General features: G+C 61.7%; 52 protein-coding genes and 2 pseudogenes (1 of these 54 only partly in view). 32 read left to right on the plus strand and 22 right to left on the minus strand.

Annotation, left to right across the window (positions count from 1 at the left end; all coding sequences use genetic code 11):
• Positions 1–209 (minus strand): annotated as a pseudogene (locus tag GKC28_RS26460) (ABC transporter substrate-binding protein); the annotation flags it as partial.
• A 94-nt stretch (positions 210–303) separates the two neighbouring features.
• Here GKC28_RS26460 and GKC28_RS16925 point away from each other — a divergent pair.
• The 4 genes and pseudogenes from GKC28_RS16925 to GKC28_RS16940 all read left to right on the plus strand — a co-directional run.
• Positions 304–1,590: pseudogene (locus GKC28_RS16925) on the plus strand (ABC transporter substrate-binding protein); the annotation flags it as partial.
• Positions 1,590–2,618: an ABC transporter permease gene (locus tag GKC28_RS16930; RefSeq protein WP_174148175.1), complete on the plus strand. Its 1,029-nt coding sequence runs from the start codon at positions 1,590–1,592 to the stop codon at positions 2,616–2,618. The pseudogene GKC28_RS16925 and the gene GKC28_RS16930, both read left to right, overlap by 1 nt.
• Positions 2,615–3,769, plus strand: coding sequence for an ABC transporter permease (locus GKC28_RS16935; RefSeq protein ID WP_174148176.1), 1,155 nt, complete (start codon positions 2,615–2,617; stop codon positions 3,767–3,769). Before GKC28_RS16930 ends, GKC28_RS16935 begins: the two co-directional genes overlap by 4 nt.
• Positions 3,766–5,112, plus strand: a complete 1,347-nt coding sequence (locus GKC28_RS16940; RefSeq protein ID WP_174148177.1) for a CoA transferase — start codon at positions 3,766–3,768, stop codon at positions 5,110–5,112. Before GKC28_RS16935 ends, GKC28_RS16940 begins: the two co-directional genes overlap by 4 nt.
• 206 nt (positions 5,113–5,318) lie before the next feature.
• Here the strand turns inward: GKC28_RS16940 and GKC28_RS16945 are convergent, their stop codons facing one another.
• A complete protein-coding gene (locus GKC28_RS16945; RefSeq protein WP_174148178.1) occupies positions 5,319–7,718 on the minus strand; it encodes a mechanosensitive ion channel family protein in 2,400 nt (799 codons plus the stop codon).
• Positions 7,719–8,114: 396 nt separating this feature from the next.
• Between GKC28_RS16945 and GKC28_RS16950 the strand changes: the two genes are divergently transcribed.
• Genes GKC28_RS16950 through GKC28_RS16980 form a run of 7 tightly spaced genes read left to right on the plus strand, consistent with a single transcriptional unit; the run spans position 8,115 to position 14,628 of the window.
• A complete protein-coding gene (locus tag GKC28_RS16950; protein WP_368041135.1) occupies positions 8,115–9,341 on the plus strand; it encodes a glycosyltransferase family protein in 1,227 nt (408 codons plus the stop codon).
• Positions 9,338–10,582, plus strand: a complete 1,245-nt coding sequence (locus GKC28_RS16955) for a glycosyltransferase family 4 protein (protein ID WP_174148179.1) — start codon at positions 9,338–9,340, stop codon at positions 10,580–10,582. Before GKC28_RS16950 ends, GKC28_RS16955 begins: the two co-directional genes overlap by 4 nt.
• Before the next feature lie 5 nt (positions 10,583–10,587).
• Positions 10,588–11,676 (plus strand): glycosyltransferase family 4 protein, encoded by a 1,089-nt coding sequence (locus GKC28_RS16960; protein WP_254604287.1) that lies wholly within the window; start codon positions 10,588–10,590, stop codon positions 11,674–11,676.
• Positions 11,673–12,260, plus strand: a complete 588-nt coding sequence (locus GKC28_RS16965; protein ID WP_174148181.1) for a histidine phosphatase family protein — start codon at positions 11,673–11,675, stop codon at positions 12,258–12,260. The genes GKC28_RS16960 and GKC28_RS16965 overlap by 4 nt, the downstream gene beginning before the upstream one ends.
• Positions 12,257–13,393 (plus strand): glycosyltransferase family protein, encoded by a 1,137-nt coding sequence (locus GKC28_RS16970; RefSeq protein ID WP_174148182.1) that lies wholly within the window; start codon positions 12,257–12,259, stop codon positions 13,391–13,393. Before GKC28_RS16965 ends, GKC28_RS16970 begins: the two co-directional genes overlap by 4 nt.
• Positions 13,390–14,148: a polysaccharide deacetylase family protein gene (locus GKC28_RS16975; RefSeq protein WP_174148183.1), complete on the plus strand. Its 759-nt coding sequence runs from the start codon at positions 13,390–13,392 to the stop codon at positions 14,146–14,148. Before GKC28_RS16970 ends, GKC28_RS16975 begins: the two co-directional genes overlap by 4 nt.
• Positions 14,149–14,628: a class I SAM-dependent methyltransferase gene (locus tag GKC28_RS16980; protein WP_174148184.1), complete on the plus strand. Its 480-nt coding sequence runs from the start codon at positions 14,149–14,151 to the stop codon at positions 14,626–14,628.
• A gap of 57 nt (positions 14,629–14,685) precedes the next feature.
• Here the strand turns inward: GKC28_RS16980 and GKC28_RS16985 are convergent, their stop codons facing one another.
• Positions 14,686–15,828 (minus strand): alpha-D-ribose 1-methylphosphonate 5-triphosphate diphosphatase, encoded by a 1,143-nt coding sequence (locus tag GKC28_RS16985; protein WP_174148185.1) that lies wholly within the window; start codon positions 15,826–15,828, stop codon positions 14,686–14,688.
• A gap of 50 nt (positions 15,829–15,878) precedes the next feature.
• Between GKC28_RS16985 and GKC28_RS16990 the strand changes: the two genes are divergently transcribed.
• A complete protein-coding gene (locus GKC28_RS16990) occupies positions 15,879–16,562 on the plus strand; it encodes a DUF1045 domain-containing protein (RefSeq protein WP_174148186.1) in 684 nt (227 codons plus the stop codon).
• Here GKC28_RS16990 and phnN read toward each other — a convergent pair.
• Genes phnN through phnG form a run of 8 tightly spaced genes read right to left on the minus strand, consistent with a single transcriptional unit; the run spans position 16,544 to position 21,878 of the window.
• Positions 16,544–17,104: a phosphonate metabolism protein/1,5-bisphosphokinase (PRPP-forming) PhnN gene (gene phnN, locus GKC28_RS16995; RefSeq protein ID WP_174148187.1), complete on the minus strand. Its 561-nt coding sequence runs from the start codon at positions 17,102–17,104 to the stop codon at positions 16,544–16,546. The two genes, GKC28_RS16990 and phnN, sit on opposite strands and share 19 nt — an antisense overlap.
• Complete coding sequence (gene phnL / locus GKC28_RS17000; RefSeq protein ID WP_174148188.1) at positions 17,101–17,784, minus strand: phosphonate C-P lyase system protein PhnL; 684 nt, start codon at positions 17,782–17,784, stop codon at positions 17,101–17,103. Before phnL ends, phnN begins: the two co-directional genes overlap by 4 nt.
• A gap of 10 nt (positions 17,785–17,794) precedes the next feature.
• Complete coding sequence (phnK, locus tag GKC28_RS17005) at positions 17,795–18,565, minus strand: phosphonate C-P lyase system protein PhnK (RefSeq protein WP_174148189.1); 771 nt, start codon at positions 18,563–18,565, stop codon at positions 17,795–17,797.
• Positions 18,565–19,422, minus strand: a complete 858-nt coding sequence (locus GKC28_RS17010; protein WP_174148190.1) for an alpha-D-ribose 1-methylphosphonate 5-phosphate C-P-lyase PhnJ — start codon at positions 19,420–19,422, stop codon at positions 18,565–18,567. Before GKC28_RS17010 ends, phnK begins: the two co-directional genes overlap by 1 nt.
• The gene (locus GKC28_RS17015; RefSeq protein WP_174148191.1) at positions 19,415–19,741 is read right to left on the minus strand and encodes a hypothetical protein; all 327 of its coding nucleotides are present in this window, start codon (positions 19,739–19,741) and stop codon (positions 19,415–19,417) included. Before GKC28_RS17015 ends, GKC28_RS17010 begins: the two co-directional genes overlap by 8 nt.
• Positions 19,738–20,838, minus strand: coding sequence for a carbon-phosphorus lyase complex subunit PhnI (locus GKC28_RS17020; protein WP_174148192.1), 1,101 nt, complete (start codon positions 20,836–20,838; stop codon positions 19,738–19,740). Before GKC28_RS17020 ends, GKC28_RS17015 begins: the two co-directional genes overlap by 4 nt.
• A gap of 3 nt (positions 20,839–20,841) precedes the next feature.
• On the minus strand, positions 20,842–21,426 hold the full coding sequence (gene phnH / locus GKC28_RS17025) for a phosphonate C-P lyase system protein PhnH (protein ID WP_174148193.1): 585 nt from the start codon (positions 21,424–21,426) through the stop codon (positions 20,842–20,844).
• Positions 21,426–21,878: a phosphonate C-P lyase system protein PhnG gene (gene phnG / locus GKC28_RS17030; protein ID WP_174148194.1), complete on the minus strand. Its 453-nt coding sequence runs from the start codon at positions 21,876–21,878 to the stop codon at positions 21,426–21,428. The genes phnH and phnG overlap by 1 nt, the downstream gene beginning before the upstream one ends.
• Positions 21,879–21,985: 107 nt before the next feature.
• On the opposite strand from phnG, the gene phnF reads away from it, so the two are divergent.
• Positions 21,986–22,699, plus strand: coding sequence for a phosphonate metabolism transcriptional regulator PhnF (gene phnF, locus GKC28_RS17035; protein WP_174148195.1), 714 nt, complete (start codon positions 21,986–21,988; stop codon positions 22,697–22,699).
• A gap of 74 nt (positions 22,700–22,773) precedes the next feature.
• Here phnF and GKC28_RS17040 read toward each other — a convergent pair whose 3' ends face one another.
• The 3 genes from GKC28_RS17040 to GKC28_RS17050 are packed head-to-tail and all read right to left on the minus strand — an operon-like array spanning position 22,774 to position 24,988.
• Positions 22,774–23,577, minus strand: a complete 804-nt coding sequence (locus tag GKC28_RS17040) for a substrate-binding domain-containing protein (RefSeq protein ID WP_174148196.1) — start codon at positions 23,575–23,577, stop codon at positions 22,774–22,776.
• Entirely contained in the window at positions 23,574–24,284 is a 711-nt protein-coding gene (locus tag GKC28_RS17045; RefSeq protein WP_174148197.1) for an ATP-binding cassette domain-containing protein, read from the minus strand. The genes GKC28_RS17040 and GKC28_RS17045 overlap by 4 nt, the downstream gene beginning before the upstream one ends.
• Positions 24,284–24,988, minus strand: coding sequence for an ABC transporter permease (locus GKC28_RS17050; RefSeq protein ID WP_174148198.1), 705 nt, complete (start codon positions 24,986–24,988; stop codon positions 24,284–24,286). Before GKC28_RS17050 ends, GKC28_RS17045 begins: the two co-directional genes overlap by 1 nt.
• A 289-nt stretch (positions 24,989–25,277) precedes the next feature.
• Between GKC28_RS17050 and nadA the strand changes: the two genes are divergently transcribed.
• Genes nadA through nadC form a run of 3 tightly spaced genes read left to right on the plus strand, consistent with a single transcriptional unit; the run spans position 25,278 to position 28,741 of the window.
• Complete coding sequence (gene nadA, locus GKC28_RS17055; RefSeq protein ID WP_174148199.1) at positions 25,278–26,330, plus strand: quinolinate synthase NadA; 1,053 nt, start codon at positions 25,278–25,280, stop codon at positions 26,328–26,330.
• A 3-nt stretch (positions 26,331–26,333) separates the two neighbouring features.
• Positions 26,334–27,890, plus strand: coding sequence for an L-aspartate oxidase (locus GKC28_RS17060; protein ID WP_174148200.1), 1,557 nt, complete (start codon positions 26,334–26,336; stop codon positions 27,888–27,890).
• On the plus strand, positions 27,887–28,741 hold the full coding sequence (gene nadC, locus GKC28_RS17065; protein ID WP_174148201.1) for a carboxylating nicotinate-nucleotide diphosphorylase: 855 nt from the start codon (positions 27,887–27,889) through the stop codon (positions 28,739–28,741). Before GKC28_RS17060 ends, nadC begins: the two co-directional genes overlap by 4 nt.
• Positions 28,742–28,803: 62 nt before the next feature.
• On the opposite strand, the gene GKC28_RS17070 is transcribed toward nadC, so the two are convergent.
• Positions 28,804–30,789 carry a CocE/NonD family hydrolase gene (locus tag GKC28_RS17070; RefSeq protein ID WP_174148202.1) on the minus strand — a complete coding sequence of 662 codons (1,986 nt, stop codon included), beginning with the start codon at positions 30,787–30,789 and terminating at the stop codon, positions 28,804–28,806.
• Positions 30,790–30,920: 131 nt separating this feature from the next.
• A complete protein-coding gene (locus GKC28_RS17075) occupies positions 30,921–32,033 on the minus strand; it encodes a CaiB/BaiF CoA-transferase family protein (protein ID WP_174148203.1) in 1,113 nt (370 codons plus the stop codon).
• 295 nt (positions 32,034–32,328) lie between these two features.
• Between GKC28_RS17075 and zwf the strand changes: the two genes are divergently transcribed.
• The 5 genes from zwf (at position 32,329) to GKC28_RS26870 (ending at position 37,085) form a co-directional block, all read left to right on the plus strand.
• A complete protein-coding gene (zwf, locus tag GKC28_RS17080; RefSeq protein WP_174148204.1) occupies positions 32,329–33,789 on the plus strand; it encodes a glucose-6-phosphate dehydrogenase in 1,461 nt (486 codons plus the stop codon).
• 48 nt (positions 33,790–33,837) lie between these two features.
• Entirely contained in the window at positions 33,838–35,646 is a 1,809-nt protein-coding gene (edd, locus tag GKC28_RS17085) for a phosphogluconate dehydratase (protein WP_174148205.1), read from the plus strand.
• Between the two features lie 3 nt (positions 35,647–35,649).
• The gene (eda, locus tag GKC28_RS17090) at positions 35,650–36,300 is read left to right on the plus strand and encodes a bifunctional 4-hydroxy-2-oxoglutarate aldolase/2-dehydro-3-deoxy-phosphogluconate aldolase (protein ID WP_174148206.1); all 651 of its coding nucleotides are present in this window, start codon (positions 35,650–35,652) and stop codon (positions 36,298–36,300) included.
• A gap of 114 nt (positions 36,301–36,414) precedes the next feature.
• Positions 36,415–36,750: a DsbA family protein gene (locus GKC28_RS26865; RefSeq protein WP_368041137.1), complete on the plus strand. Its 336-nt coding sequence runs from the start codon at positions 36,415–36,417 to the stop codon at positions 36,748–36,750.
• A complete protein-coding gene (locus GKC28_RS26870) occupies positions 36,714–37,085 on the plus strand; it encodes a DsbA family protein (protein ID WP_368041138.1) in 372 nt (123 codons plus the stop codon). The genes GKC28_RS26865 and GKC28_RS26870 overlap by 37 nt, the downstream gene beginning before the upstream one ends.
• Positions 37,086–37,109: 24 nt before the next feature.
• Here the strand turns inward: GKC28_RS26870 and GKC28_RS17100 are convergent, their stop codons facing one another.
• A complete protein-coding gene (locus GKC28_RS17100) occupies positions 37,110–38,438 on the minus strand; it encodes an aspartate aminotransferase family protein (RefSeq protein ID WP_174148207.1) in 1,329 nt (442 codons plus the stop codon).
• Positions 38,439–38,440: 2 nt separating this feature from the next.
• Complete coding sequence (locus tag GKC28_RS17105; protein ID WP_368041139.1) at positions 38,441–39,217, minus strand: 3-keto-5-aminohexanoate cleavage protein; 777 nt, start codon at positions 39,215–39,217, stop codon at positions 38,441–38,443.
• Between the two features lie 291 nt (positions 39,218–39,508).
• Between GKC28_RS17105 and GKC28_RS17110 the strand changes: the two genes are divergently transcribed.
• Entirely contained in the window at positions 39,509–40,906 is a 1,398-nt protein-coding gene (locus GKC28_RS17110) for an aspartate aminotransferase family protein (protein WP_174148208.1), read from the plus strand.
• Between the two features lie 75 nt (positions 40,907–40,981).
• On the opposite strand, the gene GKC28_RS17115 is transcribed toward GKC28_RS17110, so the two are convergent.
• The 4 genes from GKC28_RS17115 to GKC28_RS17130 all read right to left on the minus strand — a co-directional run bounded on the left by GKC28_RS17115 (position 40,982) and on the right by GKC28_RS17130 (position 44,241).
• Positions 40,982–41,737 carry an SDR family oxidoreductase gene (locus tag GKC28_RS17115; RefSeq protein ID WP_174148209.1) on the minus strand — a complete coding sequence of 252 codons (756 nt, stop codon included), beginning with the start codon at positions 41,735–41,737 and terminating at the stop codon, positions 40,982–40,984.
• Between the two features lie 259 nt (positions 41,738–41,996).
• Positions 41,997–43,028 (minus strand): permease, encoded by a 1,032-nt coding sequence (locus tag GKC28_RS17120; protein WP_174148210.1) that lies wholly within the window; start codon positions 43,026–43,028, stop codon positions 41,997–41,999.
• On the minus strand, positions 43,021–43,332 hold the full coding sequence (locus GKC28_RS17125) for a helix-turn-helix transcriptional regulator (RefSeq protein WP_174148211.1): 312 nt from the start codon (positions 43,330–43,332) through the stop codon (positions 43,021–43,023). The genes GKC28_RS17120 and GKC28_RS17125 overlap by 8 nt, the downstream gene beginning before the upstream one ends.
• 84 nt (positions 43,333–43,416) lie before the next feature.
• Positions 43,417–44,241 carry a hypothetical protein gene (locus GKC28_RS17130; RefSeq protein ID WP_254604288.1) on the minus strand — a complete coding sequence of 275 codons (825 nt, stop codon included), beginning with the start codon at positions 44,239–44,241 and terminating at the stop codon, positions 43,417–43,419.
• Between the two features lie 25 nt (positions 44,242–44,266).
• On the opposite strand from GKC28_RS17130, the gene GKC28_RS17135 reads away from it, so the two are divergent.
• The 10 genes from GKC28_RS17135 to GKC28_RS17180 all read left to right on the plus strand — a co-directional run.
• Entirely contained in the window at positions 44,267–45,727 is a 1,461-nt protein-coding gene (locus GKC28_RS17135; protein WP_174148213.1) for a PLP-dependent aminotransferase family protein, read from the plus strand.
• A gap of 267 nt (positions 45,728–45,994) precedes the next feature.
• Positions 45,995–47,767: a sulfoacetaldehyde acetyltransferase gene (gene xsc / locus GKC28_RS17140; protein ID WP_174148214.1), complete on the plus strand. Its 1,773-nt coding sequence runs from the start codon at positions 45,995–45,997 to the stop codon at positions 47,765–47,767.
• Positions 47,768–47,771: 4 nt separating this feature from the next.
• Complete coding sequence (locus GKC28_RS17145; protein WP_174148215.1) at positions 47,772–48,518, plus strand: sulfite exporter TauE/SafE family protein; 747 nt, start codon at positions 47,772–47,774, stop codon at positions 48,516–48,518.
• A 44-nt stretch (positions 48,519–48,562) separates the two neighbouring features.
• Positions 48,563–49,591 carry a phosphate acetyltransferase gene (gene pta / locus GKC28_RS17150; protein ID WP_368041140.1) on the plus strand — a complete coding sequence of 343 codons (1,029 nt, stop codon included), beginning with the start codon at positions 48,563–48,565 and terminating at the stop codon, positions 49,589–49,591.
• Positions 49,592–49,735: 144 nt separating this feature from the next.
• Positions 49,736–50,767 (plus strand): YeiH family protein, encoded by a 1,032-nt coding sequence (locus GKC28_RS17155; RefSeq protein ID WP_174148216.1) that lies wholly within the window; start codon positions 49,736–49,738, stop codon positions 50,765–50,767.
• A gap of 25 nt (positions 50,768–50,792) precedes the next feature.
• Positions 50,793–53,615 (plus strand): molybdopterin oxidoreductase family protein, encoded by a 2,823-nt coding sequence (locus GKC28_RS17160; RefSeq protein ID WP_174148217.1) that lies wholly within the window; start codon positions 50,793–50,795, stop codon positions 53,613–53,615.
• Positions 53,612–54,376, plus strand: coding sequence for a 4Fe-4S dicluster domain-containing protein (locus GKC28_RS17165; protein ID WP_174148218.1), 765 nt, complete (start codon positions 53,612–53,614; stop codon positions 54,374–54,376). The genes GKC28_RS17160 and GKC28_RS17165 overlap by 4 nt, the downstream gene beginning before the upstream one ends.
• Entirely contained in the window at positions 54,376–55,263 is an 888-nt protein-coding gene (locus GKC28_RS17170; RefSeq protein ID WP_174148219.1) for a DmsC/YnfH family molybdoenzyme membrane anchor subunit, read from the plus strand. The genes GKC28_RS17165 and GKC28_RS17170 overlap by 1 nt, the downstream gene beginning before the upstream one ends.
• 118 nt (positions 55,264–55,381) lie before the next feature.
• The gene (locus GKC28_RS17175; protein ID WP_174148220.1) at positions 55,382–55,843 is read left to right on the plus strand and encodes a carboxymuconolactone decarboxylase family protein; all 462 of its coding nucleotides are present in this window, start codon (positions 55,382–55,384) and stop codon (positions 55,841–55,843) included.
• Positions 55,840–56,469, plus strand: partial view of a sigma-70 family RNA polymerase sigma factor gene (locus GKC28_RS17180; protein ID WP_174148221.1) — the 5' portion only. Its footprint extends 252 nt past the window's final position; only the first 630 of its 882 coding nucleotides appear in the window; it begins with the start codon at positions 55,840–55,842; its stop codon lies off the right edge, out of view. Before GKC28_RS17175 ends, GKC28_RS17180 begins: the two co-directional genes overlap by 4 nt.

Below are 56,469 nucleotides of genomic sequence, written 5' to 3' on the forward strand. Positions count from 1 at the left end.
GTCACGATTTCCATCTCGACGGTGTCAATATAGGGCAGCTGGACACCACGGCTGTCGATCCGGTGGTAATAAGGGTTGCGCACAAACTGGTGGCGGATCTTCTTGCCGGGTGAAGCGTTGATCCACGGCTGAAGCGTCGGTAGTTCGTGATTATCGAACTTGTACATATTGTCGTACTTGTTGTGCAGGGCTGCCCAGCTTTTCACGCGGATTACGCCGACCCTGAGGTTCTGGAGGAGGAAGTCGACTATGCCCGCGTGAAAAGCTGGGCAGCCCTGCACAACAAGTACGACAATATGTACATTTCACGCGGATTACGCCGACCCTGAGGTTCTGGAGGAGGAAGTCGACTATGCCCGCGTGAAAAGCTGGGCAGCCCTGCACAACAAGTACGACAATATGTACAAGTTCGATAATCACGAACTACCGACGCTTCAGCCGTGGATCAACGCTTCACCCGGCAAGAAGATCCGCCACCAGTTTGTGCGCAACCCTTATTACCACCGGATCGACAGCCGTGGTGTCCAGCTGCCCTATATTGACACCGTCGAGATGGAAATCGTGACCGCAGGGCTGGTGGCTGCCAAATCAAATGCAGGGGAAGCCGACTTGCAGGCCCGCGGGCTGGACTTCCGAGACATCCCAATTCTGCGCAAGGGGGAAAAGGACAACTCCGGCTACAAGACCTATCTTTGGGGCAATGGCGCGGCCTCGCAGATCGCCATCTACCCGAACTTGAACACTCAGGACCCGGTGTGGCGGGACATCCTGCGCGATGTGCGGGTGCGGCGCGCGTTATCGCTCGCTATCAACCGCCGCGCCATCAACCGGACGCTTTATTTTAACCTCGCTAAACCCGGTGCCATGACAGTACTGGAGCAAAGCGAGTTATTCGACCCCGCGCTCAGAGATGCTTGGGCACAGTTTGACCCGGAACAGGCCAACCGGTTGCTTGACGAAGCCGGGCTGACGGAAAAGGACGGCTACGGCATCCGTTATCTGCCTGACGGCCGCCTGATGGAACTGATTGTGGAAACCGCCGGTGAACGGCAGGAAGTGGAAAACGCGCTGCAAATCATCGCCGATGACTGGCGCGATGTCGGGGTCAAATTGATTATGCGGCCACTGGACCGGGATATTCTTAGGAACCGTGTCTTTTCTGGGAGTTCGATGGCCTCCGCCTGGTTCGGCTGGGACAACGGCCTGCCCCAGTCCTATACCTCTCCGGTATACTTGGCCCCGACTGATCAGGTCTTTCTGTCCTGGCCGAAATGGGGGCAATACTATCAAACCGGCGGCAGCGCGGGCGAGCCACCGGACATGGCGCCTGCCCAGCAGCTGCTCTCTCTTTTGCAGGACTGGAACATGGCTGCTACTAAGGCCGAACGCATAGCCGCGTGGCGTGCCATGCTTCAAATCCACGCGGAGCAGGTTTACGCCATTGGCGTGGTTGCCGCTGCGCCGCAGCCCGTGGTCGTCAGCAAGCGGCTGCGCAATGTTCCTGAACAAGCAATCTGGGCCTGGGATCCCGGCGCGCATTTCGGCATCTACCGGCCGGATGAATTCTTTTTCGAGGATGGCCTGGACTGATGGAGATACTGCGATACGCCATCTACCGCTTTGGCACCATGCTGATGACACTTCTGGTAGTGTCGGTGCTGATCTTTGCCATTATCAACCTGCCCCCCGGAGACTACCTGTCGAACCAGATCGCCGAACTGCAGGCAACCGGACAGTCCGCAGGTGTCGCCAAAGCGGAATTCCTGCGCAAAGAATATGCGCTCGATAAGCCATTGTGGCAGCAGTACATGATCTGGATGGGCTTCATGCCGGGCCCGCACGGGTTTTCCGGTATGGTCCAAGGCAATTTCGGCTGGTCGTTCGAGTTTGACAGCCCCGTGGCTGACATCGTCGGTGACAGCTTGTGGCTGACTGTGCTGGTGAACCTGGCTGCTGTGATCTTTGTCTATGCCGTCGCCTTGCCCCTGGGTGTGCTGGCCGCTGCCCGCGCCCGCAGCTGGGTCGATTACACCACCGCCTTCGTCGGCTACCTCGGCCTTGCCACTCCAAACTTCCTGTTGGCGCTGATCCTTTTCTACTACGGCCACCGATGGTTTGACCTGCCGATCGGCGGGCTGATGGCACCTGAATTTGAGGGGGCGCCAATGAACTGGGACAAGGTGAAATCCATTCTGGTTCATCTGATTGTACCGACTTTCGTGATAGGCACCGCCGGCGCCTCGGCCATGATGCAGCGGCTGCGCGCCAACATGCTGGACGAACTGGGCAAACCTTATGTTGAGACCGCCATCGCCAAGGGTATGGCCCCCTCTCGCATGTTGACGAAGTACCCGCTGCGGGTGGCCTTCAATCCCTTTGTGGCCGACATCGGCAACCTGCTGCCCTCGATGATTTCCGGCTCAGTCTTGGTATCGGTGGTTCTGGGTCTGCAGACCATCGGCCCGACCCTTCTGACAGCTCTCAAGACCCAGGACATGTTTCTCTCGGGGTTCGTGCTAATGTTTGTTGCCTTGCTCACCCTGATCGGCACCATGATCTCGGATGTACTGCTGGTGCTTCTTGACCCCAGAATCCGCTATGAGGGGCGTGACGCATGACCAATCTGCCCGACGGACGATATGTCGACGACGAACCGTTTGATCCGCAAGCCTCGCTTCTGGAGCTAGAGCGCAAGGACCTGGACGCCCCGAACTGGCTCCTGGTCTGGCGCAAGTTCAAAACACACAGGCTGGGCCTCATCTCGGGTATTTTTCTGCTGATAGCCTACGGGCTGATCCCATTCGCCGGTTTTATTGCCCCTTACGGCCCGAACCAGCGGTTTTCCGAACAGCTCTACTCGCCGCCCCAGTCGATCAAACTGTTTCACGAGGACGAGTTTGTCGGCCCCTTCGTTTATCCGATGACCTCGGAGGCGAATCTGGAAACATTCCAGTGGGAGTTCAAACCGGACACCTCACGACCGCTCAAGCTCAAGTTCTTTTGCGAAGGCAGCACCTACTACCTCGCCGGCTTTATTGAAAGCAACAGGCACCTCTTCTGCGCCAGCGAGGAGGCCACGATCTTCATCCTAGGGTCCGACCGCCTGGGCCGTGACATCTTCAGCCGCGTTTCCTATGGCGCGCAGCTGTCCCTGACGGTTGGCTTGATCGGGATCACAGTCTCTTTCGTGCTTGGCATCTTCTTCGGCAGTGTCGCGGGCTATTTCGGCGGCCGCGTGGACTGGACGGTGAACCGGGTGATTGAGATCTTGCGCTCACTGCCGGAACTGCCCTTGTGGCTCGCGCTGTCTGCTGCGGTGCCTTCGAACTGGTCTCCAGTAGCGGTGTTTTTCATCATCTCGATCATTCTTGGCATTCTTGACTGGCCCGGGCTGGCCCGCTCCGTGCGCGCCAAGTTCCTGTCCTTGCGGGAAGAGGAATATGTCCGAGCCGCGGAAATGATGGGCGCTTCCTCCGGGCGGGTGATCCGTAAGCATTTGCTGCCGAACTTCATGTCGCACCTGATCGCATCCGCCACGCTCTCGATCCCAGCAATGATCCTCGGGGAAACTGCGTTGTCATTTCTCGGCCTTGGGCTACGCGCACCTGCAGTCAGCTGGGGTGTAATGCTGAATGACGCGCAGAACCTCACATCTGTTGAAATTTATCCCTGGCTCGCCATTCCGATGCTGCCGATTGTAGTCGTCGTGCTTGCCTTCAACTTCCTTGGCGACGGGCTACGCGACAGCCTGGACCCTTACCAGCAATGAGCCTCGTCGCCAGTCTGCCCGCCGCGGGTGAATACCGCGTGACCGGCCGCGGCCATTGGCGCAGCGCCTTCGCAGTCACCGAACTGGCCAATGCATCAATTGGCGCTGTAGGCCTGGAACTGGCAAAGCTGATCGAAACGCTGAACCTGGCCCCTGCCGCGCCAGAAGTTACTGTGGATCAGCGCCTTGCCTCACTCTGGTTCATGTACAGCTTCCGGCCGGTGGGCTGGGAGCTCCCGAACCTGTGGGATGACATAGCAGGCGTGTATGAAACGCGTGACGGCTGGATCCGCTTGCACACCAACCTGCCGCATCACCGCAAGGCCGCGCTGCAAGTGCTCGGCTGCCCAGGCAAGAGAAAGGTTGTGGCTGATGCGGTCAGGCACTGGCCGGCCGACAGGCTGGAAAGCGAAACCGTGGCGGCTGGCGGTGTGGCTGCCGCCATGCGCAGCCGGGCAGCCTGGGCGGCGCACCCTCAGGGCCGTTCGGTGGCATCAGAGCAGCTGATCCAATGGTCAGATCCCGCTCCGCTCCGGCTGCAGGATAGGCCGGAAGCAACGGCAGAACGCCCGCTGGCGGGACTGCGGGTGCTGGATCTGACCCGGGTTCTAGCCGGACCGGTCTCGACCCGGACGCTTGCCGGCTTCGGCGCCGATGTGCTGCGCATCGACCCGCCTGGCTGGGACGAGCCCGGTGTGATTACCGACATCTCTCTGGGCAAAAACATGGCCGCACTCGACCTGACAAATGGCGGCGACAGGCAGGTTTTTGAGACCTTGCTCGCTCAGGCCGATGTACTGGTGCACGGCTACCGGCCCGGCGCCTTGGACGGGCTTGGGTATGACGCGGAGAGCCGACGGAAGCTTGCGCCAAACACCGTCGAGGTGGCGCTGAACGCCTATGGCTGGACAGGCCCTTGGGCCAAGCGGCGCGGATTCGATAGTTTGGTTCAAATGAGCGCGGGCATTGCCGATACGGGCCGGAACTGGGCCGGGTCAAGAAAACCGCACCCTCTGCCGGTGCAGGCGCTGGATCATGCAACCGGATACCTGATGGCCGCCGCCGTCCTTTCGGCACTCACGTCAGCAGCGCGAGGTGAGGCGGTGCCACAGGCCCGCCTCTCGCTCGCGCGCACAGCTGAACTGCTTGCCGGAATGGAAAAATCGGCTGAGGGGTCTGACATAACCGGGCCAGAGGACGCCGACTATTCACCGAACATTGAGACAAGCGGCTGGGGACCCGGCAACCGGCTTGCAGCACCGCTCCGCCTGAGCGGCACGGCTATGCACTGGGAATTGCCCGCCACCCGTTGCGGCAGCGCCGCTGCCGCCTGGCCTGATTAACCGGCTGCACGCGAGCCGCCCCTGTCCCAGGCAATCTGCACCCACAAAAAAATCTGGAAAGTAGCGCCCACCAGCTTCCCGCCATCTTGCCCGTCCAGCAACCTACAGAACCGCGCCGCGCGACAGCGCGGCGCCAGGCCCAACCCCAAGCTGAACGCGTCGGCGGTCAAGCGCGAGGGCGGGAGGGCGCCCGCTGCCAAGCCCGCTCAGCGGTCGTCGCCGCCTGGTCCGCCCATGTCTTCCAGCATGTCTTCGTCAATGGCTGCCTGCACAGCTCCCAATGCGGCCTCCTTCTGTTTCGGTGTTACCTCTTCCTCCTGGTCCGCGGCCAGGCGCACCGTGACCTCGCGGTGGGCGAATTTTACACCCTCGCGCGCGAACAGCTCGCGGATTTCCTGATAAACCCGCTTGCGGACGATCCACTGGTCGCCCGGCTTGGTCATGAATTTCACCCGGATGATCATTGCCGAGTCCTGCATCTCGATCACCCCTTGCGACTTCAGCGGCTGGATGAAGGTATGTCCGACAACCGGATCATCCATCAGCTTTTGACCCAGCTTCTTGATCAGCTTCCTGACCTTCTCCACGTCGGTGTCATAGGTCACCCGCAACGGCAGTTTCATCATCACCCAGTCGCGGGAATAATTGGTCAGCACCTTGATCTCTCCAAAAGGAATGGTGTGCAGCGCGCCTAGGTGATGGCGCAACTGGAAGGAGCGGACGGAGATCTTTTCGACAGTGCCCTTCACGTCCCCGATATCGATGTACTCGCCTTTCCGGAAGGCATCATCAATCAGAAAGAATGCGCCCGAGAAAATATCCCGCACCAGCGTCTGCGAGCCAAAGCCCACGGCTAGGCCAACCACACCGGCACCAGCAAAGAGCGGGCTGACGTTGATGCCCAGCTCCAGCAGCAGGATCAGGACAATCGACACCAGCACCACCGCAAGGATCGCGCCGCGGAACAGCGGCAGCAGGGTCGCCAGCCGGCTGGCCCCGCCGGCCCCGCCTTCATCTCCCAGCTCGGCCTCCGGAACATCGCCCACTTCCTCGTCGATTTTGCTGTCGATCCAGATCCGGAACAAGTGATAGACGATATAGCCGATGAACAGGATGACAGTCACATCCACAACCCGTTCAGCAGCGGTAGTCTTGAGCCAGCTGGCGTCCGGGTTCCAAACAATTACCAGCGAATAAGCCCCGACAACAAAGGCGAGGATGCCTGCAACTCTGCGAGCCAGGTCTTCGTATGTGCCGATCGGGTGCTTTATCTTCGGGAGAGCGGCTTCCTCCCCCGCCTCTTCATCTGCCTCCAAAGCAGTGCTATCCGGCTGAGCTGTTTCAGTGTCAGCACCGGCCGCGCCCGCTTCCGGTGCCGCATCTTGCGCGCCCGACGGCGCTTCTGCCGCGGCTTGAAAAGCAAGGCTGCGGCGGAAATACCGTTCGATCACATAATTTATCGCCCCATAGACCACCAGGATCGTGGTCAGAACGAAGTAGCTGCCCGCCATCAGCGGGATCGACACCTCGTGCTCAAGCACCAGATCAAAGGCCAGCTTGAGCCAGCCGAATACCATGTAGACCATCAGCACCGGCGCCCAGGCGACTGCCAGGAAGCGCACCAGCCACGAACAGTCTTCGGGCGGGCGACCAGCACGGATGGCATTGGAAATCGCCCGGCCGTTCACCAGTACCATCAGCAGATTCCCAACCGTCCCGACCAGCGCCAGAACGCCGTAGACCAGTGCATAGACGTTGTAGTTAAGACCGAAATCCCCGACCCAGGTTGCAAACAGCGTCGAGGAAATGTCGTAAGTCGCCAGCAAGGACGCCCAGATATACAGCCGCTTGGCATCCCGGTCGGAAAACACAGGGATACGGTACTGAGCCAGAAAAGGTGACAGCACCATCCGCCATAGGTCCGACACAGTGCGGGCCAGGAAATAGGCTGTATAGATCGCCGTAACGGTAAACTCGATGGACGGATCGCCCGACGCACCAAAAATCAGATACGAAGTCAGCGCCGCAAAAATCATTGCAAAAATTGTGGCACCAATCCCCATGAGAAAACGAAACACCAGAAACGGCATTTTCTCCTGATACCCTTCAGGAGTTTCCTGGATCCGTGAGACAACAAACTTTTTGGCAAACCGCTTGCCGTAAATCTCCACCGACAGCCAACGTCCGATCAGAAGGAACAGCACACTCCAGCCCAGAACCTCCACATAAGTCATAATGCGCCCGTCAGGGCTGGTCTGGCGCAGGATGTATTGCATTTCAAAGACTGAATAAGGCAGTGCTTCCAGCCGGCTGTTCAGTTCTGCCCGGAACGCAGCCACTCTGGACTGCGCCTTCATCAGAGCTGAGGGTTGTTCCATCGCTCCCGGCGCGGAATGATCTGCCGACGGCCCGCCTTCAGGCGGCGCATTCAGCAACCGTCCGCTACTGTCAACAACCAGCACATTGACACCGCTTTCGGCCGCTTGCTCAATCGCTCGCGACAATGCCTCTGCGCTCCCGGCGTCACTTTCTTGCGCGCTGGTGTGAGCTGTCAGCCCGCCCCCCAGCAGCAGACAGAGCAGAAACCGAAGGAAGAAATGCTGCATGACCGGCTATCCTCATGGAAACTTGTGTCAAATTAACCACCTGCCGGAGCGTTGCGCAAATGGCGCGCGCGCAAATTCCCGTGCGCCTTGCAACAATGCCGCATGATTGCATGCACTCAGGCTCCGGGCTATACAAATTCAGATATCTGCTCATCGGGCAGAGCACCACGCTGCCGCGGTCCCGGCCGGCTTTCCGCCAGGACCTCAAGCTGCTAGAGCAAATACTGACCGCGCCCCTGCCGCAAATGGACATTGGACGCGCAAACTGAGGCAAAAGATGGCCGAGCATGTAAGCACGCGCCCGGAGACGACCGGCAGCAAAGGCTGGCGTGCCTCTTCGGCAGCCGCGGCATGCCCGTTGACAGAAGCAGCCCAGCAATCCTTTCAGGTAGTCAAATGACGGACACGGGCCTCACCCAACCCTATTCGCACACCGGCAAGCGCGGTCCCCGGATCATGTTCTACAGCCATGACACTTTCGGGCTAGGTCATCTGCGGCGCTCAAGGGCGCTGGCAGGTGCTATCACGTCAGCAAACCCGGACGCTTCGGCGCTGATCCTTACGGGGTCCCCGGTAGCAGGAAGGTTTTCATTCCCGACCCGTGTCGACCATGTGCGCCTGCCCGGTGTGATCAAGCGTTCCGACGGTTCCTACGCGTCACGCACCATGGGCATGAGCATCGAGGAAACCGCCGAGTTGCGCGCGGCCCTGATCCGCTCCACCGTCGAGCAATACGATCCCGATGTGCTGGTCGCCGACAAGGAGCCCACCGGATTTCGCGGCGAGCTGATGCCAGCACTAGATTTGCTGAAAACGCGCGGGCGCTGCAAGATGATTCTGGGCCTGCGGGATGTGCTGGATGAGCCGGAGGTGCTCGCAGCCGAATGGGAACGCAAGCACGCGGTCGAAGCCACCCGTGATTTCTACGACGAGATCTGGGTTTATGGCCCCCGGTCTGTATACGACCCGACTGCCGGATTGCCCTTCACTGCTGAGATGCAAGCCCGCATGCATTGGACCGGCTACCTGCGCCGCGATCTTGGTCAAGTCGGAGAACCGCCCGAGCAGCCTTACCTGCTGGTTACGCCCGGTGGTGGTGGCGATGGCGAGATGATGGTGGACCTGGTGCTGTCGGCATATGAAGCCGACCCGGGCCTCTCCCCGCGCGCGGTACTGGTCTATGGCCCCTTTCTGTCTGGCGAAACACGGCAGGATTTTGAGGAGCGGGTTGCCCGGCTGAATGGCCGCGTCACCGCCGTCGGTTTTGAATCTCAGATAGAGACTTTGTTTGCCGGCGCTCAGGGCGTGGTCTGCATGGGTGGCTACAACACGTTCTGCGAGGTTCTGTCTTTTGACAAGCCGGCAGTTATCGTGCCCCGCACCACCCCTCGGCTGGAGCAATGGATACGCGCCAGCCGGGCTGAAGAAATCGGACTGACGACCATGCTGGATGAAATCCGAGATGGCTGGACCGCGTCGGCATTGGCCAAAGCAATCCGTGCCCTGGCAAACCAGCCTCCGCCGTCCGCCGCAGGCTCCGAAGGCCTTCTGGACGGACTCGACTACGTGACCCGGCGTGTTACGTCATTGCTTCAGGACACCCGCAAAGAGGCCGCGGAATGAACATTGCCCGCCCGCCCCTTGCGGTGGTAGTAAAGGGCTGGCCGCGCCTGTCCGAGACCTTCATCGCGCAGGAACTGGTTGCCCTCGAGGCCGCTGGCCATGCTTTTGAGATCTGGTCGTTGCGCCACCCTACGGATATCAAGCGCCATCCATTGCATACACAGCTGAAAGCGCGTGTAAATTACCTGCCTGAGTATCTGTACGAAGAACCGGTTCGGGTCTGGCGCGCCCGCGAAATGGCACAGCAACTACCCGGGTACGGTGAAGCCTACCGCATTTGGCGCGCCGATCTGCGCCGCGACACGACACCCAACCGGATCCGCCGTTTCGGCCAGGCTTGCGTTCTGGCGGCAGAAATGCCGTGTGAGGTTCTGGGCCTCTACGCGCATTTCCTGCACACGCCGTCCTCCGTGGCCCGCTATGCCGCGATCATGCGCGGGCTGCCGTGGAGCTTTTCCGCTCATGCCAAGGACATCTGGACCTCGCCTGAATGGGAAATCCGGGAAAAGCTCTCCGCTAACCATCACGGCGCCGCATTTGGTGCCACTTGCACTGGCTTTGGAGTCAAGCATCTGCAGAAAATGGCGGATACGCCAAAGCGTGTTGATCTGGTCTATCACGGGCTGGATCTGACCCGCTTTCCTGCGCCGCCGGAACGCCGGCCGCGCCAGCCACAAGACCCTGTTCATTTCATATCTGTTGGCCGCTTGGTCGAAAAGAAGGGATTCGACCGTCTTATAGCTGCACTGGCTTTGCTGCCTGCAGGCCTTGACTGGCACTGGAGTCATATCGGCGGCGGCGGGCTGGGTGACCTTCTGCAAGGTATGGCCGAAGATGCAGGCATTGCCGATCGCATCACGTGGCGCGGTGCCTGCGACCAGCCGGAGGTGATCGAGGCGATGCGCTCATCTGACCTGTTCGTACTCCCTAGCAGGGTAGCAACCGATGGCGATCGGGACGGGCTGCCGAACGTGCTGATGGAGGCCGCCTCGCAGTCTCTGCCGATCCTATCGACCCCGGTTTCAGCGATCCCGGAATTCATTAAACATGGGAAACACGGGCTTTTGAGCAAAGACAGTCCGGAGGCGCTGGCAGAGAGTCTGCTCTATGCCGCCCGGCACCCCCAGAAACTGGCAGAAATGGCCCAGGCCGCATTGGTCCGCTTGCGTAGCGATTTTGGGATGGATCCAGGAATTGCCCAGCTTTCGAAACGGCTGAACGCCATGCTAAAGAACGGCTGAACCCCATGCTGCCGGGAGCCGGAAAGCGGGTTGTTTTTTACGCGCCGATGAAACCGCCGAACCATCCTGTTCCCTCTGGCGACCGCGAAATTGCGCGCAATCTGATGGCCCTTTTCGAATCCAGCGGCGCAGAGGTGCAGCTTGCATCGCACCTGCGGATCTATGACAAGCACGGCGATCAGGCCCAGCAGACAGCCTTGCGCGCAGAGGCGGAAGCCGACATCTGCCAGCTGATTGCGCATATGCCGGAAGCGGACATCTGGGTCACGTATCACAACTACTACAAGGCCCCGGACCTGATTGGCCCAGTCGTGGCGCGTGCCCGAGGTGTCCCGTATGTGCAGATCGAATCCACCCGCGCCCGAAAGCGATTGACCGGACCTTGGTCGGGGTTCGCCGAGGCCGCCCATGCGGCCGCAGATGCCGCAGATGCAATATTCTATTTTACTGAACGGGACCGTTTTGCGCTGGATCGTGACCGGTGCGGCAGCCAGATCATTACTTGCCTGCCGCCCTTTCTTCCGCGTGACAGGCTACCAGCGCTCTCGTCCCTAGAAGGACCCATGCTGGCCGCTGGCATGATGCGCACGGGCGACAAGCTGGCCTCATACGGCATCATTGCGGAAACGCTTGCGCATCTGCCCGGGGAATGGCACCTGAACCTCGCGGGCGATGGCCCAGCACGGCCTGCAGTCGAGGCGCTGATGGCCCCCTTTGCGGAAAGAGTCCGCTTCCTTGGGCAACTCTCCCGCGCGGAACTTGCTGCAGCTTATGCAAAGGCCAGCTTGTTTCTGTGGCCAGGCGTCAATGAAGCCTTTGGCATGGTCTATCTGGAGGCGCAGGCCCATGGGGTGCCAGTTGCTGCTCAGGACCGCCCCGGCGTGCGGGATGTGCTGCTGCCCGGGACCTACCCGGTGCCGGAAGCCGGCCCGCACGCACTCGCATCCTATATAACCCGGCTTCTTGCAAACCCTGAGCTGCGAGCAAAAACTGCCCTGAATGCCCGTCGCTACATATCAAACAATCATCTTGCTCCTTCTGCCGCCCGGAATTTTTGGGAAACGGTGCTGCCGCTGATGGAAAACTCCGCATGATCCGCCTCGCTTTATTGCGCCACGGCCATACAGCGTGGAACCGCGCCGGCCGCATCCAAGGCTGTAGCGACATTCCGCTGGATGACGCAGCCCGGGCAGAGTTGGGCAGCTACACCCTGCCAGAGGACTGGCGGCACGCAGAGCTTTGGTCCAGCCCGCTGATGCGCGCGACGGAAACTGCGCAGCTTGTCGCCAGACGGTGCCCGCGTACCGCACCGGAGCTGATCGAAATGAACTGGGGCGATTGGGAAGGGCTTTATGGTCTGGACCTGAAAGCCGACCCGGATAGCGGCTTTTGCGATATAGAAGACTGGGGCTGGAATTACCGTCCGCCCGGAGGGGAGAGCCCGGCGGAAGTCTGGTCCCGTATCGAACCTTGGCTTTACGCGCTGAAACGGGATGCCGTTGCTGTTTGCCATATCGGTATCATGCGGATGATCCTGGCACGAGCGCACGGCTGGGATTTCGACGGCCCCGTCCCATTCCGCATCAAACGGAACCGGCTGTTTGTGGTGGAGGTTGATCGTCAAAACCTTCATCCGTGGCCGGACCCGGTGCGGCTTCCTCGCAAGGGTTCCTCATGAAAGTTCTGATTGCTGTCACACATTTGCTGGGCACCGGCCATTTGTCCCGAGCACTGACACTGGCTCGGGCCTTCATTACCGCAGGCCACAAAGTGCAAGTCGTCTCCGGCGGTTTTCCGGCACCGCAGTTGAACACCGAAGGAGCCGGCTTGATCCAGCTGCCGCCGTTACGTTCGGATGGGGTGAACTTCACCCGCCTCCTGACAAAGGATGGTTCGCTGGCTGACGAGGCATATTTTAGCCATCGCCGGGCAGCCCTTTGCGCCGCACTGCGGGACTTGCAACCTGACGTGTTGATCACTGAACTCTACCCTTTTGGCCGCCGCTCCTTGCGAAAGGAATTCCTGGCGCTGCTGGAAACAGCCCGCACCCTGCCACGGCGTCCGGTGGTCCTATCCTCCATCCGCGACATCCTCGCCCCCCCTTCCAAACCGGAAAAAGCGGAAAAGGCTGACGCGGTCATCGCTCAGCATTATGACGCGGTTCTAGTTCACTCCGATCCCTCAGCAACCCCGCTAAACGCGAGCTGGCCGGTCTCTGGTATGCTGGCAGCCAAACTGCGCTACACCGGTTATGTGGCCCCGGCTGCCGCAGGCCCGCACCCGGATCAGGCAGGCATGGGCGAAGTGCTCGTAAGCGCAGGCGGCGGCAGTGTGGGAACTCCGGTCTATCGCTGCGCCTTAGAGGCCGCCAGGCTGATGCCCGGCACACCATGGAGATTGCTTGTGGGCGGATCAGATGCCGATGAGCGCATTGCGGAATTTGCCAAGGCTAGGTCCCCTGCCCTCCTGGAGCCGGCCCGTCAGGACTTTCGTCTGATGCTTTCCCATGCCACAGCCTCAGTCAGCATGTGCGGCTACAACACAGCGCTGGACCTTTTGCAGGCCGGTACGCCCGCTGTGCTGGTGCCGTTCGACGCTGGAAACGAGACCGAACAAGGCCTGCGCGCGGCCAGCCTCGCGCCGTTAAATGGCATAGAAGTCGTAGAAACTGCCAACCTTTCTCCCGAAACGCTATGCGCTGCGGTCAAGACGGCAATGCAGGCTCCGCCGCGGCTTGCAGGCGGTTTCAGGTTTGACGGAGCGGCCCGGAGTGTGGAGATTGCCGCAGAACTTGCGGGAGGGCGCGGATGACACCGGATTGGAGCGGGCTGGACCGGGAACTGGACAATTGGCAGCAGGCTGGGCTAACGCTGCCACTGTGGTGGCGGGACGATGATGCAATGTCCCAGTCTTCTGAATTGGAACGGCTGGCAGCGCTCTCGGAAGATCTGGATCTGCCGGTCCATTTGGCCGTGATTCCGCAAGGTGCTACAGCTGACTTGGCCCGTTTTGTTTCGGAGCATCCCACTCTCATCCCGGTCGTCCACGGCTGGGCCCACCAGAACCACGCACCGGCAGGAGAAAAGAAAGCCGAATTCGGCACACACCGCCCGCTGGAGGAATTGCTGGACGACGCCGAGCGCGGCCTGGTTGCGCTGCAGAAGATGTTTGGCGGTGTTTTGCGGCCAATGTTTGTTCCGCCGTGGAACCGGATCTCACCGGAAATGCTGACTTGGCTGGCGGGCGCCGGATATACTGCCGTGTCGACTTTCACACCACGCAAAGCCGCCAAACCCGCATCCGGCCTGTTGCGGGTGAACACACATCTCGATCCGATCGACTGGAAAGGAGGCCGCGGTCTGCTGCCAGTCGACCAGTTGACCGCACAGGTGGCACGCCAGCTGCGCGACCGCCGCATGGGTGATGCGGACAATGCGGAACCCTATGGGATCCTCACCCACCACCTGGTGCATGATGACTCAATCTGGACCTTCATCAGCGCACTGGTGAAACGTCTGCTGGATGGCCCGGCGGAGGCCTGGATTTATGATGAAAGGATGTCCTGAATGAGCCGTCTCGATTCCATGCTGCGCCGCCTGACCGCTCAGCGTGACGGTCTGAACTGGGCTGCGGAGCAGATCAGCCAGATGGACGGTGACGTGCTGGACATGGGGCTGGGCAATGGGCGCACTTATGACCACTTGCGCGAGATCCTGGCCACCCGAAGAATCTGGGTTATTGACCGGGTCCTGCAATGTCACCCGTCCTGCGTCCCGCCTGAGAAGGATTTTCTGCAGGGTGAGGCCAAGCCGATGCTCGAGCTGCTTGCCGCGGAAGGCCGCAAGGTCGCCCTCGCCCACTACGACTTCGGCTTTGGCGTTAAAGAAAAAGACGTTGCAGAAGCCGCCGCCCTATCGCCATTTATTGCCCGAGTAATGGTTCCTGGCGGCATCATTGTTGCAGGCCAGCCGCTGACGGGTTTCGAGGAGCTGGACGGCCCCAACGGCATCCCGGCCGGGCGTTATATGTTTTACCGGGCCGGCTGACACCGCGCCAGCTCTCAATGTGCAGGTGCACTCATCGCACTGGGCTTCGAACGTGGCTCAAGCCACCCGCACCCCGCGTGACCACACCCCTCGCAGAGCCGGCGTGCCAGCCTTAATGCCAAACCGAACCAGGTCAGCACGTTTGCCGGTTTCCATCCTGCCCCTGTCCTCCAGGCCGACGGCATCGGCCGGTGCATGGGTTACAGTGCCCAGCCCCCGCGCCATATCCCCCCATTGCTGGCCTAGAAGGACCGCAGCCATAAGCAGCGCTGCTGGCACATAGTCAGACGACAGAATATCGAGCAATTCCAAATCAGCCAAATCATGCGCCGCAACATTGCCGGAATGGGAGCCACCACGGATCAAGTTTGGCGCCCCCATCATCACCTTAATGCCATGCGTCTTGCATGCCTGCGCAGCCTCCACCGTAGTCGGAAACTCAGCCAGACGGATACCATGGCCTGCGGATACGGCCACCTGAGCCGCCGTCGTGTCGTCATGGCTTGCCAGCACAGCGCCGAAGCGCTTGGCTGCCCTTACAGCCTCAGCCTCGTGCAGCGCACCATAGGTCTGCTGCAGCTCAATCAGATGGGCCACATGTGCCTGAAAGGCCGCGTCGTCAAACCCGTGCTTGCCCTTTACATATTGCTCTAGCTTGGAAATGTCGCGGAACTGGCGCTGGCCCGGCGTGTGATCCATCAGAGAGACCAGTCCGACACGGTCAGCTTCTCCAAAAGCATTCAGTTCTTCCACTAAAGTATCAGTGCACACCTCCGCCCGAAGATGGAGAAAGTGTGAGATTTTCAGAGCGTTCGCAGCCCGCAGCTCAAGAAGTTCCGACGCCAGTTGCCGGGCGTATGCGCCATAACGGCTTTCCCGGCGGCTGATCGACCCCACGCGCATGGCATCAAACACCGTGGTGATGCCGGTGCCCGCCAGTTCCGCGTCATGCGCGATGATGGCGCTGGCGTGCGGCCAGTCCACCTTGGGGCGCGGCTGGATATGGCGTTCCAGGTTGTCCGTGTGCAGTTCAACCAGACCGGGGCTGACGTAATCCCCTGCACAGTCCACCGCACCCGCCGGGACTGAAGAGCCGTCAGAAATGTCTGCAATCACACCGCCGGTTAATTTCACACTGCCGGTCCGGATCTCGCCCGGAAGCACCAGTGCAGCATTGGCAAGGACCATCTCTTCTGTCATCTGAACTTCACATCTTTCGAGCTATGGAAGGCCACGTTTAGGAGGCCAATGTGACATTGACGCGATACGCGATCTATTACGCCCCGCCCGCCGATGCGGATTGGAGCCGGTTTGCGGCCAGCTGGCTCGGCTGGGACATGGAGACGGGCACTCGCCTGCCGCATCCGGACATAGCAGGGCTGGACATTGGCGCGATCACGGAAGTGCCGCGAAAATATGGGCTGCACGCGACAATGAAGCCGCCGATGCGCCTGGCCGAAGGTCGCACGCAGGCAGCGCTTGAAGCCGCCTGCAAAACCTTTGCGTCTTCGCACAAGCCAGTTAGGTTTGAGGGCCTTCACTTGGCCCGCCTTGGCCGTTTTCTTGCTTTGCGTCCAACCGGTGACCAATCTGCTTTGAACAGGCTTGCAGCAAATTGCGTGACTGAACTCGACATGTTTCGAGCGCCGCTGTCCTCGGAAGATCTGGACCGCCGCCGCGCCGCGGGCCTGTCGCCGAAGCAGGACGAGAACCTCACCCGCTGGGGCTACCCTTATGTTCTCAGTCAGTTCCGCTTTCACATTACGCTGACAGGAAAACTGCCCAAACCGGATTTGCCCGCCGTGGAGGCCGCACTGAATGAGCGCTTGGTCCCTCTGCTGCCTGCGCCCTTGCTGATCCGCGATCTGGCGCTGGTAGGCGAAGCACCGGATGGCAGCTTTCACCTGATTCAACGCTACGCCCTCTCTGGCTGAATGACCGCCAGCGCAGCGTACACCGCTGCGCTGAGCGCGCCGCTGTTGTCAATTACATGAACTCTGCGCAATCCTGCTGGCAGCGGATATTCCGCGCGGGCAAGACGGCGCCGCACCTCAACCGCGCTCTCCCGCCCGCGGGCTGCGAGCCGCTCAGCCAGCACCTGCGGGTGTGCAGTCACCCAAAACACAATGAATTGGCCGAACTTTTCCTGCGCCTCCAGCAGCACCGCGCGGGACAGGTTCACCAGTACACCGGCCGCTCCCTCACGCAGGTTTTCGATGTCACGGGGGATACCGTAGTGGAGGCCATGCGCCTGCCAATGCAGCGAAAAAATACCGCTTTCGGCCAGGGCGGAGAACTCCGCTTCTGATACGGCCTGATAGTCCTCGCCACCGGCTTCGGGCGCTCGCGTGATCACCCGGCGCACCACGCGCAGTTGAGGGCCTGAGACTGCCAGAGCGGACATGAGACTGTCCTTTCCAACACCTGATGGTCCGACCACTGCAATAACCGGACCTTTTTGGGCCTCCTTGTTCATGCCATGGCCTTCGGTGAAAAGCCCGAAACGTCCACTAACCGGTCGCATACGGTTTCACGTGCGGCTTCATCATGGAAAATGCCGATAATGGCCGCCCCCCGTGCCTTGGCGGTCTCGATCAGTCCCAGAACAGTAGCCCGGTTTTGCGCATCGAGGCTGGCCGTTGGCTCATCCAGCAGCATCGCAGGGTAATCATAAGCAAAGCCTCGGGCAATATTCACCCGCTGCTGTTCACCGCCGGAAAAGGTCGCAGGGCTAAGGCCCCAAAGCCGTTCCGGGATGTTGAGCTGTACCAGCAGCGAGGCCGCCTTGTTGCGAGCCTGCTCCACTGGAGTTCCAACCGCCAGCAAGGGCTCAGCCACGACATCCAAAGCCGGCACCCGCGGGACCACACGCAAGAACTGGCTAACATATCCCAGGGTTTCGCGGCGCAGCGCCAGGATTTCGCGCGGCTCAGCCTTGGCAACATCAACACCGCCGACCATCACCCTGCCAGAGGCAGCCAAATAGTTGCCATAGATTACCCGCATAAGGGTGGACTTTCCGGCACCGGACACACCAGTCAGCCCAACACATTCCCCGGGTTTAACGCTCAGCGTTGCGTTTTGCATCACCGGGATCACCGCGCTGCCCTGGTTGTGCAAGGTAAAGCTCTTGCTCACATTGTTCAGTTCAATCATGATCCCGCCCTCAGACTTGCAGCACGCTGGAAACCAGCAGCTGGGTATAGCTGTGCTGGGGATCGTCCAGCACCTGGTCGGTCAGCCCGCTCTCAACGACATGACCATCCTTCATCACCATCAGCCGGTCGGCCAGCAGCCGCACCACGGCCAGATCATGGGTTACTATAATGGCGCTTAGCCCCATCTCGCGCACCAGACCACGCAGCAGGTCCAGAAGCCGCGCCTGGACAGAGACATCCAGCCCGCCGGTCGGTTCGTCCATGAAGACCAGCCGCGGGCCGGTTACAAGATTGCGGGCGATCTGCAGCCGCTGCTGCATGCCGCCGGAGAAGGCCGAGGGGCGGTCATCGATGCGGCTGTCGGCGATCTCGACCCGGCGCAGCCAGTCGGCGGCGCGTTCGCGGATCGATCCATAGTGCCGGTCGCCCACCGCCATCAGCCGTTCTCCGATGTTGCCGCCGGCCGAAACCGACATCCGCAGCCCGTCGCGGGCGTGCTGGTGGACGAAAGCCCAATCGGTCCTGCCCAGCATCCGCCGTTCCGGCTCCGGCATGGTTACGGTGTCGACCGGCCCGTCGGTGCGGGTGTCAAAGATCACCTCGCCCCGGTCCGGTGTCAGATGGCCCGCAAGACTGTTCAGCAGGGTCGACTTGCCTGACCCGCTCTCGCCCACGATCCCCATCACCTCGCCGGGGTACAGGTCAAAGCTCACATCGGTGCAGCCGATCCGCGCGCCGTAGAGCTTGGCCACGTTCCTCACTTGCAGCAAAGGGGTCATCACGCTGCCTCCTCCCCCAAACGGCCGGTATGGCCTGCGTCGCGCCGGGAACGGCAGTAATCGGTGTCCGAGCAGACAAACATCCGGTTGCCCGCGTCATCCAGGATCACCTCGTCCAGATAGCTGTCCTCCGCCCCGCAGAGATCGCACGGATGATCTGCCTTGCTGGCTTCAAACGGGTAATCCTCGAAATCCAGCGACACGACCTGTGTATGGGGCGGCACCGCATAGATCCGCTGCTCCCGGCCGGCACCGAACAGCTGGATCGCCGCCATTTCCATCTTCGGGTTGTCGAACTTCGGGATCGGAGACGGGTCCATGACATAGCGCCCCTCCACCTTCACCGGATAGGCATAGGCGGTGGCAATTGCGCCGTGCTGCGAGATGTCCTCATAAAGTTTCACGTGCATCAGCCCGTATTCCTGTAAGCTATGCATTTTGCGGGTCTCAGTCTCACGCGGTTCCAGAAAGCGCAGCGGCTCCGGGATCGGCACTTGGTAGACCAGGATCTGGTCCTCGGTCAGCTCCGCCTCGGGGATCCGGTGGCGGGTCTGGATGATGCTGGCTTTTGCCGTTTCCTCGGTGGTTGCAACGCCCGCCGTCTTTTCAAAGAACTTGCGGATCGAGACCGCGTTTGTGGTGTCATCGGCGCCCTGATCGATCACTTTCAGCGTGTCGTCCGGCGTCAGCGCCGCGGCTGAGACCTGCACGCCGCCGGTGCCCCAGCCATAAGGCATCGGCATCTCCCGGCTGGCAAAGGGCACCTGGTAGCCTGGCACCGCCAGCCCCTTGAGGATCGCCCGGCGGATCATCCGCTTGGTCTGCTCGTCAAGGTATGCAAAGTTGTAGTCAGACATCTTGACCTCGAATTGGAAAATTGTGACCCAAACCGGATTGGAACGCAGTATTTTGATGGAAAACATTCTCGGTTATGTCTTGGCCGTTGGACTTGGCGTCCTGATTTGGGCTCTCGTGCGCATTTTTCGCACCTTGCGCGCAGGCGGCTATGACCACGCGATGCGCCGCCCGTCTGGACATAATCACACGAGTATTGACCCGGTTGATGCAAGCCTTGCGTCCCATGGCCCTGGCTCTGGCCGTCCTTGGGGCCAAGGCCACGACAGCGGAGGATTCGACGGAGGTGACGCAGGCGGCGGTGGAGGCGACTAAGCTCATTCCGCAGCCTCCTTTGCCGCCAGCGTCTCAGCCAGCTGTGCCGCTTCCCGGCGCAGTTTGCGGACCAGTTCCAGCTCGGACTGGAAGTCGACGTAATGCGGCAGCTTGATGTGCTCCAAAAAGCCGGTGGCCTGGATGTTGTCGGCGTGGCTCAGGACAAATTCCTCGTCCTGCGCGGCGGCGCCGACATTGTCCTCTCCCAGCTCCTCCCAGCGCAGCGCCCGGTCGACCAGCGCCATGGCGATGGACTTGCGCTCTGACTGGCCAAAGACCAGACCGTAGCCGCGAGTGAACTGCGGCGGCACCGTCTTGGAGCCCTTGAACTGGTTCACGGTCTCGCATTCGGTCAGCTCCACCTCGCCGATCTCGATGGCAAAGCCCAGCTCTGGGATGTCCATCTCTACCGGCACCTTGCCAATCCGCAATTCACCTACAAAGGCATGGTTGCGCGCGTAACCGCGCTGGGTCGAATACGCCATGCCCAGAATGAAGCCCTCATCGCCGCGGGTCAGCGATTGAAGCCGCACCGCGCGGTCCGCCGGAAAGGACATCGGCTCGCGGGTCAAGTCGCCTGGAACCGCGTCCGAGGCCGGCTCCCGCTCGATGATGTCCTCGCTCTGCAGGAATTCGGTGATATGCGGCGTGGCTTCTTCGCGTGGCGCGGAGACCGGCGCTTCGGGCACCTCGCCGTCGGCAGCCAGTTTGAAGTCCAGCAGGCGGTGGGTATAGTCAAACGTCGGCCCCAGCACCTGCCCCCCTGGCGCATCCTTGAAGGTCGCCGAGATCCGGCGGTCGCAGGCCATCTCTCCGGTCTCCACCGGCCGCGAATAGCCAAACCGCGGCAGGGTGCTGCGGTAGGCGCGGATCAGGAAAACGGCCTCGATCAGATCACCTCGCGCTTGCTTGATCGCCAACGCGGCGAGATCACGATCGTATAATGAGCCTTCGGCCATTACCCGGTTCACCGCCAGGCTCAATTGCTCGCGGATCTGGGCCAGCGAAAGCTCGGCCACATTCGTGTCGCCGCGGCGTTCTTCAGCCAGCCAGGCATGGGCGTTTTCAATGGCGCATTCACCACCCTTGACTGCAACATACATCGCTTAGGCCTCCACAGTGACTTGGATAGACCGCGGCAACGCGGCAATCTGAGATCCTGAGGCAAAGAAGAAGTCCACCCCCAGCGGATACAGAGCTGCGTTGGTTTGGAACGCGGCAATTTCGGGCAGCTGCATGCGAGCGGTATCTTTGACCCCAGGACCGTTCAGCACAGCGTTCGGCACATCCAGGCTGTGCATTTCGACAATCAGCGTGGCCGAACGGTCAGGATATTCAGCGGTCCCGATGCGAAAGCGGTTGAGCGGCTGCAGCTCTTGCCATCCCCCCAGGGCAACATCTGCCTGCTCAGCGGCAACGATCGGTGCGCCGGTGTGGAAGGCCAGCCAGCCGCGCAGGGCTTCGCTGTCCAGATCAGGAGCAAGATACACGCCGGTTTCCGGGTCGCACAGAGTCAGCAACAGGCTGCCTGCAGCCACCGAAACTCCGTCCGGCGGTGTTGCGCCTGTGATTTCCTGCACTTGACTGGGGCGGGCCATCGCGTTCATCGATGCGCGGAAAGCACGCGCTGCAGCGACCGGCGGATTGCTGAAGCCGCCCGTGAAAGCAGTTTTATCGGATTGCTGACCCATCAATCCTCCCCTCGCACCATGGTGAAAAATTCGACCTTGGTGGCCGCTGCCTTGGCCGCACGGGCAACTTTTTGTGCCTGTCGCGCTTCTGCCAACGGCACCAGAACAGCCTCGTTCAAGGTCCCTGCAGCGCCGGTTTGCATCAGCGCATCAATCTTGGCAGCGATCTCCGCCTTCGCTTTGCTTCTCCCCTGCACATAGCCATGGCCGATCGTGCCGTCCGCCAGGGCAAGAGCGCATCGGGTGACGGTCATTTCCCCCAAATTGAAAGGGGCACCAGTACAGCCCATGCGGCCGCGGACCATCACGCCACCCGCTTCGGGAGCACGGAGGAACTCAAAAGCCGGGTCTGTCCCGTAGTCCAGCCACAGCTTAGTCAGCCGGGCTTCATCAGCAGAGGACAGAAGGCTCATCCAGCCTTTGCGGTCTTCTGCAGAAAATATGGTGTTCATTTGTCTAAGCCTCTTGGCTAAGTTGTCCACATTATCTATACAACTATACAAATCATATCTGAGTCGCCTTCCCTGGCGCAATCCCAGAGTTGTGAAAGTTCCGTGACATGGCCCGCACCCCCGTCTGGAAGTCCATTGCTATCGCCCTGACCGAGGACATCGCGCAGGGCCGGTATGAAACCGGCGGCAAGCTGCCTGCCGAAACGCAACTTTCGGCGCGTTTCGGGGTGAACCGGCACACCGTGCGTCGAGCGCTGGCGGATATGGCTGAGCAGGGGCTGGTCCATCCCAGGCGCGGTGCCGGGGTTTTCGTGGCCGCAAAACCTACAGATTATCCAATCGGAAAACGGGTGCGGTTTCACCAGAATCTCTCGCGCGAAGGCCGAAGCCCTGCGAAGCAGATCCTGACACTCGAAACCCGTGCAGCTGCAGCCCGTGAGGCGAATGCGCTGCAGCTGGATCCCGGTGCAGAGGTGCATGTCTATGACGGGCTGTCACTGGCAGACGGCCTGCCTATAGCCTTGTTTCAGAGCATTTTTCCTGCGGAGCGATTTTCAGGCATTCTCGACGCCCTTCAAGAGCAAAAGTCTGTTACCGCAGCGCTGCAGCAGTTCGGAATTGACGACTACACCAGGGTTGAAACCCGGATTACAGCCAAGCTTGCCACGGCAACCCAAGCACTGCACCTCAAGATTGCGGAAGGCAGCCCGATCCTGCGCACCACTGGCATCAACGCAGATCCGGAAGGGCGGCCTGTCGAATTCGGGCGCACTTGGTTCGCGGGCGACAGGGTCACCCTGACAGTGGGTGGTGAAACCTGAGCCCCCTCACGAGTCTTTATTAAAAAAAAGCCCCCGCCAAAGGCAGGGGCTCCGTTTATCCAGATCAGATCAAGTCACTGCTGGGCGTTAAAGACGAACAGCGTTTCCCCATTGATCTGGTAGCCGTTGATCAGTTCCTTGGCCTTGTCCGAGACCAGCCATTCCTCCAGCAGCATTGCCAGGCCGTTCTTCACATGGCCATGCTTCTCCGGGTTCACCGGGATATAGGCGTACTGGTTGAACAGCACCGGATCACCGGCAAACAGCAGCTTCAGACCGCCCTTGTTGCCAAAGTTCAGCCAGCTGGCGCGGTCCGACATGATATAGGAGTCCATGCCCGCAGCGGTATTGAGCGCGGCACCCATGCCAGCGCCAACAGCGCGGTACCACTCGCCGAATCCCTCAGCATCCAGCTCTGCAGCCTTCCAGAGGCTCAGTTCCTTCTTGTGCGTACCGCTGTCGTCGCCGCGGCTGACAAATGCCGCTTCTGCCCCGGCAATCTTTTGCAGCGCATCTGCGGCATCTGCGGCGCCAGCCACTTCGGCAGCATCCGCCTTGGGTCCGATCAAAACAAAATCATTGTACATGATCTCGCGCCGGTGCGTGCCGTTGCCGCCCGCCAGAAACTTCTCCTCGGCCTTCTTGGAATGCACCAGAATCGCATCCACGTCGCCCGCCTCCCCCAGGCGGATCGCTTGGCCGGTGCCGACGACCAACAGATGGACATCCAGCCCCAGATCCTTCTTGATCTCCGGCAGCAGGATCTCTGCCAGGCCGGAATTGTGGAAGGAGGTGGTGACCGCCATCTTCATCTCGTCCGCCAGCGCAGCGGTGGCAAAGGCCATGGATGCAATGGCACCAATAATCAGACGTTTCATTCGACAATATCTCCATTCAGAAAGGCACGCCCCTGCGGCGTTTGCGGCCCGGCAAAAAACACCTCCGCCGGGCTGAATTCGTGGATGCGACCGCCCAGGACAAAAATCACCTCATCCGCCAGCCGCCTCGCCTGCCCCATGTTGTGGGTGGACATAATCAGCCGTGTGCCGCTCCCGGCGGCATGGGCCAGGATTTCTTCGATCTCGCGAGTGGCGCGCCCGTCCAATGCGGCGCAGGGCTCGTCCAGGAACAGAACCTCCGGCTCCCGTACCAGGGCCCGGGCCAGCGCCAGCTTCTGCCGCTCACCGCCCGACAGCATGGTGGCCTGGCGCTGCAGGATTCTGCCCAGGCCGACACGGGCCGCCCAGTCCGCCGCCCGCGTGCGCGCCTCGCGGCGGCCCACGCCCGTCAGCCGTAGCGGATAGGCAATGTTGTCGATCACTGTGCGGCGCATCATCACCGGGGTCTGAAACACAAACGATTGTCGCTTCTGCGCCTCTTCGAGCGGGCAGGCCCAATCCAGGCTGCCGCCGTTCATCCGCACGATGCCGTGCAGCATCTTCAACAAGGTTGTTTTGCCCGCGCCGTTAGGGCCGATAACAATCGAAGCACCCTGCCCACCCAGAGTCAGGTCGACCGGACCGACCAACACCTTGCCGCGGCGGCGAACTTGCGCGCCCTTGGCCACAAGCGGAAACATCTGCATCACCAGCGCCCCTCGCTCTCAGTACGGCCCAGCCAGTGGATCGCAAGGTTGACCGCAATCGCCAGTGCGATCAGCACAAAGCCAAGCCCCAGCGCCATAGCAAATTCACCCTTGCCGGTTTCCAAAGCAATCGCCGTGGTCAGCACCCGCGTTGCGTGGTCGATGTTGCCGCCCACCACCATGATCGCACCTACTTCGCCGATCGCGCGGCCAAAGCCTGCCAAGGCCGCGGTCAGAAGCGCCCGGCGCCCGTCCCACAATAGTGCCTGGATGCGCTGGAATTGGGTGGCGTTCATCGAGATCAAAAGATCGTGGTAGTCGCTCCACAGTTCCCTCAGCGACTGATGCGCGACCGAGGCCACCAACGGCACCACGATAATCACCTGTGCGATGATCATGGCAGTGGGGGTGAACAGCAGACCGAAGACACCGAAGGGCCCGGCACGGGACAGGAACACGTAGACCACCAGCCCCACCACCACCGGTGGCAGCCCCATCAGCGCGTTCAGCACCGCTATCGTGGCCCGGCGCATCCGGAACCGGCGCACCGCCAGAAAGGCTGCCAGCGGCAGCGCGATGGCGCAGGCAATGGCCAGCGCGGTCAGCGTCACCCGCAACGACCGCAGGGTGATCTCCACCAGATCAGCGTCCAGCGTCACCAGCAGCCAAAAGGCCTGGCTTAGTCCTGCCCACAGATCATTCATCGCGTCCTGTCACTCACCCAAGGGTCACTTACCGGCCCGGTCTAACATGGCTTCGTGCGGGTCCAAATCACAGGAGAGGACGCTGGGACAGCCAAAAACGGCAAAGCGGCTGGAAAATCATGCTGCCAATACCCATTTGACAAACAATGGCTTCCCTTAGATGCCGTCTGTTAGCGCCAAATCACCGCATTTGGCTCCGTTTCCGCTCACACGCGCTTGCGCGGATGATATGAACATGAAACAACCCCCGCCCAAAGTGTCACCCCGGACGCAACCTTGAGGATACGCCATGTTCGACCTGCAATCCATGCGGGATCAGCTCGCCAACCACTTTGATCTGGCTCCCAACCCGGCCCTGGCCGAACAGATGGCAGATGTCTACGCCCGCATGGACCGCGTGGTGAACCCAATCGAATGGGCCACTCATGCGCCGTATGTTGCAGCGATTCTGGAACTGAAGAAACAGCGCAACGCGGTGATTCTGGCGCATAACTATATGACGCCCGAAATCTATCACGGCATCTCTGATGTCGTCGGCGACAGCCTGCAGCTGGCAATCGAAGCGACCCGGGTCGAGGCTGACGTGATCGTGCAGTGCGGTGTGCATTTCATGGCCGAAACCTCCAAGATCCTGAGCCCGGAAAAGACCGTGCTGATCCCAGACATGGAGGCAGGCTGCTCTCTGGCGGAAAGCATCACCGCCAAAGGCGTCGCGGAAATGCGCCGCCGCTATCCGGGCGCGCCGGTTGTCACCTATGTGAACACCACTGCAGAGGTGAAAGCCGCCTCGGACATCTGCTGCACCTCCTCCAACGCCGCGCAGATCGTTGCGGCGATGGAAGAAGACACCATCATCATGACGCCGGACCAGTATCTGGCCCAGAACATCGCCCAGCAGGTTCCGGAAAAGAACATCGTCTGGTGGGAGGGCTCCTGCATCGTGCATGAGCAGTACACCGCCAAGGACCTGCGCGACTTCCGCGAGTGGAACCCGGGCACCCGGCTGATTGCCCACCCGGAATGTCCGCCGGACGTGGTTGCCGAGGCCGACTTCTCCGGCTCGACCAGCGGCATTGTCAAATACGTGACCGACGAGAAGCCGGAAAAGGCGCTGCTGATCACCGAATGCTCGATGGCGTCGAACATCGCCGATCAGCTGCCCGAAGTGGAGTTTGTCGGCCCCTGCAACATGTGCCCCTACATGAAGAAGATCACGCTGGAGAAAGTCCTGTGGTCTCTGCACACCATGTCCGAGCCGGTCGAAGTGGATCCCGAGGTTGCCGAAAAAGCCCGCATCGCGGTGCAGCGGATGATTGACCTTTCGCAAAAGCTGGGCATCTGATCCGTGATCGAAACCGGCCGTATCGTCATTGCCGGCGCAGGTCTTGGCGCGCTTTACGCCGCACTTGAGCTGGCGCCCCGGCCGGTCCTTGTTATCTCCCCCGAAACCTTGGGCGAGGGCGCAAGCTCGGCCTGGGCCCAAGGCGGTGTGGCCGCAGCAATGGCCAGCCATGACACGCCAGAGGCCCACGCCGCTGACACCCTGCAGGCGGGGGCCGGCACGGTGGATCCTGCGGTTGCCGCCATGGTCACGAAGGTGGCCCGCAAGCACATCATCGATCTGACCGAACTTGGCACTCCCTTTGACCGCGACGCTGATGGCAACTATGTGATGAGCCGCGAAGCTGCCCATTCCGCCGCCCGCGTGGTCCGGGTGAAGGGTGATCAGGCCGGCGGTCAGATCATGCGGACGCTGATTGCCGCGGTCCGCGCGGCGCCCTCTGTGCAGGTTCTGGAAAACACCCAGGCCGTGCGGCTGGAAACCGAGGGCAGCACAGCCACCGGCATCTGGATCACCCGCGCCGATGCTCCATCTGCTCCAGTGCTTGTCAAAGCGCCAGCTGTGCTGCTGGCGGGCGGAGGCTCCGGCGGGCTTTACGCCCACACCACCAATCCGCACCGCATCCGCGGCCAAGTGATCGGATTTGCCGCCCGCGCCGGTGCCCGCATCGCCGACCCGGAATTCGTGCAGTTCCACCCCACCGCCTTTGACATTGGCGAGGACCCGGCCCCGCTCGCCACCGAGGCTCTCCGCGGCGAAGGCGCAGTTCTTGTCAATGCGCGCGGCGAACGGTTCATGCTGGCCGCTCACCCCGACGCGGAGCTGGCTCCGCGCGACATTGTCGCCCGCGCCATCTTTGCGGAAACGCAAGCCGGGCGCCGCCCGATGCTCGACACACGCGACGCCTTGGGCGCGGAGGTCCTGACCCGTTTCCCAACCGTGGCCGAAACATGTGCACGCGCTGGGATCGACCCGGTGCAAAAGCCGATCCCGGTTGCTGTCGCTGCCCATTACCACATGGGCGGGGTAGAGGCAGACATGAATGGCCGCACCAGCCTGGCCAGGCTCTGGGTGTGCGGCGAGGCATCCTCGACCGGTCTGCACGGCGCCAACCGTCTCGCCTCCAACGGGCTGCTGGAGGCGCTGGTCTATGCCCGCAATGCCGCGCAGGACATGGCATCATTGGCTGCCCCTTCAGACGCCGGAGCCGTTCTGCCAAGCTTTCCGGAAGGCGGACAGGAACTGGACCGGGCAGCGTTGAATGACTTGCGCCAAACCATGACCGCCCACGCTGGCGTCCGCCGCACTGCCACCGGCCTGAAACATGCCCTCGCCGCAATTGCCCGGCTTGAAGCTGAACAGGCAGCGGACGAGAACTTTACCAATATGTGCGCAACCGCCACGCTGATCGCCGCCGCCGCGCTTCAGCGCGAGGAAAGCCGCGGCGGTCATTTCCGCGACGATTTCCCTGACGCTGATCCCGCGCAGGCCCACCGCACCCGCATCACCCTGGACGAGGCCCTGGCGATCCGAACCAAGGCTGTGAAGGAACTGACATGAGTACTCAATTCGCCACTCTGCCTGACTTGATTCTGGAACCGATGGTTCGCGCCGCGCTGATGGAGGACTTGGGCCAGAACGGCGATATCACTACCCGCGCGGTTATCCCGGCCTCCGCAACCTATTCAGCCCGGCTGAATACCCGCGAGGACGGTGTGGTCTCCGGCATGCAGATCGCCCGCATCGCTTTTCACCTGGTGGACGCCGGCCTGAAGATCGAAACCCTGCTGGCCGACGGCTCGCCATGCAAAAAGGGCGACACCCTGATGACCATCGAAGGCTCTGCTGCCTCGATCCTGTCGGGCGAGCGCGTTGCGCTGAACTTTGCCGGCCGCCTCACCGGCATCGCCACCCTGACCGCCGCCTTTGCTGCCGAGACACGCGGCACAGGCACACGTATCACCTGCACCCGCAAGACCACTCCTGGCCTGCGCATTGCCGAGAAGCAGGCCGTGCTGCACGGCGGCGGCTACAACCACCGATTCGGCCTGTCGGACGCAATCCTGATCAAGGACAACCACATCGCTGCCGCCGGCGGGGTCAAGGCGGTGCTGGAAGCCGCCAAGGCCAGCGTCAGCCACATGATGAAGGTGGAAATCGAGGTCGACACCCTGGACCAGCTCGCTGAAGTGATTGCCACCGGCGGCGCCGATGTTGTGCTGCTCGACAACATGGATACACCCACCCTCGCCAAGGCCGTGGAGATGGCCAAAGGCCATGTCGTTACCGAAGCCTCCGGCAACATGCGGCTTGAGCGCATAGCCGAGGTGGCGGCAACCGGGGTCGACTACATTTCTTCCGGCGCGCTCACCCATTCGGCGCGAACGCTGGATCTGGGCCTCGACTTCTGAACATCGGGCGTGCGGCGCTCAATTCAGCACCGCGCGCTTGGACAGAGCTGTCAGCGTGCCGCCTACAGCACCCCTCGGGGCACAGTCTCCCGCCATTCCTTGGTTACCGCCACTTCTTTTTCCGCGCCTTCATAAGCCGTGACCTTGCGCCAGAGATAAAAATTCTCGCGGTCGCAGGTCACCTTGTTCTCCGTATCGATCGAGACCTGCCAGCCGCCGCGCTCGAATTCAAAGGTCCAATCGCTGGCAAAAGCTGCGGTTGCTGGATCGTCCGGATGCACTTCGTAGTGCATCGCCACATGACTGCCCACGCACATGCCGTGGTAGGGGTCCACAGCCTTCCCGTAGTCGTCAAAAGTGTCGAGCACCAATGCGCCGTCCTCGCGGGTCCACGTCTTGGAGCGGCCGCTGGCGTTGCGCAGTTGCTCAGCCTTCAGTACCGGATAATCCCGCGGCGCGCCTGGGTTCTGCGGCAGGATCTCTTCGGACACGAAACGTTCCGGCAACACCAGTGAGCTATCCTCCAGATGCAGCATCACCTCGGCTGCTTCTGGCGAGGGCCAAACAATAGGCCAGTAAGACGTAGACAATGCCAGCCGCAACACATGACCAGGCTTCAAGCGGTGCGCGCATTCATTCAGTTCAATCTCCGCTTCATAGCGCTCGCCCGGCACCAGTTTCTCAGGAGCCTCGAAGCCATTGCGGCATGTGAGGTTCAGGGGCCGGTATGTGATCCGCTGTGAAACGCCTTCCGGCGAGACATCGCAAACCCGTGCCACCAGCTGAGCCACTGGTTTATCTACGCTGAACGCCACCTTCACCCGCGGCCGGCCCAGCAGTTCCAGCGGTTCGGCCAAAGGCGCGGTCTCAAAGCAAGCCGACAGCCTGTCATCCTCCGCCTGATCGCCCGCCAGTTCATTGTCGTACCGCATGCCCGGGCAGAAGTATCCCCCGGCCCGGCCCAAGGTCGCCGGGCTGCTGATGGCCAGCGTTCCGGCCACGGGCTGGTCTCCTAGAGTTCCCTGCCCCAGAAACATCACCCGGTCCCGCACATTTGGCGAAGGCCACTTCGCCTCAGCCACCCAACGGCCTTGGCGCGGCTTGTTCTGCATGGTGGGGTTGAAATGCTCTTGCATGAAAATACGGTAATCCGGCAAATCTTCGGCACCGGTTTCCTCGCCCTTCAGCCACTTGCCGAACCAGCGCAGCACCTCGCCATGGAAATCGGCAGGATCCAGCTTTGCGATGTGGGCATAGCGGTGCTCCCACGGGCCAATCATAGCTTTGGCAGGCGCGGTCAGATTGGCCGCAAGCGCGGAAGGCGCATTCACATAGGCATCGGCCCAGCCTGTGATCGCCAGCACTGGCGCCTGAATTGCGGGCCAGTCTTCGCAAACCGATCCGTGCTTCCAGAAATCCCCGCGGACTTGCCGGCGCAGCCACTCGGCAGCCATGAACGGCATTTCCTCAATCCGCTTAATCCAGTCTTCCCTCCAATCCGCGCGATGCACCGGGTCGGCGGGGCGCGACTGATAGGCAAACATCTGGCTGCCCCAATTGGCATTATCGCTCAGCAGGCAGCCGCCCATATAGTGGATGTCATCGGCGTACCGGTCCACGGTCGAGGCTACCGACATCACCGCCTTCAGCGCCGGCGGGCGGCGGAAGGCCAGCTGCAGCCCGTTGAAGCCGCCCCAGCTGATTCCGATCATGCCAATGTTGCCATTGCACCAGTTCTGCGCGGCCATCCATTCGAGCACAGCTTCGCCGTCGCTCAGCTCCTGATTTGAGTATTCGTCATCGAACACCCCTTCACTGTCACCCGTGCCTGCAATGTCTACCCGCAGGCAGGCGTAACCTTCGGCGGCAAAGACCGTATGCGTAGTCTCATCCCGTGGCGCAGTACCGTCACGTTTGCGGTAGGGGAGGTATTCCAAGATTGCAGGAAACGGTCCCTCGCCTTCAGGCAGCCACATGCGTGCCGCCAGCCTGCGCCCATCGGGCAGGGATATCCAAGTGTTTTCGATGATGCTGTATGCACCGGGCATAGGCTTTTCCTCTGACTGCTGTTTGCGTCCGCCTTCACCCGCACCTTCGCCAAATCCGCGCCCGCGGCAAAGTGAGCGTTTCTGCGCGGATGTAAGCGAGTTTACGCGTGTTCAGGTATTACTTGCGCAAGTCAGGGCAACTGCTTCGGAAGTTTTGGTGCAGATTTCTTTAGTGAAAGCTCCGAATCTGAAAACTTCCACGGCCCGCGCACGCCCGGCACACCCTCCGGCGCGATCTGCATACCCCTATGCCTGAGTTGCGGATCATCAAAAGCCTGGCCGATGGTGTTAATTGGCCCGGCCGGCACAGTTGCCGCCTCCAGTGCCGCCAGAAGATCCGCTTGCGTCCATTCGGCCAGCACCGTTTCAAGGGCGGCAGTCAGATCCTTGCGGTTTGCCACCCGCAGCTGATTGGTCAGAAACCGTGCATCGGATTTCGTGTCAGCCAATCCAAGGACGTCACAAAGCCTTTGAAACTGGCCGTCATTCCCGACCGCCAGAATCACATGGCCGTCCTTGACCATCATCACCTGGTAAGGCGCTATATTGGGGTGGTCGTTGCCCAGCCGCACTGGGCTTTCCCCGGTCGCCAAATAGTTCATCGCCTGATTTGCCAGCAGCGCCGTCGCGCAATCCATTAATGACATATCCAAATGCTGGCCCCGCCCCGTTGTATGGCGCTGTTCCACCGCCGCCAGAATTCCGATGGTCCCATAGAGCCCTGTTACGATATCAGTAATCGCAACCCCCACTTTCTGGGGCTGGCCATCCTGTGCGCCGGTAATCGACATCAGCCCGGACATTCCCTGCAGCAGGAAATCATAACCGGCACGCGACGCATTAGGCCCGTCCTGCCCAAAACCTGTAACCGAACAATAAATCAGCCGCGGATTGATCTTGGACAGCGTCTCGTAATCGAGCCCGTATTTTTTCAGCCCGCCGACCTTGAAGTTTTCAATCAGGATATCGGCATCCTGGATCAGCCGGACCACTGTCTGTCTGCCCGCTTCAGTGCGGAAATCAGCGGTAACACAGTCCTTGCCTCGGTTGGCCGCATAGTAGTAAGCGGCTGACCTGTCACCGTCCCGCTCGATGAAAGGGGGACCCCACTTGCGGGTGTCATCGCCATCGGGGCTTTCCACCTTTATCACCTCGGCGCCCAGGTCCGCCAAGGACTGACCAATCCAAGGCCCGGCCAGAATACGGGCAATTTCGACCACTTTCAGGCCTGCAAGCGGGGTCATAGGCGCTCCTTTCTATCGGAAACAGTTTTCTTCCCGTCTTGCTTAACCCCTGCCGCGCCTTCCGGCAAGATTTGATCAAATTACACCTTTCAGGACACAGTGATCTCAATTCTGAAATAGACCCGGTCTAGCTACGCTCCGCATTTCGAAATTTATTGTAGCCCTCAAACCGCCAACATGTTAGCGATAACGAAACTTAATCCGCCCTATGCCAGCAGAGGGAATTGAATTGCCGCGCCCTTGGCGGCACAATGCTCTGGCCTTGCGGCCCCAATGGAACAGCGATGTAATATCAATGGTTTCCCGCGTCATTCCTGTTGACCCCTTCGACCTCGTGCTGTTTGGCGCGACCGGTGACCTGGCCCGCCGCAAGATCCTGCCTGCCCTGTTCCACCGCTTTCAAATCGGCCAATTCAGCACAGGTTGCCGTATTATCGGCACCTCGCGAAGCGAACTGACTGCAGAAGAGTTCCGCAGCCAGACTGCAGACGCGATCCACGAATTCGGCCAGGATGTAGAGACCACCCCCCAGGAGGTCGCCGCTTTCACCGCGCTGCTGGACTATGCCGCGGTTGATGCCCGCGGCGATACGGGCTGGGACGAAATCCGCGGGAAACTGCGCGACGATACGGTGCGCGCCTTTTACTTGTCAGTCGGGCCCTCCCTGTTTACAGACATTGCCCGCCGCCTCAGCGAGACCGGCATTGCTACGCCCGAGAGCCGCATTGTTCTGGAAAAGCCCTTCGGCCATGACCTCGTCTCAGCCCAAGCTTTGAACGCCGCTCTGCGGGAGCATTTCGAGGAACAGCAGATCTACAGGATCGACCACTACTTGGGCAAGGAGACGGTGCAGAACCTGATGGCCCTGCGCTTTGCTAACTCTCTTTTTGAGCCGCTCTGGAACTCCTCTCATATCGATCATGTGCAAATCACCGTGGCCGAAAGTATCGGCGTCGAAGGGCGCGGCGAGTATTATGATAAGTCCGGCGCCATGCGGGACATGGTGCAGAATCACTTGATGCAGCTTCTGTGCCTGACAGCAATGGAGCCGCCCGCGCAGTTTACGCCCAATTCGGTGCGGGACGAGAAGGTCAAGGTGATCGAGGCGTTGCGCCCGGTGCCGCAGGCCAGCATTGCCCGCGGCCAATACCGTGGCAGGAACAGCGGCCAGAACAGCGACAGCTATCGCGATCATGCCGGGAATGCCGCCAGCCGAACCGAAAGCTACATTGCTCTCAAGGTTGAGGTAGCGAACTGGCGATGGGCCGGCACGCCCTTTTACTTGCGCACGGGCAAGCGCCTGCGCGAGCGGGTAAGTGAGATCGCCGTCTACTTCCGAGACCCGCCGCACAACATTTTCGAAGGCTCAGGACCGGTGCACGGAAACGTGCTGGTGATCCGGCTGCAGCCGGATGAAGGCATCACACTGAAAACCACCATCAAGGATCCGGGCCCCGGGGGCATGCGGCTGACGGGCGCCAACCTGGACATGACCTTTGCCGATGAACTGGCCGAATCCGGGCGCCCCCAGGACGCTTATGAGCGGCTGATCATGGATGTCATCCGCGGCAACCAGACGCTGTTCATGCGTGGAGACGAAGTCGAGGCCGCCTGGGCTTGGGCAGATCCGATCATTGCCGGCTGGCAGGACGCGGGCGACTCCCCGCAGCCATATGACAGCGGCAGTTCCGGCCCCGATGACTCCCTTCTTCTGATCCATCGCGACGGCCGTCGCTGGCGCAGCATCGGAGCATAAGATGGCTACCTTCACTTCCGCCCTCGCAGATTACAGCAAAGGCACGACATGACCCTGAATTCCACACTGGCAGCCGTCACGGAGCGCATTGTCCTCCGAAGCGAGGCGACCCGTATCGCCTACCTGGAGCGGATGCACGCCGCAAAGAGCAAAGGCCCGGCCCGGGCCCATCTCAGCTGCTCCGGTCAGGCTCATGCCTATGCAGCGACCGGCACAGACCAGCAGTCGCTGGCGGAGGGCAGCAAGGGGCACCTAGGGATTGTCACTGCCTATAACGACATGCTTTCGGCGCATCAGCCGTTTGAGACTTATCCTGCACTGATCCGCGACACGCTACGCAAGTCCGGCGGTACCGCACAAGTTGCAGGCGGCGTGCCTGCAATGTGCGACGGGGTCACCCAGGGAGAGGCTGGCATGGAGCTGAGCCTGTTTTCCCGAGACACCATCGCCATGGCCACGGGCGTCGCGCTCAGCCACAACGTGTTCGACGCGGCGGTGTTTCTCGGCGTCTGCGATAAGATTGTTCCCGGTCTGGTGATCGGTGCCCAGGCCTTTGGCCATATCCCGGCGGTTTTCCTGCCTGCAGGCCCGATGACCAGTGGCCTGGCTAATGACGAAAAGGCGCAGATCCGCCAGAAATTTGCCGCTGGTGAAATTTCCCGCGAGGATCTGCTGAAGGCAGAAATGGCGGCTTACCACGGCCCCGGCACCTGTACCTTTTATGGCACCGCCAACACAAATCAGATGCTTATGGAGTTCATGGGGCTGCACCTGCCTGGTTCCTCGTTTGTTAACCCCGGCACCCCGCTGCGCAAGGCGCTGACCGTCGAGGGAGCCAAGCGTGCACTTACGCTCAGTGCGCTCGGCAACAACTACACGCCTGTGTGCGATGTGCTGGACGAAAAGGCCTATGCCAACGGTATCGTCGGGCTGATGGCAACCGGTGGTTCTACCAACCTGCTGATCCACCTCATTGCCATGGCACGGGCGGGCGGTATCCTTTTGGATTGGCAGGATTTTGCGGATATGTCTGAGGCGGTTCCACTGCTGGCCAAGGTCTATCCCAACGGCTTGGCAGACGTGAACCATTTTCACGCGGCTGGCGGCCTAGGCTATATGATTGGCGAGTTGCTGAAGGCGGGGCTTTTGCATCCGGACACCAGGACAGTCGCGGGTGAAGGGCTGGAGCATTACACGCAGGAGCCGTTCCTTTCGGATGACGGCCTGACCTTCCGTCCCGGGCCTGGACAAAGCCTGAATGACGCAGTGCTGCGCCCGGCGGATGCGCCCTTCCAGAAGACCGGCGGGCTGAAGCGGCTGACAGGAAATCTGGGCACGTCTGTCATCAAAGTCTCGGCAGTCGCGAATGAGCACCGGGTGGTCGAAGCCCCAGCTAGGGTCTTTCACGACCAGGAAGAGGCCAAGGCCGCCTTCAAGGCGGGCGAATTGACCGGCGACGTGATCGTTGTGGTCCGCTTCCAAGGGCCGAAGGCCAACGGCATGCCCGAACTGCACAGCCTGACGCCGTTCCTCGGCATCCTGCAAGGCCGCGGCCAGAAAGTGGCTCTAGTCACCGATGGGCGGATGTCTGGGGCTTCCGGCAAGATCCCGGCGGCGATCCATGTGGTGCCCGAGGCGCTTGACGGCGGCCCTATTGCCAGAATCCAGGACGGCGACCTTTTGCGGCTCGATGCAGTCAATGGCACCCTGGAAATACTGACTGAGTCTGTGATGGACCGCGCTCCCGCCACTGCCGATCTCAGCGCCTATCAGCACGGCACCGGCCGCGAGCTGTTTTCCCTATTCCGCCGTTCGGTTGCCTCAGCCGATGAAGGCGCCAGCGTATTTGGAGTATAGGCCATGCGGATTACCCCTCAGGACGCCAGCCTGCGCACCTGTGAGATTTGCACCCTGGCGCCGGTGATGCCGGTGCTGGTTGTGGAGGATGCGGCCAATGCCCGCCCCCTGGCCGAGGCGCTGGTGTCAGGCGGGCTGTCTGCCTTGGAAGTCACCCTGCGCACCGGTGCGGCGCTGGACGTGATCCGCGAGATGGCACAGGTGAAAGGCGGAGTTGTCGGGGCCGGCACGCTGATCACCCCCAAGGACGCCGAAGCCGCCAAAGAGGCAGGCGCGCAGTTCGGCGTCTCCCCTGGTGCCACCGACTATTTGCTGGACGCCTGTGAAGCCATCGGCCTGCCACTCCTGCCCGGTGCCGCTACCGCGACTGAGGCAATGCGGCTCCTGGCCCGAGGCTACGGCATGCTGAAATTTTTCCCGGCCGAGGCCTCCGGCGGCGCCCCCGCGCTCAAGGCAATCGGCGCGCCACTACCGCAAATTTCCTTCTGCCCCACAGGCGGCATCAGCCCGGAAAACGCCGAAACCTACCTCAAGCTGGGAAATGTGGTCTGCACAGGCGGCAGCTGGGTTGCCCCCGAGGATCTGGTCCAGTCTGGCAACTGGAGCGCAATTGAGGACCTGGCCCACAAGGCCAGCACCTTGGGCAAGCGCTGATCGCGGCTCATTTCTGCCCATGGCGGGCAGTTGGCAGCGCAACGCCAGCAGTTGCTTTACCGGACCGCTGATTCCATGTTTCCCGCAAGCACCGGGAACCAAAGGAACTACCTCATGGCAGAGGCCTCAACATCCCGCCCCGCCCTTCGGGTCGATATTGTGTCAGACGTCGTCTGCCCTTGGTGTGCTGTGGGCTATAACCAGCTTGCCTTTGCTGCCCGCCGCGCCGGCGTTGCACTGGATATCCGCTGGCAACCGTTTGACCTGAACCCGGATATGGCGGCTGACGGCGAAGATCTGAGGGAACATCTCGCAGCGAAGTACGGCAGCACAGCAGAGCAATCGGCACAAGTGCGGACGCAGCTGACAGAATTGGGTGAAGCCCTAGGCTTCACCTTCCGTTTTTTTACCGCATGCGAATCTACAATACCTACCAGGCGCATCAGATGATCGAGTGGGCTGATGAGCGCGGCAAGGGCCACGAGATGAAAGAGGCGCTGCTTAGCGCACACTTCACCGATGGCAGGAACGTCTCGGACCCGGATGTGCTGGTGGAGGCCGCCGAAGACATCGGTCTGGCCGGTGCCGAGGCCCGTACGGCGCTCGAAGACGGCTCCCATGCTGATAGTGTCCGCCAGCGCGAAGCATTCTGGACGGGCCAAGGCATTCGTGGAGTTCCCGCCATGATCTTCAATGGCCGCCACCTAGTGACCGGCGCGCAGGGCATAGAAAATTACACCAGTATCCTGGAGCAGCTTGGATACTCCCGAAACTCTTTCACTTGACCGCGGCACCCGCGAGACTAGTAACTACACTTCGGGCAAACACTGGGTGATGGCGGTTTCCAGCTTGTCCACCACCTCGGTGATCTGCTCATCGGTGATGATGAAGGGCGGCGCCAGCAGGATGTGGTCGCCGTTCTGGCCGTCACGGGTGCCCGACATCGGGTAGCAGATCAGCCCGGCCTGGAAGGCTGCCTTCTTGATCCGCCCGGCCAGCCCCAGGGCCGGGTCAAACGGCTCCTTGGTGTCCCGGTCGGCCACCAGCTCCACCCCGCGGAACAGCCCGCGGCCGCGGATGTCGCCCACGTTGGGATGCTGGCCGAAACGGTCCTCCAGCGCCGCCTGCAGCTTCTCCCCCATCAGAGCGCAGCGCTGCACCAGGCCGCGCTCCAGCATTGCCTTGACCACGGCAAGGCCCGCAGCGGTCGCCACCGGGTGGCCGATATAGGTGTGGCCGTGCTGGAAGAAGCCGGAGCCGTGCTCGATCGCCTCATAGATCTGGCGGGTGCAGAGCATCGCGCCGATCGGCTGGTAGCCGGCGCCCAAACCCTTGGCAATGCAGAGGATATCGGGCGCCACGCCGTCCGCCTCGCAGGCAAACAGATGCCCGGTGCGGCCCATGCCGCACATCACCTCGTCCAGGATCAGCAGCACGCCGTATTGGTCGCAGATCTCGCGGATGCGCTTGAAATAGCCCTCAACCGCCGGCACCGCACCGGAGGTGGCGCCAACCACGGGCTCCGCCATGAAGGCCATCACGGTCTCCGGGCCAAGGCGGAAGATTTCCGCCTCCAGCTCATTCGCCACCCGCTGGCCGTAGTCATAGCTGCTCTCTCCCTCGGCCCGGCCGGTGTATTCGTAGCAGGGCGAGATATGGGAGATGTCGATCAGCAGCGGCGCAAACTGGGTGCGGCGCCATTCGTTGCCGCCTGCCGCCAGCGCGCCAAGGGTGTTGCCGTGGTAGCTCTGCTTGCGGGCGATGATATGGCGGCGCTGCGGCTCGCCGCGCTCCAGGTGGTACTGGCGGGCGAGCTTGATCGCGGCCTCGGTGGCCTCCGACCCGCCGGAGACGAAATAAACCCGGTCGATGTCGCCCGGCGCGTTGGCCACCAGGAGGTCCGCCAGTTCCTCCGCCGGTTCCGAGGTGAGGAAACCGGTATGGGCAAAGGCCAGCTTGCCGGCCTGATCCTGCACCGCCTTGATCACATCGGCGTCGGAATGGCCCAGGCACGACACTGCGGCGCCGCCGGAGCCGTCGAAATAGCGCTTGCCGTCCGCGTCGATCAGATAGCAGCCGTCACCGGCAACAGCGGTGGGCAGGCTGGCTTTGGTGTGGCGGGGAAAGACATGACTCATGATCAGCACTCCTTGAGGGTATGGCCCTGGGCCTTTGCGGCCTGAACGAAGGCGGCAACCGAGGCTGCGTTATCCGCCAGCAGCCCGCCCTCCGGTGTTTCGATGTTATTCTCAAATCCGATTCGCGCATCCCCTCCGGCGGCAACCGCCGCCAGCAGGCAGGCTTGCTCATGGCGGCCAAAGGCGCAGACGGCCCAGTTGAGGTGCAGACCCGCCGCGGCGTCCCGGAAGACGGTGAGCCCCTCGGGCCGCGCCAGAACCGGCGGGTTGTACTTGCCCAGAACAAAGATCGCATCGCGCATGGCGCCCGGAACGGTGCTGTCCAGATACCAGGCGCGCAGCCGGGCGATGCAGTCCGGACCATACAGGATGTGCTGCACCTGCGTGCCTGCTTCGGCGCACAGGGCATAGGCGCGCGCGGCCAGGTCGGCGTCCCGCGCCATCTCCCGCACCGAGACAGAGGCCGCCGCAGGGCGCAGCGCCTCCAGACAGGCGAACTGGGCGGCCACATCGTAGAGGCCCGCGCTTTCCGTGGTGATCTGCACCGCCATCGCCGGCGCGCTTTCCCGCACCGCATCAAGGGCTTCGCGGTAGCGGCCCGCATCCAGCGAATGCCGCCCCTCATCGTCGCGCACATGCAGGTGCAGCGCTTGGGCGCCTGCCGCAAAACAGGCCGCTGCGGTTTCAGCCGTCTGCTGCGGCGTCACCGGCAGCTGCGCATGATCCCCGCGTCCCCGCCGGGCCCCGTTGGGGGCCACCATCAAACTGTATTCCGCCACCGGTCTCCTCCTTTGCCGCCTGACCCGCAGCGACTCGCGCCCGGGCTGCCCGCAACCTGGCCCGTCAGCACATCCGCTCTCAAGATGGCAATGTCAGAACATTTGTTCTACCCATCCGCCCCGGCGGGCTGCTGCCGTATCGTACCACCCGGCCGCCTCTGGACTTAAGCAAGCAAATGCTCTGGCCCTAACGAATTCCGCGAAACTGACGTTTCTGGTACATAATACGCCTTAAAGCCCGTGTAGGGTGCCGGGCAGCCCGATTCACTTCCAATGCCGAAAGGACATGTCATGGACGGCACGTTCAACGAAAACGATCTTTCCCGCGTGGTGGAGGCCGACAAGGCCCACATGTGGCACCACCTGTTCCAGCACAAGGCGCTGGAAAGCTCTGACCCGCGCATCATTGTCGAAGGCAAGGGCATGCGCGTCTGGGATCAGAACGGCAAGGAGTTCCTGGATGCAGTCTCCGGCGGCGTCTGGACCGTCAACGTCGGCTACGGCCGCGAGAACATCTGCAAGGCGGTTTACGACCAGCTGATGAAGGTCTGTTATTTCGCCAACTCCGCGGGCTCCATCCCCGGCGCGCTGTTTGCCGAGAAGCTGATCTCCAAGATGCCGGGCATGACCCGCGTCTACTACACCAACTCCGGATCGGAGGCCAACGAGAAGGCCTTCAAGATGATCCGCCAGATCGCCCACAAGAAATACGGCGGCAAGAAGACCAAGATCCTGTACCGCGACCGCGACTACCACGGCTCCACCCTGGCAACCATGTCGGCGGGCGGCCAGGACGAGCGCAACGCGCAGTACGGGCCCTTTGCGCCGGACTTTGTCCGCGTGCCGCACTGCATGGAATACCGCAAGCATGAGCTGGGCCTGGAGCACCTGTCCGGCCGTGAGTTCGGCATCGCAGCCGCAGACAAGATCGAGGAAGTGATCCTGCGCGAAGGCCCGGAAACCGTGGGTGCCCTGTGCCTGGAGCCCGTGACCGCAGGCGGCGGCGTGATCGAAGCGCCCGAGGGCTACTGGGAGCGCGTGCAGGAAATCTGCAAGAAGTACGACATCCTGCTGCACATCGACGAGGTGGTCTGCGGTGTCGGCCGCACCGGCAAGTGGTTCGGCTACCAGCAGTACGGCATCAAGCCGGACTTCGTGACCATGGCCAAGGGTGTTGCCTCCGGCTATGCGGCGATTGCCTGCATGGTGACCACTGAGGAAGTCTTTGCAATGTTCAAGGACGACGCGGGCGATCCGATGAACTACTTCCGCGACATCTCCACCTTCGGCGGCTGCACCGCAGGCCCCGCGGCGGCACTGGTCAACATGCAGATCATCGAGGACGAGAACCTGCTGGACAATTGCGTTGCCATGGGCGAGCGGATGCTGAACAACCTGCGCGCGCTGAAGGAAAAGCATGCCGTGATCGGCGATGTGCGCGGCAAGGGGCTGTTCCTGGGTGCCGAGCTGGTGCAGGACCGCGAGACCAAGGAGCCGGTGGACGAGAAGCTGGCGCAGCAATTGGTCGCGGAATGCGGCGCGCAGGGCGTGATCATCGGTGTCACCAACCGCTCGCTGCCGGGCCGCAACAACACCCTGTGCTTCAGCCCCGCGCTGATCGCAACCGCCAGCGACATCGACGCGATCTGCGACGCGGTCGACAAGGCCCTGACCAAGGTTTTCGGCTGACAACTTCTCCCTGTTGGACGAACAGACTGCGCCCCGGACTTCCCGGGGCGCTTTTTTTGTTTGACACAAAGGAGCTTAGACCAGACGCACCGCAATCCCGCCATCCACTGCCACCGGCGCCCCGGTCACAAAACTGGCGCGATCCGACAGCAGGAACAGCGCCGCCTGGGCGATTTCCTTCGGCGCAGCCATCCGTTTCATCGGGTGCAACCCGGCGATAAAGCTGTGGATTTCCGGATCGTCCCCTGCCATTGCGGTCTTGGTCCCGCCCGGCAGCACGGCATTCACCCGGATGCCATCCGCCGCAAGATCCGAAGCAAGCGATTGGACCAGCCCGGCCAGTCCGGCCTTTGACGCGGCATAGGCCCCCATGCCCGGCATCCCGCCGTTGCTGACGCCGACAAAGGAACCAGTAAAGACCAGCGATCCGCCGCCCCGTTTTCTCAGCGCCGGAACTTGCGCCTTGGCACAGAAAAAGGCGCCGGTCAGGTTGGCTGCAATGACCGCATTCCAATTGGCGGCGTCCATTTGCTCTACCGGCCCGGTTTCACCCATCATACCCGCGTTATTGAAGGCACCGTCCAACCCGCCGAACTCTTCGGCGGCAAGCGCCACCAGCGCCTGTGAATAGGCCTCACTGGTGACATCACCAGCCAGAAAGGCAGCCTTGCCGCCGCTTTGATTGATCTGCCCCGCAAGGGTCTCCAGTTCATCCTGCCGCCGCGCCCCCAGCACGACATTGGCCCCTTCTGCCGCAAACAGCAGCGCCGCGGCGGCACCAATGCCACTGCTGGCGCCGGTGATGATCAGTGTCTTGTTCTGAAGTTCCATCGTCATAGCCTCCGTTGATTGGATGGCTTTGACCAAAGCGCCCCGAGCTTCTCCGCTCGACCCGTTTCCTGCGCTTGCCGCTTGGGGCAGGTCATTTACCGCAAGAAACGGGTCAAACAGCTATCTGGGTCAAGGAGGCCGAAGACCCCGCCGCCAAGCGGCAGGCGCCGCGCGTCAGCGCGGCGCCTGGCCCAGCGGGAGCGGGGCAATCTTCGATTGCTTCGCGACGGGCGGGAGTACCCCGCCTGTCACGGACGCCTCAGATCAGCTGGAACAGGATACCCGACACGACCGCTCCGCTTACCCCCAGCCCCAGATAGGCGGCGAATACCCGCGGCTTGACCAGCGACCAGACCGCTGCCATGGCAGGAACCGAGCTGACCGCGCCTGCTACCATGAAGGCCATCGCCGCGCCTGCGCTCATGCCCTGCTCCATCAGCCCCGCCAGCAGCGGCGGCGCGACATAGGAGTTGAGGTAGGCCGGCATCCCGACCAGCGCCGCGGTGGCAATCGGCAGCACACCCTCGCCGCCCACCAGCCCGGCGATCACATCGGCCGGCACATAGTGGACCAGAAGCGATTCCAGCACATAGGCCAGCGCCAGCCATTTCAGCAGGAAGAGACCATTTGAGACGAGCTCCTCGCGGAACTTCACCTTGCGGTCCGCCTCCGTCCAGAAGCGCCAGTTCGGCTTGGCGTCCGGCTTTGGAGCGCCGCCGCAGCAGCAGCTTTTGCTTTGCTGCTTGCGCAGCGGGTTCGCAAACACCCCCTGTCCCCGCAGCATCTTGATGGCAAAGCCGCCGAACAGCCCCAGCGCCACTGCCGCCACTGCCTTACCTATGGCAAAGGGCCAGCCCAGCGCACCCGCGGTGATCAAAAGCGTCGGCGGATCGATCAGCGGCGAGGACAGCCAGAACGCCATCACCGCCGACAGCGGCGCGCCCAGCGCCAGGAGGCCGGCAATGAACGGAATCACCTCGCAGGAGCAGAACGGCGCCAGCCCGCCGAACAGCGCTGCCAGCAAAATCATCCGCGTCTCGCGCCCCTCGAAGGCACGCGCCACCATCGCCTCGGCCCCTGTCGCTTTAAGGTAGGCCAGCAGCAGCACCGCAAACAGGATGTAGCGCGCGGTGCTGCCCAGCGCGGACAGGGTGAATTCCACGACTGAGCGGAAATTGCCCGGATCAAGAACCGCTGCTCCTGCCAGCAAGGCAAGGCTCAGCGCCCAGGGTGTTTTCAGCCAGCTGCCCAGCGTTCTCGTCTTTCCGGGGTTTTGTGTCAGTTCAGCCATCGTTTGCCGCCTTCTTGCCCGCATCCGCGCAGCATTCGCTGAGAATGAAACCGGCCAATGCCTCCAGCCGGGAGAATTCGGCGCGGCTGATGGTCGACCGCCCCACGCGTTCCTGCGCCACCACACCGGCACCGGTGAGGAATTTCAGATGGTGCGCCAGGGTTGAGGGCGCAATGCCGGTGCGCTCCTGGATGTCCCCGACTGTCAGCCCGGCCTCGCCCGCCCGGATCAGGCAGCGCAGCACCTGCAGCCGCGCCTCCGATCCCATCGCGGCAAAGCCCTGTGCGGCTTCTTCCCAGTGCATGATGTCAGCTCCAATAATCTCCATTAAACCAGTTTTATAGTTTTTTTTGAGTGCTTTTCAAGAGTGTGTCTCTTGGAATGAAGTCTAGAGTTGCAAGTGGATGTGATCGTCGTGCCGCGCTGCCCTGCAGCCTTGAAACTTCAGCTTGCCGGTGCGCAGTCCCAGCCGGCTCTGCAGGTGCGGCTCCAAAAAAATCTTCCCAACCCGGCTGTCTGTTTCCAGAATCCGCAATAAGTGGCGGGTGCGGTCCGCATCAACCTCCAAGTCCTGCCACAAGGGCTGTAACACTTCGAAATCCCAGCGGAGTGTCAGCCAGTTGTCAGGGCATTCCGTTGGCCCCTGCTCAAAGGCAAAATAGCCGATCGGAGACCGGGTTGCCTTGGGGCTATAACCCTTTGCACCCGCATAGTAGAACGCAAGATCCGCCTTGCGGCCATCATGGTGAGACAGGTGCGGCAGCAGTGGGAAACCGGTAAGGAATGGAAAATTGGCGTCGAGCACCTGTGTGACGGTGCCAGGGTAAGTCGAGTCCACGGCTCCCGCGGTGCCCTGCAAAACATCTGCCAGTTCCCGCGTCACGTAGTTCCGGTTCAACGCGCAGTATAACCAAGACTGCATCTGCAGCGGCCCGCGCTCCCAGCAGCTGAGGGCAACGCGGCCGAAATGCGGCGCAGCCCGGTCCGCCGCCAGGCTGAGGCCCGCGTAGAGAAGCAGGAACGCCAGCAGCCTGCGGCGGAACATGAGCGCTCCAAGCCAGGCTATGCCACCTAGTTGCGTAAGAAGAGTCCAGAATACAACGAGGGCCAGATGACCAACGATTTTAAACATGGCGGCACGCTTGCACCGTATGCCGGCCAAAGCAAGATGCAGATTCCTCCAAACTGGCCCTAAGTCCAGATTGCACCCCATTTAAGTCCACCCTAAGGTGTCCCGCATGGCCATCTCCGTTGACACCTTCTTTCTCAACCCAGACGCTCAGGGCACCCTGCAGGCGCAAATCCAGGAAATGATTGCCGAGGGCATTCTTTCGGGCCGCTTCCGGGTCGGAGAAAAGCTGCCGTCCTCGCGCAAGCTGGCCGCGCATCTGGGAATCAGCCGGATCACCGTGACACTGGCCTATACAGAGCTTTTGGCGAACGACTATCTCACCTCGCGCGGACGTTCAGGGTATTTTGTCTCCGACAATGCGCCGGTGCCGCCCTCCTACACACCGCAACAGAAATCCGGGGATACCGTAGACTGGGGCAAAGTGATGGCGCGCAGCTTCACCGGCGGCGACACCCCCCGCAAGCCGCAAGACTGGCGCGAATACAGGTATCCGTTCATCTACGGTCAGGCAGACGCCTCTCTGTTCGACCACGCCAATTGGAGGCTCTGTGCGCTGCGCGCGTTGGGGCAAAAAGACTTCTCTGCACTCGCCAACGATTACTTCGATCAGGACGACCCGCTGCTGATTGAATACATCGCTCGGCACACCCTGCCGCGGCGCGGGATCACTGCACGGCCTGAGGAGATCCTGATCACGCTCGGCGCCCAGAACGCACTGTGGATCACCTGCCAACTGCTGCTGAACCGCGGGCGAAGGGCGGCAGTGGAAGACCCGGCGTATTACACTCTGCGCGATCAGGTTGTGCAGACCCGCTGCCAAATCGACTGCATCCCGGTGGATGAGCGCGGGCTGCCGCCCGGAGATATTCCCGACGATACAAACGTCATCTTCTGCACCCCCAGCCACCAGAGCCCCACCACCTTCACAATGCCGATGGAGCGGCGCAAAGACCTGTTGCGGCGCGCCAGCGACATCGACGCCGTGGTTGTCGAGGACGACTACGAATTTGAGATGTCCTTCCTGGGCGCTCCCTCGCCTTCGCTCAAGTCCCTCGATACCGAAGGGCGGGTAATCTATGCTGGAAGCTTCTCCAAGTCGCTGTTTCCAGGGCTGCGGCTTGGCTATCTGGTCGGCTCGGAACCCTTCATCCGGCAGGCCCGCGCTTTGCGCGCCAGCGTGCTCCGGCACCCCCCAGGCCATGTTCAGCGCACCGTCGCCTATTTCCTCTCGCTCGGCCATTACGATGCGCAGATCCGCCGCATCGCCAAAGTTCTGCACGACCGCCGCGCCGTGATCGAGGATGCTATCCGCAAACACGAGCTGACCATTGCCGGGGTCGGCAGCTTTGGCGGTTCAGCTCTGTGGATGCAGGCGCCCGAAGACGTCGATGCGACAGCGGTGGCCGAGCAGCTGCGGGAGAAAAGCGTGATCATCGAACCAGGTGCGCCCTTCTTTGCCGCCGAACACCGGAAGCTGAATTTCTACCGGCTTGGCTATTCCTCGATTCCGGCAACCCGAATCGAGCCCGGTTTGGCCTTGCTGGCCCAAGCGCTTAAACAGCGCTGACAAATTTTCCTGGTTCAAAGGCCCACCAACCGGAAAATTGATACGATTTGTATCAGCAAGCGGAACGTGATCATTTTGGGTTCCCACCCGGCATGACCGGCTGAACCCTAAATGAAAAACCCGTCCGGCTATTTTCATGAGTCCAGTTTTGGACTTATCCCAGCGAAACAACTGGCCCTAACCCAGCACCGCACTGCCCCCTAAACCAGAGTCAACTCCCGGCATTCTGGCCCGGGCGGAATATGCGTCTCACTCAGGAGCAAACCCATGAAAATGACCACCGAAGAAGCCTTTGTGAAAGTGCTTCAGATGCACGGCATCGAGCATGCCTTTGGTATTATCGGCTCGGCGATGATGCCGATCTCCGACATCTTCGAGCCGGCGGGCATCACCTTCTGGGATTGCGCCCACGAAGGCTCCGGCGGCATGATGGCGGACGGCTACACCCGCGCAACCGGCAAGATGTCGATGATGATCGCGCAGAACGGCCCCGGCATCACCAACTTCGTTACCGCAGTCAAAACCGCCTACTGGAACCACACCCCGCTGCTGCTGGTCACCCCGCAGGCGGCGAACAAGACCATGGGTCAGGGCGGCTTCCAGGAAATGGAACAGATGCGCATGTTCGCAGACTGCGTGTGCTACCAGGAAGAAGTGCGCGACCCGTCCCGCATGGCGGAAGTGCTGAACCGCGTGATCATGCAGGCAAAGCGCAACTCCGCTCCGGCCCAGATAAACGTGCCGCGTGACTACTTCACCCAAGTGGTCGACATTGATCTGCCCGCCGTGGTTGACTTCGAGCGCCCCGCGGGCGGCACCGACGCGGTGAACGAAGCAGCAGAACTGCTGTCGAACGCCAAATTCCCGGTCATCCTGAACGGTGCAGGCGTTGTCATCGGCGGCGCGATCCCGTCCTCAATCGCTCTGGCTGAGCGTCTGGACGCTCCGGTTTGCGTTGGCTATCAGCACAACGACGCCTTCCCCGGCTCGCACCCGCTGTTTGCAGGCCCGCTGGGCTACAACGGCTCCAAGGCCGGCATGGAACTGATCTCCAAAGCAGACGTCGTTCTGGCCCTGGGCACCCGCCTGAACCCCTTCTCGACCCTGCCGGGCTACGGCATCGACTACTGGCCGACCGACGCGAAGATCATCCAGGTTGACATCAACCCGGACCGCATCGGCCTGACCAAGAAAGTCACCGTCGGCATCGTCGGCGACGCCAAGCAGGTTGCAGACACCATCCTTGAGAAACTCTCCGCCACAGCAGGCGACGAGGGCCGCGAAGAGCGCAAGGCGCTGATTGCGCACACCAAGTCCTCCTGGGCGCAGGAACTGTCCTCGATGGATCACGAGCAGGACGACCCCGGCACCACTTGGAATGAGCGCGCCCGCGCAGCGAAGCCCGACTGGCTCAGCCCGCGCCGCGCATGGCGTGCAATCCAAGCCGGCCTGCCGAAGGATGCAATCATTTCCTCCGACATCGGCAACAACTGCGCCATCGGCAATGCCTACCCGTCCTTCGAGGAAGGCCGCAAGTATCTGGCCCCCGGCCTGTTCGGCCCCTGCGGCTATGGCCTGCCGGCGGTTGTCGGTGCGAAGATCGGTTGCCCGGACGTGCCGGTTGTCGGCTTCTCCGGTGACGGCGCCTTCGGCATCGCGGTGACCGAACTGACCGCAATCGGCCGCGAGGAATGGCCCGCGATCACCCAGGTTGTCTTCCGCAACTACCAGTGGGGCGCGGAAAAGCGGAACTCCACCCTGTGGTTCGACGACAACTTTGTCGGCACCGAGCTGGACACCCAGGTGTCTTATGCCGGCATCGCCCAGGCCTGCGGCCTGAAAGGTGTCGTGGCCCGAACTCAGGACGAGCTGACCGAGGCGCTGCGCCAGGCCTGCGAAGACCAGAAAAGTGGCATCACCACCCTGATCGAGGCCATGATCAACCAGGAACTGGGAGAGCCCTTCCGCCGCGACGCGATGAAGAAACCGGTTCAGGTTGCAGGCATCAGCAAGGACGACATGCGTCCGCAGAAGGTCTGAGACCATGGACCTGCCCTTTGACCTGTCCACCGGCCAAGGGGCATTTCTGGCCGCCGCGTTATTCGCGGCGGCCGTTATCCGGGGCTTTTCCGGATTCGGCTTTTCTGCGATCTTCATCATCCTGGCGGCATTGATCACTAACCCGCTGCCTTTGATCCCTGTGGTGTTTTCCTGTGAAATTGCCATGACCGGCTTTCAGGCGCGCGACATCCGCCCCCACATCGACTGGCGACGGGCCATCGCCCTTCTGGCTGGGGCCGCTGTAGCCACAGTTCCCGCAATCGCCATTATGGCGCGGCTGGGCGAACAGGAAGCACGCCTAGCAATCTCAAGCCTGATCCTGGTCCTGAGCCTGGTTCTCCTCAGCGGCTGGCAGCTGGAGCGTCCGGTGGGGCGAAACGGCAATGTGGGCGTGGGTGCCATCGCAGGCATCGCCAACAGTGCCGGTGTCGGCGGCCTGCCGGTGGCGGCCTTCCTGACCGCGCAGCCGGTTCCGCCTGCGGTGTTCCGGGCCACGATGATCGTGTTCCTGACCGGCATCGACGTGATGGCGCTTCCGGTTATGGCGGCAACCGGGCTGGTCGGTCCGGAAACCCTGACCGGCATCCTGCTGGCCTTTCCGATTCTGGGCCTCGGCATCTGGGCCGGGTCCCACAGTTTCAAGGCGGTCTCGCAATCGCTGTTCCGCCGCGCAGTGGTGCTGATGCTGACCGCGCTGTCGCTGATCAATATCGCAAGGCTGGCGCTCTGACCGCCCGGCCCTGCCCCGAAACCGCTGTTACAGGACGCACACCCGTGACCCAGACCTTGTCCCCGCTTGAATTGCTGAAGGCCGAAGCCCCGGCGGACCGCCCCATTGTCGCACTGAGCGAAGGCACCGACCCCCGCGTGGTGGCCGGCGCTTTGGCCGCGCATCAGGCCGGCATTGCCGATGTGATCCTGGTCGGCCCGCAGACAGAGGTCGAAGCCGCCCTGCAAACCGAAGGCGCCGAAGCAAGCGAAGGCGTTGTGATTCATGATCCGGTGACCTCAGAACTGACCGCAGCTTTCGCCGCAGAATATTATGAACTCCGCAAGCACAAAGGCGTTGATGAGGCTAAGGCCCGTGCCACCGCCGAAACTTCGCTGGTGTATGCTGCCATGCTGGTCCGTCTGGGCCATGCCACCGGCACCGTCAGCGGCGCGGTGCACACCACCGGCGACGTAGTGCGCACCGCCATTCAGGTGATCGGAATGGCACCGGATGCAGGTATGGTTTCCTCCTTTTTCCTGATGTACCCGCCCGAAGCTGCGCCAGGCGGTGCCCGTGCGATGCTTTATTCCGACTGTGGCCTTGTGATTGACCCCAATCCTGCCGAGATGGTCGCCATCGCTGCCGCCTCAGCCCAGTCAGCCCGTGCACTGCTGCACGTGGACCCGAAGCTAGCTTTTCTCAGCTTCTCCACCTCTGGAAGCGCCAAGCACCCCGCGGTCGACAAGGTGACCGAAGCCCTCAGGCTCTTCCGGGAAGCGTATCCCGAACTTCCGGCGGATGGCGAATTGCAATTCGACGCCGCTTTTGTGCCTTCTGTCGGCCAAAGTAAGTCACCCGGCTCTAGCGTCGCAGGCCAAGCCAATGTGATGATTTTCCCAAATCTGGACGCCGGCAACATCGGCTACAAGATCACCCAGCGTCTGGGCGGCTACTCTGCCATCGGCCCTGTGCTTCAGGGCTTGGCCAAACCCGCCAACGACCTCTCCCGCGGCTGCAGCGCCGAGGATGTCACCCAGATTATCGCTGTAACCATTCTGCAGGCCAAAGCCAGTTCAGGACCAGAAAATTGAACAATGGTTCCAAAAATCCGAACCCAACAAGAACACTATTCCCATTTTGAGGCGTTCCGTCTTACGGTCGCCAAAACCACCCAACAGGATCCGCCAATGCACGTCAGCAGCCAATCCTAAAGAAAGCATCCAAGGTTTCCTGTCATGTCCATCTCATCCGCTGTCACATCGCTGCAATCAGGCGCCCTTAAGGAGAAGCTCCGCCTGCTTCTGCCGGGAGTGGCCGTCTCGGTTATTGTGGCCATCACCGCACAGTTCCTGGCCGAGCATTATGCAACACCCGCAATGCTGCTTGCGCTGCTCTTGGGGATTGCCGTCAGCTTCCTGGGCGAAGAGGGCAAGACCGTTCCCGGCATCGCCTTCTCAGCCCGCTCGCTGCTGCGGTTGGGAGTAGCGCTGCTGGGCGTGCGGGTTTCCATGGTGCTGATGATGGGCCTGGGCTGGGACCTGATTGCCCTGGTGGTGGGCGGCGTGATTGCCACCATCTTCTTCGGCCTCGCCGTAGCACGGTTCTTTGGCCACAAGTGGCGCTTCGCCTTTCTAACCGCCGGCTCGGTCGCCATCTGCGGTGCTTCTGCAGCGATGGCAATCAGCGCCATCCTTCCTCGTGACGAACGCTCCGAGGAGCGGCTGATTTTTACCGTGATGGGCGTCACCGTGCTGTCGACCGTGGCGATGATCGCCTATCCGATCCTGGTAAACCTGCTGGAGCTGAACTCAATCCAGGCCGGCGTTTTCCTGGGCGGCACCATTCATGACGTGGCACAGGTTGTTGGCGCGGGCTTTTCAATATCCGAGCAGACCGGCGACACCGCCACTCTTGTCAAACTGATGCGGGTGGCCATGCTGGCGCCGATCGTGCTGGTGGCCTCCCTGATGATCCGCTCCTTTGCCGAGCTGCCCAGTGACGGCCAGCGCCCGCCGGTACTGCCAGGCTTTGTAATCGCTTTTCTTGTGCTGGCCGGGATCAACTCTTTCGGAGTGATCCCGCCGGCCATCACCGAATTCCTCAGCCAGTCGTCGCGCTGGCTGCTGCTCACTGCCATCGCGGCGGTGGGAATGAAGACAAACTTGAAACAGGTTCTGGCCGTCGGAGGCGCGGCCATTGCCCTGATCATCGTCGAAACTCTGTTCATTGCCGGGCTGATCCTGGCGGGGATCGAACTATTGACCTGATCAGGGGAACCAGAAGGGAGGCCAGATGACATTCCAGCAACCCCGGGTGGAGACTTCACCCCCCGTATCCGACGAGGTGCGGAAAACCACTTGCTACATGTGCGCCTGCCGCTGCGGCATCAATGTTCACATGAAGGACGGCAAGGTCGCCTATATCGAGGGCAACCGCGACCATCCGGTGAACAAGGGCGTGCTTTGCGCCAAGGGGTCAGCCGGGATCATGCAGGTCAACGCCCCCTCGCGGCTGAAAGCGCCTATGATGCGTACCGGGCCGCGTGGGTCGGGCCAGTTCAAGGAAATCACCTGGGACGAGGCACTTGCAATTGCGGTAGGCTGGATGGAGCCGATCCGCCACGAGGCACCGGAGCAGCTGGCCTTCTTCACCGGCCGTGACCAAAGTCAAAGCTTCACCAGCTTTTGGGCGCAAAGCTTCGGCACTCCAAACTATGCCGCGCATGGCGGATTCTGCTCGGTCAACATGGCGACCGCAGGCATCTACACCATGGGCGGCGCGTTTTGGGAGTTCGGCCAGCCCGACTGGGACCACACCAAGCTGTTCATGCTGTTCGGCGTGGCGGAGGACCATGACTCCAACCCAATCAAGATGGGCATCGGTAAAATCAAGAAGCGCGGCGCGCGGGTTATCGGCGTGAACCCGATCCGCTCCGGCTACAACGCGGTTGCGGACGACTGGGTCGGCATTACCCCCGGCACCGACGGACTGTTCATCCTGTCACTGATCCATGTGCTGATGAAGGCTGGCAAGATCGACCTCGACTACCTCAGCCGCTACACCAACGCGCCGGTGCTGATCAACGCCGAGGAAGGGCCAGAGGAAGGCCTGTTCCTGCGCGACGGTGACGGCAAGATGCTGGTGATCGACCGCAACACCGGCAAGCTGACCCCGTTTGACCAGCCCGGCGTGCGCCCGGATCTGAGTGCAGTCTACGAGAAAGACGGCATCACCCACCGTCCGGTCTTCCATCTGATGGCCGAACGCTATCTGGCCGATGAATACGCGCCGGAAGCCATCGCCGGGAAATGCGGCATCCCGGCCAAGCGCATCCGCGCCATTGGCGGCGAACTGGCGCGCGTCGCCTTTGACGAGGCGTTTGAGCTGGATGTCGAATGGACCGACTTCCGCGGCGAAAAACACACCAAGATGACCGGCCGCCCGGTCTCGATGCACTCGATGCGCGGGGTTTCGGCGCACGCTAACGGTTTCCAGACCTGCCGCGCGCTGCATGTACTGCAGATCCTGCTGGGCACCGTTGAGGTTCCCGGCGGCTTCCGCTTCAAACCGCCCTACCCCAAGCCGGTCGAAGCACACCCGACCCCTCACTGTAAATCCACCCCCGACACGCCGCTGGACGGCCCGCACCTGGGTTTTGTCCGCGGCCCGGAGCATCTGGCGCTGAAGGAAGACGGCAGACCTGCACGGATCGACAAAGCCTTTACCTGGGAAAACCCGATGTCGGCGCATGGGCTGATGCACATGGTGATCTCCAACGCGCATGCAGGCGATCCCTACAAGATCGACACCCTTTTCCTGTATATGGCCAACATGTCGTGGAACTCCTCCATGAACACCAAGGGTGTGATGGAGATGCTGACCGACAAGGATGAAAACGGCGACTACAGGATTCCGCATATCATCTACTCAGACGCCTATTCGTCGGAAATGGTGGCCTTTGCCGACTTGATCCTGCCCGATACCACCTATTTGGAGCGGCACGACTGCATCTCGCTGCTGGACCGCCCTATCTGCGAGGCGGATGCGGCAGCGGATGCGATCCGCTGGCCGGTGATCGAGCCGGACCGGAACGTGCGCGGCTTCCAGACGGTGCTGATCCAGCTCGCCAACCGGATGAAGCTGCCGAATTTCACCAATGAGGACCGCTCCCCCAAGTGGAAGAACTACGCCGACTACATCGTCAACCACGAGCGGAAGCCGGGCATCGGCCCGCTGGCAGGCTTCCGCGGCGAGAACGGCGACAAGGAAGGCCGCGGCGAGGTGAACCCCGACCAGCTGGACAAATACATCGAAAACGGCGGTTTCTACGTCGCCCACATCCCGGACGGCGCGGACTACTACAAACCTTGGAACACCGCCTATCAGGACTGGGCGGTGGGCATGGGCATCTATGACAGCCCGCAACCCTACTTGTTCCAACTTTACGTCGAGCCGATGCGCAAGTTCCAGCTGGCCGCCGAAGGCCACGGCGAGCGCCAGCCACCTGAGCACCTGCGACAGCGCGTGAAGGACGTGATGGACCCGCTGCCGATCTGGTACGAGACCGACCAGCAAGGCAACGAGGGCTTCACCGTCAACGCACTGACCCAGCGCCCAATGGCGATGTACCACTCTTGGGGCACTCAGAACGCCTGGCTGCGTCAGTTGCACGGCCGCAACCCGCTTTATGTGCCGACCAAGCTGATGCGCGAACACGGGCTGCAGGACGGAGACTGGGCCAAGGTCACCTCTCCGCACGGTGAAATCACCGTGCCGGTGATGGAGATGGCCGCGCTGAACGGCGACACCGTCTGGACATGGAACGCCATCGGCAAGCGCAAGGGCGCCTGGGCGCTGGAGAAGGACGCGCCTGAAGCCACCAAGGGCTTCCTCTTGAACCACCTGATCCACGAACTGCTGCCTGCGAAGGGCGATGGCATGCGGTGGGCCAACTCGGACCCGATCACCGGCCAGGCGGCCTGGTTCGACCTGAAGGTCAAAATCGAAAAAGCCGCCGCGCCGCAGGATCTGCAGGAAAGCCAGCCGGCCTTCCCGGCGCAGGAATCCCCGGTTGGCACCGGCCCGAAAGAACTGAAGTGGAAAGTAGGCAAATGACCGAGCTCCCCAACTCCACAGACCGCAAGATGGGCCTGGTCATCGACCTGGACACTTGCGTCGGCTGCCATGCCTGCGTGATCTCCTGCAAGGGCTGGAATACCGAAAACTACGGCGCCCCTTTGTCAGACCAGAACCCCTACGGCGGCGACCCGTCGGGCACCTTCCTGAACCGGGTGCACTCCTACGAGGTGCAGCCTGCGGACGGCCATGCGCAGCTGATCCATTTCCCCAAGTCCTGCCTGCACTGCGAGGACGCGCCTTGCGTCACCGTCTGCCCCACCGGCGCCAGCTATAAACGCGCCGAGGACGGCATCGTGCTGGTGAACGAGGACCACTGCATCGGCTGCGGCCTCTGCGCCTGGTCTTGCCCCTATGGGGCGCGGGAACTGGACGTGGCAGAAGGCGTGATGAAAAAATGCACCCTCTGCGTTGACCGGATCTACAACGAGAACCTGCCGGAAGTGGACCGCATCCCCTCCTGCGTGCGGACCTGCCCCGCAGGCGCTCGCCATTTCGGCGATCTGGGCGATCCCGACAGCGATGTCTCCAAACTGGTGGCAGAACGCGGCGGCATGGATCTGATGCCGGAAATGGGCACCAAACCGGTGAACAAGTACCTACCGCCCCGTCCCAAGGACCAGATCGAGGAGCAGATCGACATTCTCGCCCCGCTGCTGGCACCGGTCGCTGAGGAGCCGCAAGGCTTCATGGGCTGGCTGGACAAGGCCCTCGACAAACTTCCGGGAGGAGCGAACTGATGCATCCCGCACCATCCGTCATCATCTTCACCACGCTCTCCGGCCTCGGCTTTGGCCTCTTGTTCTTCCTCGGCCTCGGCCAGCCCGCCGTGACCGGGAAAGTGGCCTTTGTGTTCTACGCCATAGCCTTCGGCCTGGCCTGCGGCGGCCTGTTGGCATCTACCTTCCACCTGGGCCGCCCGGAGCGCGCCTGGCGCGCCTTCACCCAGTGGAAGACAAGCTGGCTCAGCCGAGAGGGCGTCTGTGCCGTCGGTGCTCTAATCGTGATGGGGCTCTACGCGCTTGGCGCAGTGTTCATGGACAGTTATTGGACCTTGCTGGGCTGGATTGGCGCCGCTCTCAGCCTCGCAACTGTCTTCACCACCTCGATGATCTACACCCAACTGAAGACCATCCCGCGCTGGAACATGGAACTGACGCCCGCGATGTTCTTGTCCTTCAGCCTGGCAGGCGGAGCACTGTTGGCCGGTGCCGAGACTGTGGCGCCCTGGCTGCTGGCCGCCGCCGGCGCGGTGCAGCTGGCCTATTGGGCCAAGGGCGACAGGGCGCTTGAAAACTCCGGCACCAATCTGGGCACAGCCACCGGCCTTGGCGATCGCGGTGCAGTACGCGCGTTCGAGCCACCCCACACCGGTTCCAACTACCTCCTGCGCGAGTTCGTGCATGTGGTCGGCCGCAAGCACGCGCAGAAGCTGCGGATGATTGCCTTTGTTCTGGGCTTTGCGCTGCCGCTGCTACTGATCCTGACCCCGGTTCAGGGCGTGGTTATAAAGCACGTATTCGCGGCCCTCGCGGTGCTGTCGCACCTCGCTGGCATCGCTACCTCGCGCTGGCTGTTCTTTGCCCAGGCCGAACATGTCGTTGGCCTCTACTACGGCAAACGCTGACATTTCCCGGGGCGCCCAAAGCGGCGCCCCGATTTTTTTGTGTTTTTTTTGCCGGCCATGTCACAGACGGCTTGGTTATCTCGTCCTGTTCCTGAAGCCATCAGAAAGGAACAGACCTATGACCCAACGCCTTGACACTTTCTCCGTCGCCCCCGACCTGTTTCAGCCGATGCTAGAGCAGGAAAAACTGTTCAAGGACAGCACCCTGGAGCACAGCCTGGTGGAACTGGTGAAACTGCGGGCTTCGCAAATTAACGGCTGCGCATTCTGCATCCACATGCACAGCCACGACCTGCGCGCACATGGCGAAAGCGAGGACCGGATGCAGCTGCTGAATGCCTGGCGCGAATCCTCACTGTACTCGAAACGGGAGCGTGCCGCGCTGGCCTGGTGCGAAGCGCTGACGCGGGTGGAAACAACCGGTGCGCCGGATGCGGATTATGAGGAGGTGACCAGGCTATTCTCGCCGCGTGAGCAAGTGGTGCTGACATTGCTGATCAGCGCCATCAACGCCTGGAACCGAATTGCAATCGGCTTCCGCACTCCGCATCCTGTCGCCGAGGAGGCAAGCGCCGCGTGACAGCCCCTGAAAAGAACGAAGGAACCGATGCGTTCCTGACCGCGCGGCCGCGCTTGTTCGCGGCCGCCTACCGGATGCTTGGCACGGTCAGCGATGCTGAGGATATTTTGCAAGAAGCCTACCTGCGATGGCGGGCAGCGGCGCGGGCAGAGGTGCAGAACCCAACCGGCTATTTGATGCGGATCACCACACGTTTGTGTCTGGACCAGTTGAAATCGGCGCGTGTCCGGCGTGAAACCTACCCCGGAGAATGGCTACCTGAGCCCCTGCTGACAGAGGATGCAACCGAGCAGCTAGACCATGACGTCTCGGTTGCCCTGCTGTTGGCGCTGGAAGCCTTGTCGCCGCTGGAACGCGCCGCTTTCCTGCTGCATGACATTTTCGACAGCTCCTATGACGACATTTCCTCCGCGCTGAACCGCTCTCCCGAGGCTTGCCGCCAATTGGCTGCCCGCGCCAGGCGCAAGGTCCAGAAGCTGCGGCCGCGGGCCCCGGCCGACCCGGATCAGGGGCGGGATTTGACCGAAGCCTTCTTCCGGGCGTCCAGAACAGGCGACACAGCGGCCCTGACCCAGCTTCTGGCGCAGGATGTGCAGCTCATTTCGGATGGCGGCGGCAAGGCCGTA

The sequence above is a fragment of the Leisingera sp. ANG59 genome, from assembly GCF_013317235.1.
Classification (GTDB): domain Bacteria; phylum Pseudomonadota; class Alphaproteobacteria; order Rhodobacterales; family Rhodobacteraceae; genus Leisingera.

Excerpts from the sequence above, each read along its gene's own strand:
- GKC28_RS16940 (WP_174148177.1), top strand. The coding sequence starts at position 3,766 with ATGAGCCTCGTCGCCAGTCTGCCCGCCGCGGGTGAATACCGCGTGACC.
- GKC28_RS17040 (WP_174148196.1), bottom strand. The coding sequence starts at position 23,577 with ATGAAACGTCTGATTATTGGTGCCATTGCATCCATGGCCTTTGCCACC.
- GKC28_RS17120 (WP_174148210.1), bottom strand. The coding sequence starts at position 43,028 with ATGGCTGAACTGACACAAAACCCCGGAAAGACGAGAACGCTGGGCAGC.
- phnK (WP_174148189.1), bottom strand. The coding sequence starts at position 18,565 with ATGACCCCTTTGCTGCAAGTGAGGAACGTGGCCAAGCTCTACGGCGCG.
- GKC28_RS16965 (WP_174148181.1), top strand. The coding sequence starts at position 11,673 with ATGATCCGCCTCGCTTTATTGCGCCACGGCCATACAGCGTGGAACCGC.
- GKC28_RS16985 (WP_174148185.1), bottom strand. The coding sequence starts at position 15,828 with ATGACAGAAGAGATGGTCCTTGCCAATGCTGCACTGGTGCTTCCGGGC.
- GKC28_RS16980 (WP_174148184.1), top strand. The coding sequence starts at position 14,149 with ATGAGCCGTCTCGATTCCATGCTGCGCCGCCTGACCGCTCAGCGTGAC.
- phnN (WP_174148187.1), bottom strand. The coding sequence starts at position 17,104 with ATGAACAAGGAGGCCCAAAAAGGTCCGGTTATTGCAGTGGTCGGACCA.
- GKC28_RS26870 (WP_368041138.1), top strand. The coding sequence starts at position 36,714 with ATGCGAATCTACAATACCTACCAGGCGCATCAGATGATCGAGTGGGCT.
- GKC28_RS17110 (WP_174148208.1), top strand. The coding sequence starts at position 39,509 with ATGGACGGCACGTTCAACGAAAACGATCTTTCCCGCGTGGTGGAGGCC.
- GKC28_RS16960 (WP_254604287.1), top strand. The coding sequence starts at position 10,588 with ATGCTGCCGGGAGCCGGAAAGCGGGTTGTTTTTTACGCGCCGATGAAA.
- phnH (WP_174148193.1), bottom strand. The coding sequence starts at position 21,426 with ATGGGTCAGCAATCCGATAAAACTGCTTTCACGGGCGGCTTCAGCAAT.
- GKC28_RS26865 (WP_368041137.1), top strand. The coding sequence starts at position 36,415 with ATGGCAGAGGCCTCAACATCCCGCCCCGCCCTTCGGGTCGATATTGTG.
- GKC28_RS17135 (WP_174148213.1), top strand. The coding sequence starts at position 44,267 with ATGGCCATCTCCGTTGACACCTTCTTTCTCAACCCAGACGCTCAGGGC.
- GKC28_RS16930 (WP_174148175.1), top strand. The coding sequence starts at position 1,590 with ATGGAGATACTGCGATACGCCATCTACCGCTTTGGCACCATGCTGATG.
- GKC28_RS17125 (WP_174148211.1), bottom strand. The coding sequence starts at position 43,332 with ATGCACTGGGAAGAAGCCGCACAGGGCTTTGCCGCGATGGGATCGGAG.
- GKC28_RS17070 (WP_174148202.1), bottom strand. The coding sequence starts at position 30,789 with ATGCCCGGTGCATACAGCATCATCGAAAACACTTGGATATCCCTGCCC.
- GKC28_RS16955 (WP_174148179.1), top strand. The coding sequence starts at position 9,338 with ATGAACATTGCCCGCCCGCCCCTTGCGGTGGTAGTAAAGGGCTGGCCG.
- GKC28_RS17015 (WP_174148191.1), bottom strand. The coding sequence starts at position 19,741 with ATGAGCTTAGTCGCCTCCACCGCCGCCTGCGTCACCTCCGTCGAATCC.
- GKC28_RS17175 (WP_174148220.1), top strand. The coding sequence starts at position 55,382 with ATGACCCAACGCCTTGACACTTTCTCCGTCGCCCCCGACCTGTTTCAG.
- phnF (WP_174148195.1), top strand. The coding sequence starts at position 21,986 with ATGGCCCGCACCCCCGTCTGGAAGTCCATTGCTATCGCCCTGACCGAG.
- GKC28_RS17170 (WP_174148219.1), top strand. The coding sequence starts at position 54,376 with ATGCATCCCGCACCATCCGTCATCATCTTCACCACGCTCTCCGGCCTC.
- GKC28_RS17145 (WP_174148215.1), top strand. The coding sequence starts at position 47,772 with ATGGACCTGCCCTTTGACCTGTCCACCGGCCAAGGGGCATTTCTGGCC.
- nadA (WP_174148199.1), top strand. The coding sequence starts at position 25,278 with ATGTTCGACCTGCAATCCATGCGGGATCAGCTCGCCAACCACTTTGAT.
- edd (WP_174148205.1), top strand. The coding sequence starts at position 33,838 with ATGACCCTGAATTCCACACTGGCAGCCGTCACGGAGCGCATTGTCCTC.
- eda (WP_174148206.1), top strand. The coding sequence starts at position 35,650 with ATGCGGATTACCCCTCAGGACGCCAGCCTGCGCACCTGTGAGATTTGC.
- xsc (WP_174148214.1), top strand. The coding sequence starts at position 45,995 with ATGAAAATGACCACCGAAGAAGCCTTTGTGAAAGTGCTTCAGATGCAC.
- phnL (WP_174148188.1), bottom strand. The coding sequence starts at position 17,784 with ATGATTGAACTGAACAATGTGAGCAAGAGCTTTACCTTGCACAACCAG.
- GKC28_RS17115 (WP_174148209.1), bottom strand. The coding sequence starts at position 41,737 with ATGGAACTTCAGAACAAGACACTGATCATCACCGGCGCCAGCAGTGGC.
- GKC28_RS16975 (WP_174148183.1), top strand. The coding sequence starts at position 13,390 with ATGACACCGGATTGGAGCGGGCTGGACCGGGAACTGGACAATTGGCAG.
- GKC28_RS17010 (WP_174148190.1), bottom strand. The coding sequence starts at position 19,422 with ATGTCTGACTACAACTTTGCATACCTTGACGAGCAGACCAAGCGGATG.
- GKC28_RS17155 (WP_174148216.1), top strand. The coding sequence starts at position 49,736 with ATGTCCATCTCATCCGCTGTCACATCGCTGCAATCAGGCGCCCTTAAG.
- GKC28_RS17050 (WP_174148198.1), bottom strand. The coding sequence starts at position 24,988 with ATGAATGATCTGTGGGCAGGACTAAGCCAGGCCTTTTGGCTGCTGGTG.
- GKC28_RS17045 (WP_174148197.1), bottom strand. The coding sequence starts at position 24,284 with ATGCAGATGTTTCCGCTTGTGGCCAAGGGCGCGCAAGTTCGCCGCCGC.
- GKC28_RS17100 (WP_174148207.1), bottom strand. The coding sequence starts at position 38,438 with ATGAGTCATGTCTTTCCCCGCCACACCAAAGCCAGCCTGCCCACCGCT.
- GKC28_RS17075 (WP_174148203.1), bottom strand. The coding sequence starts at position 32,033 with ATGACCCCGCTTGCAGGCCTGAAAGTGGTCGAAATTGCCCGTATTCTG.
- GKC28_RS16970 (WP_174148182.1), top strand. The coding sequence starts at position 12,257 with ATGAAAGTTCTGATTGCTGTCACACATTTGCTGGGCACCGGCCATTTG.
- GKC28_RS16945 (WP_174148178.1), bottom strand. The coding sequence starts at position 7,718 with ATGCAGCATTTCTTCCTTCGGTTTCTGCTCTGTCTGCTGCTGGGGGGC.
- GKC28_RS17165 (WP_174148218.1), top strand. The coding sequence starts at position 53,612 with ATGACCGAGCTCCCCAACTCCACAGACCGCAAGATGGGCCTGGTCATC.
- GKC28_RS17130 (WP_254604288.1), bottom strand. The coding sequence starts at position 44,241 with ATGGGGTGCAATCTGGACTTAGGGCCAGTTTGGAGGAATCTGCATCTT.
- phnG (WP_174148194.1), bottom strand. The coding sequence starts at position 21,878 with ATGAACACCATATTTTCTGCAGAAGACCGCAAAGGCTGGATGAGCCTT.
- GKC28_RS17020 (WP_174148192.1), bottom strand. The coding sequence starts at position 20,838 with ATGTATGTTGCAGTCAAGGGTGGTGAATGCGCCATTGAAAACGCCCAT.
- GKC28_RS16950 (WP_368041135.1), top strand. The coding sequence starts at position 8,115 with ATGACGGACACGGGCCTCACCCAACCCTATTCGCACACCGGCAAGCGC.
- zwf (WP_174148204.1), top strand. The coding sequence starts at position 32,329 with ATGGTTTCCCGCGTCATTCCTGTTGACCCCTTCGACCTCGTGCTGTTT.
- nadC (WP_174148201.1), top strand. The coding sequence starts at position 27,887 with ATGAGTACTCAATTCGCCACTCTGCCTGACTTGATTCTGGAACCGATG.
- GKC28_RS17160 (WP_174148217.1), top strand. The coding sequence starts at position 50,793 with ATGACATTCCAGCAACCCCGGGTGGAGACTTCACCCCCCGTATCCGAC.
- GKC28_RS16935 (WP_174148176.1), top strand. The coding sequence starts at position 2,615 with ATGACCAATCTGCCCGACGGACGATATGTCGACGACGAACCGTTTGAT.